This is a genomic window from Kribbella sp. NPDC104740, from assembly GCF_055583505.1.
In genome coordinates, this window is the sequence record NZ_JBVJNV010000002.1 from 393,143 (window position 1) to 450,200 (window position 57,058).

Annotated in this window: 50 protein-coding genes, 1 tRNA gene and 1 riboswitch (1 of these 52 only partly in view); of the genes, 15 read left to right on the top strand and 36 right to left on the bottom strand. The window is 70.4% G+C overall.

The features are described from left to right. The 6 genes from ACZ6Z4_RS11455 to uvrA form a co-directional block, all read right to left on the bottom strand. The coding region (locus ACZ6Z4_RS11455) for a toxin glutamine deamidase domain-containing protein (protein ID WP_465561616.1) at positions 1 to 4,018 on the bottom strand (4,018 nt) is incomplete at its 3' end. A gap of 18 nt (positions 4,019 to 4,036) precedes the next feature. Next, positions 4,037 to 4,450, bottom strand: a complete 414-nt coding sequence (locus ACZ6Z4_RS11460; RefSeq protein ID WP_465561618.1) for a DUF6507 family protein — start codon at positions 4,448 to 4,450, stop codon at positions 4,037 to 4,039. A gap of 201 nt (positions 4,451 to 4,651) precedes the next feature. After that, positions 4,652 to 4,960, bottom strand: a complete 309-nt coding sequence (locus ACZ6Z4_RS11465; protein WP_465561620.1) for a hypothetical protein — start codon at positions 4,958 to 4,960, stop codon at positions 4,652 to 4,654. 19 nt (positions 4,961 to 4,979) lie between these two features. Next, positions 4,980 to 5,300, bottom strand: coding sequence for a hypothetical protein (locus ACZ6Z4_RS11470; protein ID WP_184794712.1), 321 nt, complete (start codon positions 5,298 to 5,300; stop codon positions 4,980 to 4,982). Between the two features lie 158 nt (positions 5,301 to 5,458). Then, positions 5,459 to 5,803 (bottom strand): hypothetical protein, encoded by a 345-nt coding sequence (locus tag ACZ6Z4_RS11475; RefSeq protein WP_465561623.1) that lies wholly within the window; start codon positions 5,801 to 5,803, stop codon positions 5,459 to 5,461. Positions 5,804 to 5,941: 138 nt separating this feature from the next. Then, the gene (gene uvrA / locus ACZ6Z4_RS11480; protein WP_465561625.1) at positions 5,942 to 9,031 is read right to left on the bottom strand and encodes an excinuclease ABC subunit UvrA; all 3,090 of its coding nucleotides are present in this window, start codon (positions 9,029 to 9,031) and stop codon (positions 5,942 to 5,944) included. Positions 9,032 to 9,227: 196 nt separating this feature from the next. Between uvrA and ACZ6Z4_RS11485 the strand changes: the two genes are divergently transcribed. After that, the gene (locus tag ACZ6Z4_RS11485) at positions 9,228 to 9,887 is read left to right on the top strand and encodes an MBL fold metallo-hydrolase (protein WP_465561627.1); all 660 of its coding nucleotides are present in this window, start codon (positions 9,228 to 9,230) and stop codon (positions 9,885 to 9,887) included. Between the two features lie 68 nt (positions 9,888 to 9,955). Here the strand turns inward: ACZ6Z4_RS11485 and ACZ6Z4_RS11490 are convergent, their stop codons facing one another. Then, positions 9,956 to 12,571, bottom strand: coding sequence for a PKD domain-containing protein (locus tag ACZ6Z4_RS11490; RefSeq protein ID WP_465561629.1), 2,616 nt, complete (start codon positions 12,569 to 12,571; stop codon positions 9,956 to 9,958). Between the two features lie 147 nt (positions 12,572 to 12,718). Between ACZ6Z4_RS11490 and ACZ6Z4_RS11495 the strand changes: the two genes are divergently transcribed. Further along, positions 12,719 to 13,600: an alpha/beta fold hydrolase gene (locus ACZ6Z4_RS11495; RefSeq protein ID WP_465561632.1), complete on the top strand. Its 882-nt coding sequence runs from the start codon at positions 12,719 to 12,721 to the stop codon at positions 13,598 to 13,600. After that, a complete protein-coding gene (locus ACZ6Z4_RS11500) occupies positions 13,600 to 14,172 on the top strand; it encodes a TetR/AcrR family transcriptional regulator (RefSeq protein WP_465561634.1) in 573 nt (190 codons plus the stop codon). The genes ACZ6Z4_RS11495 and ACZ6Z4_RS11500 overlap by 1 nt, the downstream gene beginning before the upstream one ends. Positions 14,173 to 14,238: 66 nt before the next feature. Here the strand turns inward: ACZ6Z4_RS11500 and ACZ6Z4_RS11505 are convergent. The 15 genes from ACZ6Z4_RS11505 to dop form a co-directional block, all read right to left on the bottom strand. Then, positions 14,239 to 14,311: transfer RNA gene (locus ACZ6Z4_RS11505), tRNA-Pro, on the bottom strand. A gap of 72 nt (positions 14,312 to 14,383) precedes the next feature. Beyond that, a complete protein-coding gene (der, locus tag ACZ6Z4_RS11510; protein ID WP_465561637.1) occupies positions 14,384 to 15,763 on the bottom strand; it encodes a ribosome biogenesis GTPase Der in 1,380 nt (459 codons plus the stop codon). Then, on the bottom strand, positions 15,756 to 16,484 hold the full coding sequence (locus ACZ6Z4_RS11515) for a lysophospholipid acyltransferase family protein (protein WP_465561639.1): 729 nt from the start codon (positions 16,482 to 16,484) through the stop codon (positions 15,756 to 15,758). Before ACZ6Z4_RS11515 ends, der begins: the two co-directional genes overlap by 8 nt. Positions 16,485 to 16,599: 115 nt before the next feature. Further along, positions 16,600 to 17,292, bottom strand: coding sequence for a (d)CMP kinase (cmk, locus tag ACZ6Z4_RS11520; RefSeq protein WP_465561643.1), 693 nt, complete (start codon positions 17,290 to 17,292; stop codon positions 16,600 to 16,602). 10 nt (positions 17,293 to 17,302) lie between these two features. After that, positions 17,303 to 18,454, bottom strand: coding sequence for a prephenate dehydrogenase (locus tag ACZ6Z4_RS11525; RefSeq protein ID WP_465561645.1), 1,152 nt, complete (start codon positions 18,452 to 18,454; stop codon positions 17,303 to 17,305). Continuing rightward, positions 18,451 to 18,819, bottom strand: coding sequence for a chorismate mutase (gene aroH, locus ACZ6Z4_RS11530; protein ID WP_363674000.1), 369 nt, complete (start codon positions 18,817 to 18,819; stop codon positions 18,451 to 18,453). The genes ACZ6Z4_RS11525 and aroH overlap by 4 nt, the downstream gene beginning before the upstream one ends. A 129-nt stretch (positions 18,820 to 18,948) precedes the next feature. Further along, entirely contained in the window at positions 18,949 to 19,809 is an 861-nt protein-coding gene (locus ACZ6Z4_RS11535; RefSeq protein ID WP_465561648.1) for a bifunctional 5,10-methylenetetrahydrofolate dehydrogenase/5,10-methenyltetrahydrofolate cyclohydrolase, read from the bottom strand. A gap of 34 nt (positions 19,810 to 19,843) precedes the next feature. After that, positions 19,844 to 19,933: riboswitch (ZMP/ZTP riboswitch) on the bottom strand. Between the two features lie 34 nt (positions 19,934 to 19,967). Beyond that, positions 19,968 to 22,544, bottom strand: coding sequence for an ABC transporter permease (locus ACZ6Z4_RS11540; RefSeq protein WP_465561650.1), 2,577 nt, complete (start codon positions 22,542 to 22,544; stop codon positions 19,968 to 19,970). Next, positions 22,541 to 23,335, bottom strand: a complete 795-nt coding sequence (locus ACZ6Z4_RS11545; protein WP_465561652.1) for an ABC transporter ATP-binding protein — start codon at positions 23,333 to 23,335, stop codon at positions 22,541 to 22,543. The genes ACZ6Z4_RS11540 and ACZ6Z4_RS11545 overlap by 4 nt, the downstream gene beginning before the upstream one ends. Before the next feature lie 134 nt (positions 23,336 to 23,469). Continuing rightward, on the bottom strand, positions 23,470 to 24,114 hold the full coding sequence (locus ACZ6Z4_RS11550) for a GNAT family N-acetyltransferase (RefSeq protein WP_465561654.1): 645 nt from the start codon (positions 24,112 to 24,114) through the stop codon (positions 23,470 to 23,472). 43 nt (positions 24,115 to 24,157) lie between these two features. Further along, positions 24,158 to 24,772, bottom strand: coding sequence for an NUDIX hydrolase (locus ACZ6Z4_RS11555; protein ID WP_465561656.1), 615 nt, complete (start codon positions 24,770 to 24,772; stop codon positions 24,158 to 24,160). Beyond that, on the bottom strand, positions 24,769 to 25,605 hold the full coding sequence (gene prcA / locus ACZ6Z4_RS11560) for a proteasome subunit alpha (RefSeq protein ID WP_465561658.1): 837 nt from the start codon (positions 25,603 to 25,605) through the stop codon (positions 24,769 to 24,771). Before prcA ends, ACZ6Z4_RS11555 begins: the two co-directional genes overlap by 4 nt. A gap of 195 nt (positions 25,606 to 25,800) precedes the next feature. Continuing rightward, positions 25,801 to 26,640 carry a proteasome subunit beta gene (prcB, locus tag ACZ6Z4_RS11565; RefSeq protein ID WP_465561660.1) on the bottom strand — a complete coding sequence of 280 codons (840 nt, stop codon included), beginning with the start codon at positions 26,638 to 26,640 and terminating at the stop codon, positions 25,801 to 25,803. An 8-nt stretch (positions 26,641 to 26,648) separates the two neighbouring features. Beyond that, positions 26,649 to 26,858 carry a ubiquitin-like protein Pup gene (locus ACZ6Z4_RS11570; RefSeq protein WP_363673986.1) on the bottom strand — a complete coding sequence of 70 codons (210 nt, stop codon included), beginning with the start codon at positions 26,856 to 26,858 and terminating at the stop codon, positions 26,649 to 26,651. A gap of 57 nt (positions 26,859 to 26,915) precedes the next feature. After that, positions 26,916 to 28,436 (bottom strand): depupylase/deamidase Dop, encoded by a 1,521-nt coding sequence (gene dop, locus ACZ6Z4_RS11575; protein WP_465561663.1) that lies wholly within the window; start codon positions 28,434 to 28,436, stop codon positions 26,916 to 26,918. Between the two features lie 63 nt (positions 28,437 to 28,499). Between dop and ACZ6Z4_RS11580 the strand changes: the two genes are divergently transcribed. From ACZ6Z4_RS11580 to ACZ6Z4_RS11590, 3 genes are read left to right on the top strand one after another with little or no spacing between them, the layout of a single operon-like run. After that, positions 28,500 to 28,997: an NUDIX hydrolase gene (locus tag ACZ6Z4_RS11580; protein WP_465561665.1), complete on the top strand. Its 498-nt coding sequence runs from the start codon at positions 28,500 to 28,502 to the stop codon at positions 28,995 to 28,997. Positions 28,998 to 29,032: 35 nt separating this feature from the next. Next, a complete protein-coding gene (locus ACZ6Z4_RS11585; RefSeq protein WP_465561668.1) occupies positions 29,033 to 29,656 on the top strand; it encodes an RNA polymerase sigma factor in 624 nt (207 codons plus the stop codon). Continuing rightward, positions 29,653 to 30,489, top strand: a complete 837-nt coding sequence (locus ACZ6Z4_RS11590) for a hypothetical protein (RefSeq protein ID WP_465561670.1) — start codon at positions 29,653 to 29,655, stop codon at positions 30,487 to 30,489. Before ACZ6Z4_RS11585 ends, ACZ6Z4_RS11590 begins: the two co-directional genes overlap by 4 nt. Positions 30,490 to 30,495: 6 nt before the next feature. Here the strand turns inward: ACZ6Z4_RS11590 and ACZ6Z4_RS11595 are convergent, their stop codons facing one another. The 5 genes from ACZ6Z4_RS11595 to ACZ6Z4_RS11615 form a co-directional block, all read right to left on the bottom strand. Continuing rightward, positions 30,496 to 30,846 (bottom strand): hypothetical protein, encoded by a 351-nt coding sequence (locus ACZ6Z4_RS11595; RefSeq protein WP_363673976.1) that lies wholly within the window; start codon positions 30,844 to 30,846, stop codon positions 30,496 to 30,498. Positions 30,847 to 31,031: 185 nt separating this feature from the next. Next, a complete protein-coding gene (gene arc, locus ACZ6Z4_RS11600; RefSeq protein ID WP_465561674.1) occupies positions 31,032 to 32,777 on the bottom strand; it encodes a proteasome ATPase in 1,746 nt (581 codons plus the stop codon). 154 nt (positions 32,778 to 32,931) lie between these two features. Beyond that, positions 32,932 to 33,858, bottom strand: a complete 927-nt coding sequence (locus ACZ6Z4_RS11605) for a tRNA (adenine-N1)-methyltransferase (protein WP_363673972.1) — start codon at positions 33,856 to 33,858, stop codon at positions 32,932 to 32,934. Between the two features lie 71 nt (positions 33,859 to 33,929). Beyond that, a complete protein-coding gene (locus ACZ6Z4_RS11610; RefSeq protein ID WP_465561676.1) occupies positions 33,930 to 35,087 on the bottom strand; it encodes a site-2 protease family protein in 1,158 nt (385 codons plus the stop codon). 35 nt (positions 35,088 to 35,122) lie between these two features. Beyond that, positions 35,123 to 35,980, bottom strand: a complete 858-nt coding sequence (locus tag ACZ6Z4_RS11615) for an intradiol ring-cleavage dioxygenase (RefSeq protein WP_465561678.1) — start codon at positions 35,978 to 35,980, stop codon at positions 35,123 to 35,125. A gap of 116 nt (positions 35,981 to 36,096) precedes the next feature. On the opposite strand from ACZ6Z4_RS11615, the gene ACZ6Z4_RS11620 reads away from it, so the two are divergent. From ACZ6Z4_RS11620 to glpK (ACZ6Z4_RS11645), 6 genes are all read left to right on the top strand, one after another. Continuing rightward, on the top strand, positions 36,097 to 36,984 hold the full coding sequence (locus ACZ6Z4_RS11620) for a RecB family exonuclease (protein ID WP_465561680.1): 888 nt from the start codon (positions 36,097 to 36,099) through the stop codon (positions 36,982 to 36,984). 702 nt (positions 36,985 to 37,686) lie between these two features. Beyond that, positions 37,687 to 39,372, top strand: a complete 1,686-nt coding sequence (locus ACZ6Z4_RS11625; protein WP_363673964.1) for a ribonuclease J — start codon at positions 37,687 to 37,689, stop codon at positions 39,370 to 39,372. A 99-nt stretch (positions 39,373 to 39,471) separates the two neighbouring features. Continuing rightward, complete coding sequence (locus tag ACZ6Z4_RS11630; protein WP_465561683.1) at positions 39,472 to 40,218, top strand: ABC transporter ATP-binding protein; 747 nt, start codon at positions 39,472 to 39,474, stop codon at positions 40,216 to 40,218. Beyond that, entirely contained in the window at positions 40,218 to 42,731 is a 2,514-nt protein-coding gene (locus tag ACZ6Z4_RS11635) for an ABC transporter permease (protein ID WP_465561685.1), read from the top strand. The genes ACZ6Z4_RS11630 and ACZ6Z4_RS11635 overlap by 1 nt, the downstream gene beginning before the upstream one ends. Positions 42,732 to 42,777: 46 nt before the next feature. Next, entirely contained in the window at positions 42,778 to 43,536 is a 759-nt protein-coding gene (locus tag ACZ6Z4_RS11640; protein WP_465561687.1) for an IclR family transcriptional regulator, read from the top strand. Beyond that, the gene (glpK, locus tag ACZ6Z4_RS11645; RefSeq protein ID WP_465561689.1) at positions 43,536 to 45,044 is read left to right on the top strand and encodes a glycerol kinase GlpK; all 1,509 of its coding nucleotides are present in this window, start codon (positions 43,536 to 43,538) and stop codon (positions 45,042 to 45,044) included. Before ACZ6Z4_RS11640 ends, glpK (ACZ6Z4_RS11645) begins: the two co-directional genes overlap by 1 nt. 3 nt (positions 45,045 to 45,047) lie before the next feature. Here glpK (ACZ6Z4_RS11645) and ACZ6Z4_RS11650 read toward each other — a convergent pair whose 3' ends face one another. The 6 genes from ACZ6Z4_RS11650 to ACZ6Z4_RS11675 form a co-directional block, all read right to left on the bottom strand. Next, the gene (locus ACZ6Z4_RS11650; protein ID WP_465561691.1) at positions 45,048 to 45,875 is read right to left on the bottom strand and encodes a GNAT family N-acetyltransferase; all 828 of its coding nucleotides are present in this window, start codon (positions 45,873 to 45,875) and stop codon (positions 45,048 to 45,050) included. A 174-nt stretch (positions 45,876 to 46,049) separates the two neighbouring features. Then, complete coding sequence (locus ACZ6Z4_RS11655) at positions 46,050 to 46,862, bottom strand: GNAT family N-acetyltransferase (protein ID WP_465561693.1); 813 nt, start codon at positions 46,860 to 46,862, stop codon at positions 46,050 to 46,052. Positions 46,863 to 46,917: 55 nt separating this feature from the next. After that, positions 46,918 to 47,727: a GNAT family N-acetyltransferase gene (locus tag ACZ6Z4_RS11660; protein ID WP_465561695.1), complete on the bottom strand. Its 810-nt coding sequence runs from the start codon at positions 47,725 to 47,727 to the stop codon at positions 46,918 to 46,920. A 145-nt stretch (positions 47,728 to 47,872) separates the two neighbouring features. Next, positions 47,873 to 49,585, bottom strand: coding sequence for a glycerol-3-phosphate dehydrogenase/oxidase (locus ACZ6Z4_RS11665; protein WP_465561698.1), 1,713 nt, complete (start codon positions 49,583 to 49,585; stop codon positions 47,873 to 47,875). Between the two features lie 48 nt (positions 49,586 to 49,633). Beyond that, positions 49,634 to 51,151: a glycerol kinase GlpK gene (gene glpK, locus ACZ6Z4_RS11670; protein ID WP_363673944.1), complete on the bottom strand. Its 1,518-nt coding sequence runs from the start codon at positions 51,149 to 51,151 to the stop codon at positions 49,634 to 49,636. 27 nt (positions 51,152 to 51,178) lie between these two features. Further along, entirely contained in the window at positions 51,179 to 52,015 is an 837-nt protein-coding gene (locus tag ACZ6Z4_RS11675; RefSeq protein ID WP_465561700.1) for an MIP/aquaporin family protein, read from the bottom strand. A gap of 208 nt (positions 52,016 to 52,223) precedes the next feature. On the opposite strand from ACZ6Z4_RS11675, the gene ACZ6Z4_RS11680 reads away from it, so the two are divergent. The 3 genes from ACZ6Z4_RS11680 to ACZ6Z4_RS11690 all read left to right on the top strand — a co-directional run bounded on the left by ACZ6Z4_RS11680 (position 52,224) and on the right by ACZ6Z4_RS11690 (position 54,224). Continuing rightward, entirely contained in the window at positions 52,224 to 52,751 is a 528-nt protein-coding gene (locus ACZ6Z4_RS11680) for a SigE family RNA polymerase sigma factor (protein ID WP_465561702.1), read from the top strand. Next, positions 52,748 to 53,863, top strand: a complete 1,116-nt coding sequence (locus ACZ6Z4_RS11685) for a hypothetical protein (protein WP_465561705.1) — start codon at positions 52,748 to 52,750, stop codon at positions 53,861 to 53,863. Before ACZ6Z4_RS11680 ends, ACZ6Z4_RS11685 begins: the two co-directional genes overlap by 4 nt. A gap of 100 nt (positions 53,864 to 53,963) precedes the next feature. Then, positions 53,964 to 54,224, top strand: a complete 261-nt coding sequence (locus tag ACZ6Z4_RS11690) for an RNA polymerase sigma factor (protein WP_363673936.1) — start codon at positions 53,964 to 53,966, stop codon at positions 54,222 to 54,224. A gap of 82 nt (positions 54,225 to 54,306) precedes the next feature. On the opposite strand, the gene ACZ6Z4_RS11695 is transcribed toward ACZ6Z4_RS11690, so the two are convergent. From ACZ6Z4_RS11695 to ACZ6Z4_RS11705, 3 genes are all read right to left on the bottom strand, one after another. Continuing rightward, entirely contained in the window at positions 54,307 to 55,353 is a 1,047-nt protein-coding gene (locus ACZ6Z4_RS11695; RefSeq protein WP_465563746.1) for an ABC transporter ATP-binding protein, read from the bottom strand. A gap of 77 nt (positions 55,354 to 55,430) precedes the next feature. Continuing rightward, positions 55,431 to 56,489 carry an ABC transporter ATP-binding protein gene (locus ACZ6Z4_RS11700; protein WP_465561709.1) on the bottom strand — a complete coding sequence of 353 codons (1,059 nt, stop codon included), beginning with the start codon at positions 56,487 to 56,489 and terminating at the stop codon, positions 55,431 to 55,433. Then, positions 56,486 to 57,058, bottom strand: partial view of an ABC transporter permease gene (locus ACZ6Z4_RS11705; RefSeq protein ID WP_465561711.1) — the 3' portion only. 441 nt of this gene lie beyond the right edge of the window; 573 of the gene's 1,014 nt are visible here — the last part of the coding sequence; the start codon falls outside the window, past its right edge; the stop codon is at positions 56,486 to 56,488. Before ACZ6Z4_RS11705 ends, ACZ6Z4_RS11700 begins: the two co-directional genes overlap by 4 nt.

Consider the following 57,058-nt stretch of genomic DNA (forward strand, 5'->3'; position numbering starts at 1 on the left):
GCTGGTGCGGCTGCTGCTGGTGCGGCTGCTGCTGGTGCGGCTGCTGCTGGTGCGGCTGCTGCTGGTGCGGCTGCTGCTGGTGCGGCTGCTGCTGGTGCGGCTGCTGCTGGTGATGTGAAGGTGCCTGCGGCTGCGTGTGCTGGGGCTGATGCGGCGGCTGGTGCAACTGCGGCGCCTGCGGCTGCTGGTAGTTCAGCTGCTGCTGGTGCGGCGGGTGCTGCGGCATCGGCGGCACGTTCTGCTGCGGGGCGTGCTGCTGGTGCACCGGCTGGGTCTGCTGGTGCTGAGGCTGCTGGTGCACCGGCTGCGTCTGCTGCTGATGCTGCTGCGGTGCCTGCTGCTGGTGCATCGGCTGCGTTTGCTGCTGCTGATGCATCGGCTGTGTTTGCTGTTGGTGTTGCTGTGGCTGCTGCTGATGCATGGGCTGCGTCTGCTGCTGGTGCTGCTGGGGGGCGTGCTGCTGGACGTGCGGCGTGGGGTTGTTCGGGTAGTGGTTGCCGTTGTGGATCGTCCAGCCGTTGTTGATCGGCGACTCCCAGTCCCCGCCCGGGCGACGGGTGACCGCCTCCAGGTGGTGGAAGTTGTTCGGGTACGGCGGCTTGTCGGCGATCTTGCCCGACTGCATGTCCGCCCACTTCACGTTGCCCTTGTGGTCGACGAACGCGTTGAACCAGTGCGCCGCGTCCGGGTCGGTCGGCGCGTGCTTCGCCCACCCGCCGTACACGACCGCCGCCGTACCGGGCGGCTGCCCCTTCAGCGCGTCCTCGATCTGGCGGATCGCGTCCTGCGTGTACGCCGCCGGGTCGGTCTTGCCGTCGACGACGTTGCCGTTGGCGTCCCGGACCTCGATCTTCTCCGGGCGCACACCGGTGTACTGGTACATCTCCGGGTACTCACCCGGGTCCGGCACCGTCTGCCCGTGCTCGTTGACCTTCGTGCGGGTGTCGCCGTTGGCGATCCGCGGCTCTTTGCCCTGCAGGTTGTCGACGAACGCCCGCGCGTTGTCACCGCAGTTGTTGATCGCGGCCGGGTGGTTGGTCCCGAAGTGCGGGTTGCCCTCCTTGATCCAGCGCCCGACGTTCTTCAGCGGGTTTGAGCCGACCTTCGACTTCAGCCGCTTCAGCAGCGAGCCGTCCGGGTCACCGGTGCGGTACCGGTTCGGCTCGAGGTCGTGCCGCTGCTGCCCCTTGTGCCCGGTCGGCCGCGGCGGCGGAGGCGGCGCCTGCGGAGGCGTGTTCGGCTGCGGCGGGTGCTGCCCTTGGTGCTGCGGCTGCCCGTGCTGGGGCTGCCCGTGCTGGGGCTGGCCCTGGTGCTGCGGCTGCCCCTGCTGATGCTGAGGCTGGCCTTGCTGATGCGGTTGCCCTTGCTGGTGCGGTTGGCCCTGCTGGTGCGGCTGCCCCTGGTGGTGCGGCATGCCGCCGTGCGGTGCCACGACCGGCGGTACGACGTCGCCCGTGTGCGGCGCGTCCGGGGTGTTGGTCCGGGGCGCGTCCGGGGTGTTCGGAGCGTCCGGCGTACGACCCGTCGGGGCGTCCGGCGTGTGCGGGGCGTCCGGGTTCAGGCGCTCCGGGATCCGGCTGGGGTTGTGCTGCGGCGGCCCGTCCGGGTGCAGACGGGACTCGATGTGCCCCGGCGCCGGCGTGTGGGACTCGGGGTTGAGCCGCTCCTGGATCCGGCTCGGGTTGTGCTGCGGCGGCCCGTCCGGGTGCAACCGCGACTCGATGTGCCCAGGCTGGTGCGGGGCGTCGGGAGTGCGCGGCGTGTCCGGCGAGCTGTGGTGCCCAGCCGGGGAATCCGAGTGCGACCGCGGAGCAACCGGCGTACGCGGCGCGTCCGGCGAGCTGTGGTGCGCCGCCGGCGCGTCCGGATGCGAGCGGGGTGCGTCCGGCGTGCGCGGGGCATCCGGGGTGGTCCGTGGCGAGTCCGGGGAGCCGTGGTGCGCGGCCGGGGCGTCCGGGTGCGAGCGGGGAGCGTCCGGCGTGCGCGGGGCGTCCGGGGTGGTCCGGGGCGAGTCCGGGGAGCCGTGGTGGGCTGCCGGGGCGTCCGGGGTGGTGCGCGGGCTGTCGGGTGAGTGGGTCGGCGAGTCCGGGGTGCGGCTGCCGGGGGTCGTCTGACCGTCCGCGTGCGAGGACGGGGACGAGTCGCCGCGCGACGAGGGCGAAGAGTCGCCGTGGGGCGACGGGGACGAGTCTCCGTGCGTGCCGCTCGGGCTATCTCCGTGGGTGCTCGGGGAATCGCCGTGGGAGCTGTCGGCGCGCGACGGTGCGTCGCTGTGCGAGCTCGGGCTGTCGGGGTGCGACTGGCTCGGAGAATCGCTGTGCGAGCTCGGGCTGTCCGAGTGCGACTGGCTCGGGCTGTCGCTGTGCGAGGCCGGGGAGTCCGAGTGCGACGCCGGGCTGTCGGCCCGCGACGGGGTGTCCGTATGGGCCGGAGCGTCGGCCTGGCGGCCGGGAGCATCGGTGTGTGCGGCTGGCGCGTCCGAGTGGGACGCCGGAGCATCCGAGTGCGACGCCGGCGCGTCCGAGTGTGACGCCGGGGCATCCGAGTGGGAGGCAGGAGCATCCGAGTGCGAAGCAGGCGTGTCCGAGTGCGGCGCAGGCGCATCCCCACCGGTCGGCGAAGTCGGACCGTCCGACCGCCCACCCAAGTTCGTGCCGCCCGTCGGGCTGCTCGGCGTCTCCACATGCGAAGGCGCGGACGTCGTGGTCGAGTTGTGCGAACCGACCGACGCCGGCGCGTGCTCGACGTTCGGTACGTCGATACCACCCGCGTGCGAGACCCCGCCGGCCTTCGACGTCGGGATGTCCAGCCCGCCGAACTTCGCCAGCCCGCCGATCACCGGCGCGTTGCCGACCTTGATCACCAGGTCGGAGACCTTCGGCAGCTTCAGTGCGGTGTTCAGCGCGAGCTGACCGGGGCGCAGCTTCCCGGCGATGTTGACCGCGACATCGGCGCCCTTGGCAACCTTCGCCGCGGCCGCGCCGTACTTGCCGCCGATCGCGGCCGCACGCACACCACCCGCGGCACCACCAGTACCGACTGTCGTGATCACGTTGAAGCCGACCTGCCCGAGCGCGCGCCCGGGGTCCTCGCCCCACATGTCCCAGGCGACCATGCCCTTCAGGACGGTGAGCCCGACGTTGTCCAGGTACGCCGCGGTTTCCGGGAACGCCACGTGCATGAACGCCGCCGCACCCGGGATCGCGTACATCGCGGCCGAGGCCAGCGTCAGGCCGACGCCCTTCCAGGCCTCGCCGGCCTTGTCCCAGCCGGCCAGTTCGTGGCCGAAGATGCTCTTCACACCCATCGACTTGAGCAGCGGCTGGATCGGGATCAGCGTGGTGATCGCGTCCAGGGTGCCGAGCAGGCCGTCGACGAAGACGCCCTTGAGCACGCCGCCGACGAAGTCGACACAGTCCTCGTACCAGGGGGCGTCGTACTCCAGCGGCTTGCCCCACGGCGGGTCCTTCTCCTCCTCGCCGTTGTCCTCCGGCGGCTTCTCGCCCTGCCGCAGGCCGCTGTCCTCCCACTTCTTGCCGCCGTACAGGTCGGCGATCGCGTTCGCGCACTTGCGCTCGGCGGCGCTGATCGCGTCGAGGTGGCCCTGGAGGTCCTTGTGGAGCTGGTTCTCCTCCTTGACCCAGTCCTCGTTGTCGTCGATCTCGTCCTCGGGGGTGTTGCCGACCTTCGCCTTCCAGGCGTCGGCGCGGGTCCGGACCGAGGCCAGACCGGACTTGTCGTCGGAGACGTCGGACACGAAGACGTGCAGCGCCGCGCCGATCTTGCCGAGGTTCGGGCCGAACAGCTCGCCCTCCTGCTTCACCGGCAGCATCGCGGCGGCCAGCAGGTGGGTCTCGGGTCCCTTGGCGTAGTTGGTCTCGATGTTGCTCCGGAACTTCTTCTCCAGATTCACACCGATGGTCTTGATCTCCTCGCCGACGGAGGAGAGATCGTTGGCCGCCTTGGTGACCTCTTCGAGGTTCCCCAGGAACTTCGGAATGCCCTCGGGCTTGATCATCTGTTCGTCTCCCCCAGGTCAGACGGCGCGGTTGCTGGACGGTGGCTGTTGCTGCTGCTCGGCGCGGGCGGCGGCCGCGGCGTTCCTGATCACCTGGCGCGGATCGACACCCTCGGCCAGCTGTACGCCGCGCTGCGCGGCGAGCGCCATCTCCTGGTGACCGTTGGCCAGCGCGGTGATCGCGTTCACGGTGCCGTTCATCACGTCACCGGTGTGCTTGACCATGCCGGGCAGCGAGTCCTTCCACTTCTCCACGAACTCGCTGATCGCGATCCCGACCGGGCCGCCCTTGCCGCTCATCGAGGTCTGGGTGCCGGCGGTCTGCAGCCCGTTGCTGAGCTTCGTGCCGATCGCCTCGAAGCCCGCGGCATCGGTCTGCATGCCCTTGAGCCCGTTCATCGCCGCCGTCGCCTCGACCGTCCAGTTGACCATGCCCTCGCCTCTCGCCGCCCCGCGCAGGGCGCACCCGTGAACTTCGCCGTACTGCGGACCGTCGCCGACGGCCCGCTCCTGCCGCCCGCTCGGGACGGCGCCGCCGGGGACCCAGCGCGCACCCGCGCGCCGGCCGGCGGTACGCCGGGAGCCGGACCGGCTCCGCAGCGTCCGGGGAGCCCGACCGGGCTCCCCCGTGGATCAGGTGTTGCCGATGTCCGTGACGGCCTTCGAGGCCGCCTTGAACGCGGTGTCCGCGTGCGTGTCGAACTCGGCCAGTGTGCTGGCCAGCGACTTGATGATCCCCTGGACCTCGGTGGCGGCGGAGTTGAACTTCTCCTCGACCGCGCCGTAGTCGTCCATCACCTTGGTCATCGTCGCGTCGCCGCGCATCGCCTTCACGTTCGCCTGGTGCTGCGCGATCAGCGACTCGATCTGCGCCGACAGGCTCTTGATCGCGGCCTGGGTCTCGCCGCTGGCGCCGCTGTCGTAGCTGTTGCGTCCGGTCATCTGCCTGTGTCTCCCCGTCTCAGCGCTTGTTGAACTTGGCGCCGTCGAAGTTCGCCGCGCCTTCACTCTTCTTGGCGGCCTGGGCCATGTCACTCATACCGGTCTGGGTCGCGGCGTCCATGCCCTGCTGGCCCTTGTTGATCGCGGCCAGTCCCGCGTTCAGGTCGGCGGCGATACCGTCCACCCGGCCCTTGAAGCTCATGAAGGCGTCGTGGCCGGAACCCTGCAGCTTGCCCTCCAGCGGCTGTGCGGCCGCGGCCAGGCGCTTGACCAGACCACCGAGGTCCTGGGTCTTGCCACCCGTCTTCTTGGCCAGGGTGCCAAGGGTGTCCTTACCCATGCTCCAACGCTGATGACCCACGATTGCTGTCCCTCCGAAGTGATCTGCTGGCTGCCGACTTCCCCACCATAGACGCGGCCGGGGTCGCGTCCGGTTCCCTTGCGCAGGTGCCGATTCCGGGCCCGTACGGCGGGAGTTCCTTGCTGTGGCAGGGGGTTTCAGGACCGCGGCGGCGTGGGCGGCCGCGGGGTGCCGCTGGGCGGCGGGGTGCCGTTCGACTCCGGCGTACCGGACGGTGTGCCGCTCGGGCCGGGGGTCGCCGGAGAACTGGGGCTCGGGGCAACGGGTCCGTTGGGGCCCTTGTCCTTGGAGCCCTGGATGAACGAGTAGCCGACGCAGCCCGCGCAGACCACGGCGGCGACCGCGGCGCTGGCGAACAGTTTGTTGACGCCTTCGTCGAGGGTGTTCCGGGACCGGGCGGCGCCGAACAGCCACGCCTCGCGCAGTCGCCGGCGCCGGACGGCGACCGACTCGATCAGCTGGGTGTCGTACTGCCGCGGCACATCTGCCCCTTCGATCCGCTACTCGTTCCGGGGTCAATCTAAACGCTGGAGGGGTTACCGCCGCGGACGACCCGGACGGTTCGAGCAGAACGCAAAGGTGGGCGGACCGGTCCGGTCCGCCCACCTGTGGTCGTCAGCTCAGCCGGCTGCGCGCTTCGCAGCGGTCTTGCGCGCAGGAGCCTTCTTGGCGGCGGCTGCTGTGGTCTTCTTCACAGCCGCGGTCTTCTTCGCCGGAGCCTTCGCGGCCGCCGCCTTCGTCGACGCAGCCTTCGTGGCCGGAGCCTTCGTGGCCGCGCTCTTCTTCGCCGGCGCCTTCTTGGCGACCGCCTTCTTGCCCGCGGTCACCGCCACCGGCGCCGCCTGCTTCGCGCTCGGCTTCGCGGCCCGCCCGTGCAGGATCTCGGCCAGGAACTGCCCGGTGTACGACGCCGGGTTGGCCGCCACCTCCTCCGGCGTCCCCTCGGCGACCAGCGTGCCGCCGCGGCGACCGCCCTCGGGCCCGAGGTCGACGATCCAGTCGGCGGTCTTGATCACGTCGAGGTTGTGCTCGATCACCAGCACCGAGTTGCCCTTGTCAACCAGTCCGCCGAGGACGCCGAGCAGCTTGCGGATGTCCTCGAAGTGCAGACCCGTGGTCGGCTCGTCCAGCACGTACACGGTCCGCCCGGTGGAACGCTTCTGCAGCTCCGACGCCAGCTTCACCCGCTGCGCCTCACCGCCGGACAGCGTCGGCGCCGGCTGACCGAGCCGGACGTAGCCCAGGCCGACCTCGTTCAGCGTCTTCAGGTGCCGCGAGATCGCCGGGATCGCGGCGAAGAACTCGGCGGCCTCCTCGATCGGCATGTCGAGGATGTCGGAGACGGTCTTGTTCTTGTAGTGCACCTCGAGCGTCTCGCGGTTGTACCGCGCTCCGTGGCAGACCTCACAGGGCACGTACACGTCGGGCAGGAAGTTCATCTCGATCTTCAGCGTGCCGTCACCGGAGCAGGCCTCGCAGCGGCCGCCCTTGACGTTGAACGAGAACCGGCCCTGCTGGTACCCGCGGACCTTCGCCTCCGGCGTCTCGGCGAACAGCTTGCGGACGTGGTCCCAGACCCCGGTGTACGTCGCCGGGTTGGACCGCGGCGTGCGGCCGATCGGCGACTGGTCGACGTGGATCACCTTGTCGACCTGGTCGAGGCCGGAGATCTTGGTGTGCCGGCCCGGCACCGCGCGGGCGCCGTAGATCTGCCGGGCCAGCGACGTGTAGAGGATGTCGTTGACCAGCGTCGACTTGCCCGAGCCCGAGACACCGGTGACCGCGACGAAGACCCCGAGCGGGATCGTCACGTCGATGTCCTGCAGGTTGTGCTCGCGGGCGCCGTACACGGTCAGCTCACGGCCTTCGGTGAGCGGACGCCGGACGGCCGGGATCGGGATCTCGCGCCGGCCCGACACGTACTGGCCGGTGATCGAGTCCGGGTGGTTGCGCAGGTCCTCGACCGTGCCCGAGACGACCACCTGGCCGCCGTGCTCCCCCGCGCCCGGGCCGATGTCGACCACCCAGTCGGCGTGGTCGATGGTGTCCTCGTCGTGCTCGACGACGATCAGCGTGTTGCCCAGGTCCTTCAGGCGGACCAGGGTGTCGATCAGCCGCCGGTTGTCGCGCTGGTGCAGACCGATCGACGGCTCGTCCAGCACGTACAGCACCCCGACCAGGCCGGAGCCGATCTGCGTCGCCAGCCGGATCCGCTGCGCCTCGCCGCCGGACAGCGAGCCGGCCGGCCGGTTCAGCGCCAGGTAGTCCAGGCCGACGTCGAGCAGGAACCGCAGCCGCTCACCGATCTCCTTGGTGACCCGCTCCGCGATCTGCTTCTCCCGCGGCGTCAGGTCCAGGTCGACCAGGAAGCCGTGCACCTCGTCGATCGACATCGCGCTGATCTCGGCGATGTTCTTGCCGCCGAGCGTGACCGCGAGCGAGATCGGCTTCAGCCGGGCGCCGTTGCAGGTCAGGCACGGGACCTCGCGCATGTACTCCTCGAAGCGCTCCCGGCTGGTGTCGCTGGACGCCTCGGCGTGCCGGCGCTCGACGTACGGGATGACGCCCTCGAAGGTCGTGTAGTACGAACGCTCGCGGCCGTACCGGTTCTTGTAGGAGACGTGCACCTGGCGGTCGTGACCGCTGAGCAGCGCCTTCTGCGCCTTCGCCGGGAGCTCGCCGAACGGCGTGCTCGACTTGATCTTCAGGTCCTTGGCCAGGGCGCTCAGCAAGCGCTCGAAGTACTGCGAGACGTTCGCGCCGGACCACGGCTGGATCGCGCCCTCGTCGAGCGACTTCGACGGGTCCGGGACCAGCAGCTCCGGGTCGACCTCCATCCGGGTACCGAGCCCGGAGCAGGCCGGGCAGGCGCCGTACGGCGAGTTGAACGAGAACGAGCGCGGCTCGAGCTCGTCGAGCTGCAGGGGGTGGTCGTTCGGGCAGGCGAGCTTCTCGCTGAAGCGGCGCTCCCGGTACGGGTCGTTCTCCTCGAGGTCGACGAAGTCGAGCGTGACGATGCCACCGGACAGACCGAGCGCGGTCTCGACCGAGTCGGTCAGCCGCTGCTTCGCGGAGCCCTTCACCGCGAGCCGGTCGACGACCACGTCGATGGTGTGCTTCTTCTGCTTGTCGAGCTTCGGCGGCTCGGTCAGCTGGATCGTCTCGCCGTCCACGCGGGCCCGGCTGAAGCCCTGGCCGGTGAGCTGGCGGAACAGGTCGAGGTACTCACCCTTGCGGCCGCGGATGACCGGGGCGAGGACCTGGAACCGGGTGCCCTCGTCGAGCTCCATCACCCGGTCGACGATCTGCTGCGGGGTCTGCTTCGCGATCGGCTCACCGCACTCCGGGCAGTGCGGCCGCCCGGCCCGCGCGAACAGCAGCCGGAGGTAGTCGTAGACCTCGGTGATCGTGCCCACCGTCGAGCGCGGGTTGCGCGAGGTGGACTTCTGGTCGATCGAGACCGCCGGGGACAGGCCCTCGATGAAGTCGACGTCGGGTTTGTCCATCTGGCCGAGGAACTGCCGGGCGTACGCGGACAGGGACTCCACGTAGCGGCGCTGGCCCTCGGCGAAGATCGTGTCGAAGGCCAGGCTGGACTTGCCGGACCCGGACAGACCGGTGAAAACGATCATGGCGTCGCGCGGCAGGTCGAGCGAGACGTCCTTCAGGTTGTGCTCACGCGCTCCACGCACGATCAGACGGTCAGACACAAGCTCACTCTCAGCCGTTCGAAGGGTTCAGGGACAGGCCCGATACAGGCTAACGAGGCCCACCGACAAAAACTTCCGGGCCGGATCCCGGGGTCCGCTTTCGAAAGTATATTCGACCGCCTCACACCCGACGAACGAGCGGTACCCACCCCAGGTCACGCGGACACGTGGTGGTCCGGGGTGCGAGGATCGGCGCATGAACGATTACCACGGCAACGTCCGCGTCGGCGGCCCCGCGCAGACCCACGAGCTGGCCCAGCTGATGATCTCGAAGGTCGCCGTCGGGCCGATGAACAACAACGCGTACCTGCTGCGCTGCCGGCAGACCGACGAGCAGGTGCTGGTCGACGCCGCCAACGACGCGCACACGCTGCTGACGCTGATCGGCGCCGCCGGGATCAGCCGGGTGATCACCACGCACCGCCACGGCGACCACTGGCAGGCGCTGGCCGACGTCGTCGCCGGCACCGGCGCGACCACGATCGCCGGCCGGTACGACGCCGAGGGCATCGACGTCCCGACCACCACCCAGGTCGAGGACGGCGACGAGATCTCCTTCGGCGCCGTCGGCCTCCGCGTCATCCATCTGGTCGGCCACACCCCCGGCTCCATCGCCCTCCTGTACGACGACCCGAAGGGCGCCCCGCACCTGTTCACCGGCGACTCCCTCTTCCCCGGCGGCGTCGGCAACACCCAGGGCGACGCCGAACGCTTCACCTCCCTGATCAACGACGTCGAGACCAAACTCTTCGACCGCCTCCCCGACGAAACCTGGGTCTACCCCGGCCACGGCGCCGACACCACCCTGGGCACCGAGCGCCCTCACCTGAGCGAATGGCGCGCGCGAGGCTGGTAGGGCCGCCGGCTCGGTCAGCCACCCAGGCTGACCGAGCACCCAAGGCGTGAGTACGAAGGTCGGCGCTCCTACGGCGTGAGTACGACGCTCAGCGTTGTGGCGCGGGAGGCGACATCTGTAGTGGCGACCAGGGCGCCGGCTGGCCCGTTCGGGACGGGGGCACCGCCGTCGCCGAGCAGCGCGCTGGTGCGGCCGCTGCCGGAGCCGATGCGTTCGTCTCGGGTGACTGCCGAAGCTGGTGCCGTCCAGTTGGTGGTGGTCGAGGACTTGTCGGCCCAGTAGGAGACGAGCCAGGAGCCGGCCGTGTTGACGGTGGCTGTGGGGGTGGCGTGTGACGTGGTGACGGTGGTCTCGGCTCGGGTGGTGACGACCGGCTGTGCGGTGCTGCCGCTGTAGGCGGCCAGCTGGAGGGTGACCTTCGTGTAGACGTCGAAGGTCAGCCGGACCGGCGTACCGGCGTCGGCGGCGGTGGCCGGCTTCCACCAGGCGAGGGTGCGTTGGGAGCTGTTGACCACGTTGGCGAGCTGGGTCCAGCCGGGTGGGCCGGTGATCGCCGTGGTGTTGGCGTTGAGCGAGGCGAAGAGCAGCAGCGAGTCACCAGTCTGTACGCCGCCAGGGACGGTTACGGTCGGCATCGTCGCGTTGCCGACGTAGCCGGTAGCGGCGCGGTAGCCGATGCCGGCCGAGGCGGCCACGGTGACAGGATGGCTGACCTGGTGGGTGAGTCCCCCACCATCGGTCACGGTCAGCGTCACGGTGTACGTGCCCGCGGCGGCGTACGTGTGGCTCGGCGCGACGCCGGTCCCCGTGCCGCCGTCCCCGAAGGTCCAGGCGTACGACGCGATCGGCCCCTCGGCGTCCGAAGAGCCTGAGCCGTCGAAGGCGCAGGACAGCGCACCGCACGACGACGTGAACGCGGCGACCGGCGCGGTGTTGCCAGCCGGCACGGTGTAGGCGAGGTGCAGCACCGGAGCGACCGAACCATCGGTCGACGCAGCCCGCCGCTCGCCGGTTCCGGTGAGCACGAAGCCCACCGCGTTGCCCTGGTTCCAGCCCGGTCTGTTCAGCACCTCCTGCACGACGGCGCGCAGGTCGGACGTCCGCTGAGCGGCTCCCGACTGACCGGAACCACTCCACGCGGGCGGAGCCCAGGTGGCTCGCGCCTGCGTCTTGGGGCGCGACGACACCGTGGTGGGCTGCACCGTGAACAGGCCAGTGTCGTTCTCGGCGATCCCCGCGACCTGCATCGACGTCGCACCGGAGTTCGACCCGCTCGACGTGAACTGGATCCACGCCTCGGTGATCGTCGCGCCGTCGGGCACGTCGACGTCGTCGAACCGCAGACCGATCGTCTGCGCCGTCGCTCCGGCGTTCGGGAGGTTCAGCGTCGACGACGCCCAGTCCGCGAATCCGGTCGGCTTCTGCTCGACGTCGTCGAAGGCCCGGATGGCGGGCACGTCCAGCGGCAGCGCACCGCCGGGAGCGACCACAGTCACCCGCACGTCGTCCGAGCCGGTCAGCGCGGAGTCGCTGCCGGACGCGCGGACGACGTACGTGCCGGGTGCGCTGAAGGTCGCGGCCGTCTCGGCCGCCGCCGGCGTCCCGAAGGTGACGGTCCCCGGTCCGCTCACCGTCTGCCAGCCGGCCGTCGTCGACGGCGCCGGCAGATCGTCGTCCCACACCTCGGCGCGCAGCGCGATCGGCGCGCCGACGTGCGTGGACCGGTCGGGCCCCGCAGACACGACCGGCACCAGGTTCGGGATCGGCGGCAGCGCCACCGACATCTCGTACAGCTTCCCGTCGTTCTCCGCCGGGTTCGTGTCGTTGTCGACGCCGCGGTCGACCAGGTAAAGGTTCCACTGCGACGGGTCCGCGGTGGCCGGCGCGACGGTGACACCGCCCACGAAGACCTCGTTCGAGGCGGAGATGTTGATCTTGTTGACCAGCATCAGGTTGCGGTTGAACTCGTACACCGTGTTGGAGTAGCTGTCGACGACCATCATCGTGTTCCGGCCGGGATGGAAGCCGATGCCTTCGGGGTCCAGTACGCCGTACCGGCCGATGTCGAACTCGGTGTCGACGTCGTCACCGGCCGGCGCGACCCCGTTGAAGAGGCCGTCCGGACCGGGCGACACCCGGTGGATGTTGTTGTCCGCGCCGTCGAGCACGAACAGCTCGCCGGTCGGCGGGAAGTACTCGATCTCCTCCGGGTCCTGGCTGAGGAAGCCCGCGGTGCTGAACGTCGTCCGCACGTCGTCGCCGGTGCCGTACCGCCCGTCCGTCCCGGCCGCGAGCTCGTACACCCGGAACTGGTCGTCGTCGCAGACGAACAGGTGCCCGTTGACCGGGTTGAACCCGACCCCGGCCGGTTCCTTCGTGTACGCCGTCGTCAGCCCGGTGTCCTGCATCACGCCGGCCCGGGTGATCTCGAACAGGTTGGCGCCGTCGAAGACGCTGACCTCGTCCACCTCCGCGTCCGAGATCAGCAGGTGGTCCCGCCCGGGCAGGTAGGTGATCCCCGACGGGTCCGGCATCGGCGGGTCCAGAGCGGACAGCTGGACCGTCCGAACCAGGTTCGCGGTCAGGTTGGCCGCCGCGGCCGGTGGCGCGGACAGGAAGACCAGCAAGGGCGCGAGCAGCAGCACCGCCACGGCGCCGGACAGGACAGCACGAATCGAACGCATGGTGTCACCCCCATCGACGCGGGTCCGGTTCCGATGCCCCCACCTTCACGGGCCCGCACTTCGCAACGTACCTGCGTCCGCGCCGGGGCACCAGACCGAAACGTAGTGACCAAGCAAGGTAATCTGGTCACAACGACAGGAGCCGCCATGGTCGTACGCCGTACCACCGTCGCCGTGACCGGCGCGACGATCTCCCTGCTGGAGTGGGCGCCGGCCGATCCGGTCGGGCCCACCGTCCTGCTGCTGCACGGCGGCGGCGCCGACAACGCCGAACTGTCCTGGGGCCAGACCGGCCCCGCGCTGGCGGACGCTGGTTTCCGCGTGGTCGCCCCCGACCACCCCGGCTTCGGCCAGAGCCCACGGGCCGGCTGGCCGCTGACCCAGCAGCGACTGATCCAGTACGTCGGTGAGCTCGTCCACGCGCTCGGCCTAGAGGACTACGTGATCGGCGGCCTGTCACTCGGCGGAGGCCTCACCCTCGGGCACCTGCTGGAACGCCCGGCGGGAGCTCGTGGCGCGCTGCTGCTGGGATCGTTCGGCCTCATGCCGCGGCTCACCGACGGCCCGTTCAGCAGGCTGAACCAGCTCGCCACCTATGCCCTCCTGCGCAGCGGAGTACTGGCCGCCCTCACCCGCTCGTACGCGCGCAACGCCGCCGCGATGGAGCGCGGGCTGCGCTCGATCGTCCGCAACCCAGCGGCACGGACGACGGAACTCGTCAGCGCCGTGGTCGAGGAAGCCGCAACGGGCCAGAGCCTGCGGACGTTCGGCGCGTGGCAGCGCGATCAGGTGCTGTGGAACGGACTCCGCACCGACTACACGAGCCGGCTGGCACAGATCCAGGTCCCGGTGCTGCTCGTCCACGGCGACCACGACAGCGGCGTACCGATCGCTCGGGCGCGGGCCGCCGCTGGGCTCCTGCCGAACGCGACCCTGCTGACGGTCCCGGAGGCGGGGCACTGGGTCCAGCGCGATCGTCCGGACCTGGTGGTCCCGGCTCTGCAGGACTTCCTCCGAGGGCTCGGCTGATGCCCCGGCCGCTCGTCCCGAACCGGCGCGAACGTCTGCTCGACGCCGCCGAGGACCTGGTGCTGGATCGCGGCTTCGACGCGATGAGCGTCGCCGAGATCGCGGCGCGGGCCGGGGTCGGCAAGGGCGCCGTGTACCTGGAGTTCGCGGGCAAGCGCGAGATCCTCGACGCGCTGCTGCGTCGTGGGACCGAACGCCTGCGAACCAGGGCGGCCGTCGGTGACCGGCCACGACTCGGTACGGCGTACCGCGCCGCCGTACGGGTTCTGCTCGAGGACCGGTTGATGACCGCGGCCTTCCTGGACGACCGTGGCGTGCTCGGGAGCCACGTCGAGGCGGTGACCGACGGCCGGTACCGCGAACGCCACCAGGGCGTGGTCGCATGGCTGCGCGACCTGCAGGCACAGGGGATGCTCGTCGCGGACGTCGATCCCGAGCACGTCGCGCTGGCGTTGTCGAGCGCGACGATCGGACTGCTGTCGGCGGCGCGACTGGTCGGGCCGCTCAGCGCGGCCGAGCTCGAGGGGGCGCTCGACGCGCTCGCCCGGATGGCCACGACGTTCGAGACCTGACGGCGTACGGGTCCTGGGCAAAACGACGAAGGGCACCGGCGCGATGCCGGTGCCCTTCGTACGCTGTCGGGCTGGCCAGACTTGAACTGGCGACCCCCGGTCCCCCAGACCGGTGCGCTACCAACTGCGCCACAGCCCGAACCGCAAGCTCCAGCAGGAGCGAGCGGGTAAACCTTACCCCATCATCCGGAGTACTTTCGCACCGCCCCGATCAGCGTTTCGCCTTCTTCTGCCGGGCCCGGATCTGGACGTGCACCGGACTGCCGACGAAGCCGAAGTCCTCGCGCAGCCGTCGTTCGATGAACCGCTGGTACGACGGCTCGATCTGCCCGGAGGTGAAGATCGCGAAGGTCGGCGGCATCGTGGTGGCCTGGGTGCCGAACAGGATCTTCGGCTGCTTGCCCGAGCGCACCGGATGGGGGTGCGCGGCAACCAACCGGCCGAGGAACGCGTTCAGCTGGCCGGTCGGGACGCGGGTCTGCCAGCCGTCCAGCGCGGCCTCGATGGCCGGCACCAGCTTCTCCATGTGCCGGCCGGTCAGGGCGCTGATGTTCACCCGGGGCGCCCAGCGCAGCTGGACCAGGTCGCGGTCGATCTCCTTCTCCAGGTAGTACCGGCGGTCCTCGTCGACCATGTCCCACTTGTTGTAGGCGATCACCAGGGCCTTGCCGGCCTCCTCGACCATGTCCATGATCCGCAGGTCCTGCTCGGTCATCGGCTCGGAGGCGTCGACCACGACCACGACCACCTCGGCGCGCTCGATCGCGCTGTTGGTCCGCAGGCTGGCGTAGTACTCGTGGCCCTGGACGTTCTTCACCTTCCGCCGGATGCCGGCGGTGTCGATGAACCGGTACTGCTTCTCGCCGAGCGTGATCAGCTCGTCGACCGGGTCGACGGTGGTGCCGGACACGTCGCTGACGACGACCCGGTCCTCCTTGGCGACCTTGTTCAGCAGCGAGGACTTGCCGACGTTCGGCTTGCCGACGATGGCGACCCGGCGCGGTCCCCCGGTCTCGGCGTCGCGCTCCGGCGGCGCCTCCGGCAGAGCGGCCAGTACGGCGTCCAGCATGTCGCCGGTACCGCGGCCGTGCATGGCCGAGATCGGGAACGGCTCGCCGATCCCCAGGCTCCACAGGTTCATCGCCTCGGACTCGATGCGCTGGTCGTCGACCTTGTTCGCGGCCAGCACCACCGGCTTGCCGGACTTGCGCAGCACCCGGACGACGGCCTCGTCGGCGTCGGTGATCCCGACGGTCGCGTCCACGACGAACAGCACCGCGTCGGCGGCGTTGATCGCGACCTCGGCCTGGGCCGCGACCAGCGCGGCCATCCCGACCGCGTCCGGGTCCCAGCCGCCGGTGTCGACGACCGTGAAGGAGCGGCCGGCCCAGTCCGCGTCGTAGGAGACCCGGTCCCGGGTGACGCCCGGGGTGTCCTCGACGACCGCCTCGCGGCGGCCGATGATGCGGTTCACCAGCGTCGACTTGCCGACGTTCGGGCGGCCCACGATCGCCAGGACGGGCACGGGGCCGGTGTCGTCGTCGCGCGACGGCTCGGCGTCGTACTCGTAGCCGGTGGGCAGGTCACTCATCAGGATCCTTCTGGTCTGGCTTGCCCGGAAGCGGGTGGCCGGTGGCTGCGACGGCGGCCTGGACATGCGCCCGCAACACGTCGCCGATCTGGTCGGCCACCGCCCGTACGTCGGTGTGCCTCCTGGGAAAGGGTACGCGCTCGACCGTGAAAGGTTCGCCGTACACGACGTCGACCGGGCTCCCCTTGGGGGGATACCGCTCCACGCTGCCGCCCGGCAGCCGGGTCCCGAGCAGCGCCACGGGCAGGATCGGGGCGCCGGTGACCATCGCCAGGTAGGCGACACCGACCCGGATCTTGCGGAAGTCGCCGCGGCCGCGGGTGCCCTCGGGGTAGATGCTCATCACGTTGCCGTCCCGGAGCACCTTGATCGCCTTCCGGATCGCCAGCACGTCGTACGTCGTCCGGTCGACCGGGATCTGACCGACCAGGTGCAGGAACTTGCCCTGCGCGCCGTGGAACGCCTCGATCTTGCCGAGCTGGTGCAGCATCCGGGGCGCGGTCGCGCCGAGCAGCGGGCCGTCCAGCAGCCCCAGGTGGTTCGGCGCGAGCAGCACCGGACCGGTCAACGGGAACCGCTCCTGGTGGTGCACGGTCAGGTCGTAGCGGTGCCGCAGGTAGACGCCGACGATGTGACGCATCACACCGCCGAGCCGGTACGGCAGCCGCGGCAGGTCGTCGGTGCGCGGCAGTTCCTGGTGCCTGGTCAGTTCTGCAGTCATGGGGCCTCCCGGCCTGGACTGAGGAGCGCAGGGAGCGAAGCGACCGGAGCGACGAGGGAAGGCCGGGAGTTCCAGCCCCATGACTCGCCGTGCCGGAGGCGCGGCATCGGTACTGTCATGACTCCCGCGGGTCGCGTGGCGGCGCGGCCTCGGCCTCCTTCGCGAGCCGGCTGATCACGTCGATGACCTCCTCCAGGGACAGGTGGGTGGAGTCGATCGTCACCGCGCCGTCCGAGGCGACCTCGAACTGCGAGACCGTGGCGTCGTCGGCGTCGCGGCGGACGATCTGGTCGCGCAGCTGCTCGGCGGTCAGCGCGCCCTCGGCCAGCTCGGCCTTGCGGCGGGCCATCCGGGCGTCCTGGTCGGCGGTCAGCAGCACCTTGAGCTCGGCGTCGGTGGCCACCACGGTGGCGATGTCGCGGCCCTCGACGACGATCCCGCCGCCCGGCTGGGCGTCGTCGATGATCGCGCGCTGGCGGCGGATCAGCTCGGCCCGGACGTCCAGGTTGGTGGCGATCCTGGAGACGTTCTCGCTGATCCGCGGGTCCCGGATCGCCTCGGTGACGTCGGTGCCGTCGGCGGTGAAGTGCGCCAGGCCGGGGTCGGTGCTGATCCCCAGGTCGACCGCGCGGGCCCGGTCGGCGACCGCGGCGGTGTCGGTCAGGTCGAGCCCGGCCTCCAGCGCGGACCAGGTCACCGCGCGGTACATCGCACCGGTGTCGAGGTACTTCAGCCCCAGTCTGGTGGCCACTCCGCGGGCCGTGCTCGATTTTCCGGAACCGCTCGGGCCGTCGACTGCGATGATCATGGCCCGAAGGTTACCGGTGCACGGACCAACCGCGCTCGGTCAGTACGTCGACCAGCTGGTCGACCGAGGCCGGTTTGACCGCCAGCTCGACCTCACCGACCGGGCGGCCCGGGCTGTGGTCGATCCGCAGGTCCTCGACGTTGGCGCCGGACGCGGCGGCGTCGGCGAACAGCCGGGCCAGCTGGCCCGGGCGGTCGGGGATCGTCACCAGGACGGGGACCAGCTCGATGTGCGGCGTGCCGTGCTTGCCGGGCACTCGGACCGCACCGGAGACACCACGCCGGAGTACGGCGGTCACCTCGTCGTCGGTCTTTTCCTTGCTCAGGGCAATCAACAGCCGGTCGAGCTCGTCGCGGATCTGCTCCAGCAGGCCGCTCAGCGCGGGCGAGTTGGCGGCCACGATCTGCGTCCACATCCCCGGGTCGCTCGCGGCGATCCGGGTGACGTCGCGAACCCCCTGACCGGACAGCTCCAGGTGCTCGGTCGGCGCGTCCACCAGCGTGCCCGCGGCGAGCGACGACATCAGCTGCGGCAGGTGCGAGACGCGGGCGACGGCGAGGTCGTGGTCCGGGACGGACAGCTCGACGGTTCGCGCGCCGCAGGCCTCGGCGAGCCGCCGGACCAGCTCGACGGCCGTCGGGTCGCTGGTCTCGTGCGGGGTGATCGCCCAGGTCGCGCCCTCGAACAGGTCGGCGCGGCCGGCCAGCGGGCCGTTGCGCTCCGAGCCCGCCATCGGGTGGCCGCCGACGTACCGGGCGAGGTCCTCGGGCTTGCTCAGCGCGCGGGCGTCCGCGAGCGGCTTGCCCTTGACGCTCGCGGCATCGGTGACGACGGCGTCGGTCTGCGCGAGTTGCTCGGCGATCACCGCACCGACGTGGTCCGGCGGTACGGCGACGACGACCAGCTGCGGCTCGAGCTGCACCAGCCGCGAGCCGGCGCCGATCCGCTCAGCCATCAGCGCGTTGTCCGGGTCGCCGTCGATCAGCTCGACGACGACACCGAGCCGGGCCAGCGCCAGGCCGATCGACGTACCGATCAGGCCGGTCCCGACGATCCGGACGGGGCCGCGAAGCGCGGTCGCCCCGGGCTCCGCAGGCGTCGGGGAGACTGCGGGCGACGCCCCGGCCGCTGCGGGCGTTGCCGGGGTCAGCGGGTCGGTCACTGGGCGCCCGTCAGATCGGGGCGCAGCGCGGTGGCGCCGTGCAGGTAGACGTGCTGGATCTTCTCCCGCGACCGCGGCGACTCGGTGTGCAGCATCATCCGGACCACCCGCGGCAGCGCGTGCGGGACCGCGATCTCCTGCATGCACATCAGCGGTACGTCGGTCAGCCCGATCTGCCGGCCGGCCACCGCGGGAAACTCCGAGCTCAGGTCCGGCGTGACGGTGAACAGGATGCTGATCAGGTCCTCCGAGGCCAGGTCGTTCGCCTCCAGCACCGCCCGGACCAGCTCCGCCGTCCGCTCGAGCAGGTGCTCCCGCTCGTCCGCGTCCAGCTGGGTGGCACCCCGGATCGCCCGTACCGCCACTGTCCTGCCTCCTCGATCAGCCCGTCCGCACCCGTTCGGCGCTGGACATCAGTCTCAACATTAGGTCAGACCGTTTGTTCCGTGCTCCGGTGTCTCGCCGTTCGTGCCCCCGAACGGCGAGAACCGGTCTCAGGCCTGCGCGGTCTGCGCCTCCGCCGCGTCCACCGTCTGCTCCAGCAGCAGCGCGATCGTCATCGGCCCGACGCCGCCCGGAACGGGCGTCAGCAGGCTCGCCACCGCGGCGGCCTCCTCGGCGTGCACGTCGCCGACGTTGCCTTCGTTGTACCCGGCATCGACCACGACCGCGCCCGGCTTCAGCCAGTCACCGCGGACGAAGTTCGGCCTGCCGACCGCGGCCACCACGACGTCGGCCTGACGGACCAGCTCGGGCAGGTTCGTGGTCCGCGAGTGCGTGTAGGTGACGGTCGCGTTCGATGCCAGCAGCAACATTCCGGCCGGCTTGCCGAGGATCGGGCTGCGGCCGATCACCACGGCGTGCGCACCGGCCAGCGGTACGTCGTACGCCTGCAGCAGCCGCAGGATCCCGCCGGGTGTGCAGGACCGGAAGCCCGGCTCCCCGAACGCCATCGCGGCGAACGAGTGCATGGTGACGCCGTCGACGTCCTTGGCCGGCGCGATCGCCTCGAACGCGGCCCGCTCGTCGATCTGGGCCGGCACCGGGTGCTGCAGCAGGACCCCGTGCACGGTCGGGTCGTCGGACAGCCTGGTCAGCTCGGCGACCAGCTCGTCGGTGGTGGTCGACGCGGGCAGCACGACGCTGACCGAGCCGATCCCGGCCTTCTTGCTGCGGTTCTGCTTCATCCGCACGTACGTCGCGGAGGCGGGGTCGTCCCCGACCAGCACGGTCGCGAGACACGGCTGCACCCCGGTCTCGTCCTGCAGCTTCTGGGCGCGGACCGCGGCCTGGGCCACCATGTCGGCGGCGAGGTCGGTCCCGATCATCGGACGGGCGGTGGTTTCTGAGGTCATGCGGCGCGCTCCTTCGGGCGTCGGCGAGTTTCTCGTCGGGTGCCCAGGCGCGCGGCTGCAGCCGGAAGTCCGGCGGGCCGTTCCCCGGTGGTGGCCCACCTGAACGCCAGTAGCGGCCCGTCGGCCAGTTTACCCGGCGTACGACGCCGGTCCTCTCGTCACTCGCGGATGCCGATCGCGTCCACCGGCCGATGGCGCAGCACCCGGCGGGTGGGCAGCATGATCGCGAGCAGGCCGAGCAGGACCACTCCACCCGCGGTGAGCGCGGTGGTGACCGGTGAGATCGCCGGGATCACCGACGCCCCCTCGCTCAGCCCGACCGTGACCCCGACCATCGGCGGCAGGCACAGCAGCGCGCTCACCACCAGTGCGACCCCGATCACCACGGCCGACTCGACCAGCATCATCCGGCGGACCTGCCGCTGGCCGAGGCCGACCAGGCGGAGCAGCGCGAACTCACGCCGCCGGGCCGTCGTACTCATCACCAGGCTGTTGGCGACGTTGATCGCGACGTAGCCGAAGAGCGCGGCGAGCAGGATCAGGTTCGTCCACCGGTTGAGGTCGAGGCCGGCCTGCTGTGCCTCCGCCATCGTCTGGCGGTCGGCGAGCACCACCCCGGCGTCACCCGCGAACTGCCTGGTCAAGGTGCCGGCCAAGGCGTTCGGGTCGACCCCGGCCTCGGCCCGGACCAGCACCGAGTCGTCCAGCCGCGTGGACAGGTGGTCGAGCAGTACGTCGCGCGGCAACGTCACGTCTCCGAAGCCCATGCCGTTGTGGTAGATCGCCACCACGACAGGTGTCAGCCGCGTACCGTCACCGAGGTACACCTCCACCTCGCGACCCAGACCGCTCCTGGTCTGCTGCGCGGCGGACTCACTGAGTGCGACCGTTCCCTGATCCGTCAGCCGGCCGAGGTCGCCTTCGCGAACGTCCAGGTCGAGCGTGCTCCCCAGATCCGTCGCCTCCACGCCCTGCGCCGCGAAACCCAGCACGGACTGCGTCGAGCCGTCACCGAGGTCGGTGTACCTGATCGTCGCCGGTCCCCTGGTCACCGCCGTGGCCGTCCGTACGCCGGCCGTCGCGCTGATCTCGTCGACCAGGCCGGGTGACAGGCCCGCGCCGGCACTGGCCACCACCAGATCGGCGACCACGCCCTGCTCCGCCTGGCGGCCGGCCTCCTTGACCTGCGCGGCGCCGACCGAGACCTGCACGATCATGATCGTGATCGCCAGCACCAGCGGTACGACGGCGCCGGCCACCCGGCGCGAGTTCTGGGTGAGGTTGGCCGCGGCCAGGTAGCCCGCCGCACCGCCGCCTCGTCGCAGCACCGGACCGGCGACGGTCAGCGCGCCCTGCACGATCCGCGGGCCGAGCAGCGCCACGGCGATCACCAGGATCAGCGACGAGGTCGCCGCGACGATCGTGCCGACCTCACCGGCGACGAACACCGGGACCGCGCACATCACCAGGCCGCCCGCCAGCAGGACGAGCCCGATCAGCGTCCGCACCGGACCGAGCCGCGGCGTCTCCACACTCGACTCCCCCAGCGCCTCGACCGGGCGGATCCTGACCGCTCTCCGCGCCGACATCCAGCCCGCCAGCCGGGCCGTCAGGACCGACAGCAGCACCGCGGCCACGACGGGGATCGGCAGCAGTGAGAGCCCGTAGTCGGCCGGGATCACCCCGATCCTGACGAACGCCGTCCGCAGCAACCACACGAGCCCGTAGCCGAGCACCGCGCCGGGCACCGACGCGGCCAGCGCGACGATCAGGATCTCGGCGCCGATCATCCGGTGCACCTGCCCGGGTGTGGCGGCGACCGCGCGGAGCAGCGCGAACTCGCGCCGTCGCTGCTGGATCGACAGCCCGAGCGTGCCGGCCACCACGAACATCGCGACGATCGCCGCGATGCCCCCGAACGAGCCCGCCACCGCCATCAGCAGCCCGGAGGCTGCCGACGAGTCCTTAAACTCCAGCTTGCCCTTGTCGTCGCCGGTGGCCGTGGTCACCGAGTCGCCCAGCCGCTGCTCGATCGCGTGCGCGAGGTCCCCCTGGTCGACGCCCGGTGCGGCCAGCACGCCCACGGCGTACAGCAGGCCGGGCCTGCCGGACAACTGCCTGGCCACGTCGTCGGTGAACAGGACGACCGGTTCACGGAACGAACCGCGCGGCGGATCGACGATGCCAGTGAGCCGGTACGACGCCGGTCGCGACCCCACCGCGATCTTGACCTGGTCGCCGATCGCGTAACCGCCGGCCGCCACCGCGTCCCGGTCGAGCGCGACGTCGGACCGGCCGGTGGGCAGCGCGCCGGCCCGCACGGACAAGGGGCCGAGGGCAACGGAACCGCGGCCGTGGCCGAACGGCGTACCGCCTTGCTCGCCGTGGACCAGCGCGCCGGACTTGCCGAGCAGGGTGAGGCGGAACGAGTAGTCCGGTACGGCGTGGGCGACGCCGGGGACCGCCGCGATCTCGGCCAGCCGGCTCGCCTCCAGCGGGACGTGGTCGCCGAAGTCGGCGTCCGGCGACTCGGCGACGGCGAGCCGCTGGTCGGCCGCGACGACGACCGACGCACCGGCGTACCGCTCGGGGCTGATCCCGGCGAGCAGACCGGACTGCAGCAGGAGTCCGCACGCGGACAACAGCGCGGCACCGCAGAACAGGGCGACGAAGGCACCGGCGAACCCGGTCCATCGGGACTTGACCGTGCTCCAGGCGAAGTCGAACACGGTCACCACTCCCCGAGGTGCGTCAGGTGCGCGGCGACGGTGTCGGCCGTCGGGTCGGTCAGCTCGCCGGCCAGCCTGCCGTCGGCCAGGAACACCACCCGGTCGGCCCACGACGCGGCGATCGGGTCGTGCGTCACCATCAGGATCGTCTGCCCGAGTGAGTCGACCAGCGACCGCATCAGCTGCAGGACCTGCTTGCCGGTCCGCGAGTCGAGCGCTCCGGTCGGCTCGTCGGCGAACACCGCCTCCGGCCGGGTGACCAGCGCCCGGGCGATCGCGACCCGCTGCTGCTGACCTCCGGACAGCTCGCTGGGCCGATGGGTGAGCCGGTCGGTCAGGCCGACCTCGCGCACGACCAGGGCCAGCCACGCCTCGTCCACCGGTACGCCGGAGAAGCGCAGCGGCAACGTGATGTTGTCGCGGACCGACAGCGACGGGATCAGGTTGTAGGCCTGGAAGACGAACCCGATCCGGGTCCGGCGCTGCACGGTCAGCTGCTTCTCGTCGAGCCGGGTCAGCTCGGTGTCGCCGAGCCAGACGGTGCCGGAGGTCGGCCGGTCGAGCCCGGCCGCGCAGTGCAGGAACGTGCTCTTGCCCGACCCCGACGGTCCCATCACCGCCGTGAAGCTCCCCCGCCGCAGGCCGAGCGAGACGCCGTCGAGGGCCTGCACCCGGGTCGTCCCGGTCTGGTAGGTCCTGGTCACCGAGTCCAGCGTGACCGCGTACGCCGGAGCGTCCGCGACCAGGACCGCGGCGCCGCCGGTCTGCTTGTCGCGCCCTCTGCGTGCCTTGAACATGTGACCAACCTTCCGAACCGTGCGAGACGTAGCAGGACGCCTCTCACGCTAGAAAGATCGGGCCTTCAGCACAGTCCAGCCAGAACCCGGCTTCGGGGTACAGCCAGCTCCACCATCGGGTCGTTCGGCGGCGATCAGCTCGGGTCGGCGAACCAGTCGCGGCACTCGTCGAGCCCGCTGATCTCCACCTTCGGCCGCTCGACGCCCAGCCAGTCCTCGCGCGTGAGCCGCAGCCGGTCGGAGACCACCGGCTCGCCGTGCAGCACGTCCCGCGAGATCCCGTCGGGCCGGTACCCGAGCTTCCGCGACACGCCCTGCGACCCGGCATTGTCCTCAAACACCTCGGTCCGCGCCGCCACCGCGTCCAGCCCTTCGAACGCGAGGTCCAGCAGACCGACCCGCGCCTCCGTGCCGTACCCGTGCCGCTGGTGCTCCAGCCCGAGCCACGACCACGTCTTCACCTCACGCAGTACGCCGTACTCGCTGCCCATCAGCCCGACCATCCCGAGCGGCGTCCCGTCGCGGAAGACGCCGAGCTCCAGCTCCCACTCGTCCTTCGTCCACGCTCCGAGGTGCGCCCAGTACTGCTGCATGACCCGCCGCGCCCGCTCGACCGGCTCGTCGGGCCACGCCGTCAGGAACGGGTGCTCCCCCGGCCGGCTGATCCCGCCGGCCGCGACCTCGGCGATCGCCGCCAGTTCCTCGTCGGTCGGTGGCCGCAGCACCAGCCGCTCGGTGGTCAGCCGGAGGTTCCGCAGGGGCCAGTACGTCGTCAGCACGCTCGTCATCCTCGGGGCGAGGCGCCGCGCAGGCAAGCGGATTTCAGAGCAGGCCGGCGTGGTCCAGCGCCCGGTACGCCGCGTCGACCCCGGTCATCGCGCCGGGCGTCCGCAGCTCCTGCCGCAACTCGTCGACGGTCAGCTCGATCGGGACGATGTCCTCGAACTCGTCCAGGTCCTGCTGCTCGGTGCGGACGCAGTCGCGCGCGATCGCGACGTACTTGGGGTACGTCGAGGAGGCGGCGGACCAGATCCAGCCGGCCACCTCGATCGAGCCGCAGGTGTAGCCGGTCTCCTCGGCGAGCTCCCGCCGGCCGGCGTCGGCCGGGTCCTCCCCCGGGTCGATCAGGCCGCCGGGGAGGTTGGTCACGACCTGGTCGGGGCCGGCCCGGAACAGCCGGATCGCGACGACCCGGCCCTCCGGGGTGAGCGGGAGCACGGTGATCCCGCCGGCGACGCCCGCGGTCTGCCGGGGGCCGAAGACGTCCCAGTCGGCTTCGCGCCCGTTCGGCAGCCGGTATCGCCGGGAGTTCACGGTGAGGAAGCCGTCGTACACGGTCTTCTCGCTCAGCAGCTCCCAGGGCTTCGGGTCGGCTGAACGAGAGGTGCCGCCCGCTCCCTGACCGGGAGTGGGCGGCACCTGCGGTTCGTCGGTCACTTGGTGTCTTCCGGCTCCTCCGGCGGGGCGACCGGCGCGTCGTCGTCCTCGGACGCCGTCGCGTCGCTCTCGTAGGACCCGCCGTTCACCGTGTCGTCGGTGTGCGGAGCGGGCTCCGACGGCGCCGTGTCCGGCCGCGACTCGGACAGGATCCGGGCCAGCGTCTCCTCCGAGATCCGCTTGAACTTGCGGACCTGCGTACGGGTCCGGTCGAGAATGGCGACCTCGATCTGGTCCGGCTCCAGCTGGCGGACCTCGCTGGAGTCGTGCCCGAGCGCGTCCACGGCCAGCCGCAGCGCGCCGGCCAGCGAGATGCCCTCGGAGTAGTGCTCACCGACGTACTCCGCGACCTGCTCGGCCGGGCCACCCATCACCGCGTAGCCGCGGACGTCGGCGATCGAGCCGTCGTAGGTGAGCCGGTAGATCTGGTCCTCGGCGGTGCTGTTGCCGACCTCGGCGACCAGGATCTCCACCTCGAGCGGCTTCTCACCACCGGAGGAGAAGATCGCGCCGAGGGTCTGCGCGTACGCGTTGGCCAGCGCACGGCCGGTGACGTCGCGGCGGTCGTAGGAGTACCCGCGCATGTCGGCCAGGCGCACGCCGGCGATCCGCAGGTTCTCGAACTCGTTGTACCGCCCGACGGCCGCGAAGGCCATCCGGTCGTAGATCTCGGCCACCTTGTGCAGGGCGGGCGACCGGTTCTCGGCCACGAACAGGATGCCGTCGGCGTACTGCAGCGCGATCGCGCTGCGGCCCTTGGCGATGCCCTTGCGGGCGAAGTCCGCCCGGTCCCGCATCAGCTGCTCGGGTGAGACGTAGAACGGAGTGCTCATTCGTGTTCCTCTACTCGCTCGTCGTGGGGGTGTCTGGTGATTCCGCGCCGTAGCGAGCAGGTGCCCGGTGCGGTAGCTCGCCGTGCGGGAGACGAGCGTGGCGATGCGAAGCATCGTGAGCTTGGCTCCCGCACGGCGAGATGCCGTGCCGGGTGCCGCGCAGTAGGCGGGGAATCACCAGACACCCCCATAGGCTCAGGACAGCGGAGCGGCGGGGCCGTCGGGACGCTGCAGCCGGGCACCGACCACGGTGTCGACGATCTCGCCGACCTCGTTCTCGGGCAGCCGCTGGTAGCCGTCGGCCGTGACCACGCCGATCACCGGGAAGATCCGCCGGGCCATGTCCGGGCCACCGGTCGCCGAGTCGTCGTCGGCCGCGTCGTACAGCGCCTGGATGGTCGCCGTCACGCACTCGGTCGCGGTCATCCCGTCGCGGTAGAGCTTCTTCAGCGAGCCGCGGGCGAACAGCGAGCCGGAGCCGACGCTGTGGAAGGCCTGCTCCTCGTACCGGCCACCGGTCGGGTCGTAGGAGAAGATCCGGCCACCGGAGATGTCGTGGTCGTAGCCCGCGAACAGCGGGACCACGGCCAGGCCCTGCATCGCCATCGCCAGGTTGCCCCGGATCAGCGCGCTCAGCCGGTTCGCCTTGCCGTCGAGCGACAGCGTGGTGCCCTCGAGCTTCTCGTAGTGCTCCAGCTCGACCTGGAACAGCCGCACCATCTCGATCGCGAGACCGGCCGAGCCGGCGATCCCCACGCACGAGTACTCGTCGGCCGGGAACACCTTCTCGATGTCACGCTGGGCGATGATGTTGCCCATCGTGGCGCGCCGGTCGCCGGCCATCACGACACCACCGTCGAAGGTGGCCGCGACGATCGTCGTACCGTGCGGGACGTCTTTGGACAGGTCACCTGTCCCCAGGGACCGCCGGCCAGGGAGCAGGTCGGGCGCGTGCCCGGCCAGGAAGTCCATGAACGACGAGCCACCTGGGGTCAGGAAGGCTTCCGGCAACCGGCCGGAGGCATCGAATGTCATCTAGCGGTTCACTCCCCACCCTTTTGCACGAAGCCGCGGACGAACTCCTCCGCGTTCTCCTCGAGCACCTCGTCGATCTCGTCGAGGATCGAGTCGACGTCCTCGTCGAGCCGTTCCTTGCGCTCGGCGACGTCCTCCGACGCCTCGACCTGCTCGACCTCTTCCTCGCTGGTCGAACGCTTGGGCTGCTTGTGCTGCTGCCCACCGTCTTTCGCCATCGCACACCTCCTAGAACCGCGGCGGAGAGCCGCCCAACCGACTCTCCTACTGCGACCCTACCCGCCCGCACCCCCAGTAATGGTGCGAACCAGGTCACTGGCGGTGTCGCATTGGTCAAGAAGCGCTCCGACGTGCGCTTTCGTGCCCCGCAGCGGATCGAGAGTAGGGATTCTCTGCAACGATTCCTTGCCCGGGAGATCGAAGATCACCGAGTCCCAGGAGGCGGCCGCGACCTGCCCGGCGTACTGCTGCATGCAGCGGCCGCGGAAGTAGGCGCGGGTGTCGGTCGGCGGGTGCGAGACCGCCATCCGGATCTCCTCGTCGGTGACGAGCCGCTGCATCCGGCCGGCCTTGACGAGCTTGAAGTACAGCCCCTTGTCCGGGCGCAGGTCGGCGTACTGGAGATCGACCAGGGCCAGCTTGGAGTCGTCCCAGGCCAGGTCGTCGCGGTCACGGTAGGACTGCAGCAGCTTCAGCTTGGCGACCCAGTCGAGCTGGTCGGCCAGCCGCATCGGGTCGATCGCGAGCTGGTCCAGGACCTGCTCCCAGCGGTGCAGCACGTCCTTGGTCTGCCGGTCCGCGTCGTCGCCGTACTTGTCCTCGACGTACTTGCGGGCCTGCTCGAGGTACTCCGTCTGGAGCTGGACGGCGGTCAGCTTGCGGCCGTCCTTGAGCGTCATCAGGTGCGTGCAGGAGGGGTCGTGGCTGATCTCGTGCAGCGCGGTGACCGGCCGGTCGACGCTCAGGTCGTCGGTCAGCCAGCCGTCCTCGATCATCGACAGCACCAGCGACGTCGTCCCGACCTTCAGGTACGTCGAGATCTCGGACAGGTTCGCGTCGCCGATGATCACGTGCAGCCGCCGGTACCGGTCCGGGTTGGCGTGCGGCTCGTCGCGGGTGTTGATGATCGGGCGCTTCAGCGTCGTCTCCAGGCCGACCTCGACCTCGAAGTAGTCGGCGCGCTGGCTGATCTGGAAGCCGTGCCCGGCGCCGTCCTGGCCGATCCCGACCCGGCCGGCGCCGGTGACCACCTGACGGCTCACGAAGAACGGCGTCAGGTGCCGCACGATCGACGCGAACGGCGTCGAGCGGCGCATCAGGTAGTTCTCGTGCGACCCGTACGACGCGCCCTTGTTGTCGGTGTTGTTCTTGTACAGGTTCAACTGCGGCGCGCCCGGGATCTGGCGGGCCTGCCGGGCGCCCTCCATGATCACCAGCTCGCCGGCCTTGTCCCAGACCACGACGTCGCGCGGGTTCGTGCACTCCGGCGCGGAGTACTCCGGGTGCGCGTGGTCGACGTACAGCCGGGCGCCGTTGGTGAGGATGACGTTGGCCAGGCCGGTCTCCTCGTCGGTGAGCTGGCTGGAGTCGGCCACCTCCCGGCTCAGGTCGAAGCCGCGCGCGTCCCGCAGCGGGTGCTCCTCGTCGAAGTCCCACCGGGTCTTGCGCGCCAGCGGCTGCGTCTGGGCGTAGCCGTTCACCACCTGGCTCGAGGTCAGCATCGGGTTCGCCCCGGGCTGGCCGGGCACCGAGATCCCGAACTCGGTCTCGGTCCCCATGATCCGCCGCACACTCATGTCCACGAGCCTACGCGGTCCGGCCGACCAAAGCGGCGCTCCGAGCCGTGTGAGACTGCGGGGATGGACGAACTCGTTGCCCTGGTGGACGCCCACGGCGTGGTCTGCGGTTCCGCTCCGCGGTCGGTGATGCGCCGCGACAACCTGCGGCACTCCGCGACCGGCGTACTGGTCCGGAACGCCGCCGGAGACGTCTACGTGCACCGCCGGACGCCGACCAAGGACGTCTACCCGGCCCGCTACGACTTCATGGCCGGCGGCGTCGTCGCGGCCGGTGAGGACCCGTACGACGCCGTACGGCGCGAGCTGGCCGAGGAGCTCGGCATCAGCGGCGTGAAGCTCGAGAAGCTGCCCGAGGGCGACTACACCGACGAGTTCACCAACTACCACGCGTACCTGTACGCGTGCCGCTGGGACGGCCCGGTCGAGCACCAGCCGGAGGAGGTCGACTGGGGTGCCTGGATGCCGCTGCCGGAGCTGATCGCCCGGCTGGACGACCCGGAGTGGCCGTTCGTCCCGGACACCACCGCACTGCTCGGCGGCTACCTGCGCACGCTGTAGGCAACCTTTTCCCGGCCGGGCGGTCACTACCCGGTGTGAACATCATCCTGACCGACGAGACGGAGTACTCGATGGCGGCCGGGCCACCTGGCGACAGCGCGCTCTGGGACCGCCTGCGCGACGGCGACCGCGAGGCGCTCGGCCTGCTCTTCGACCGGTACGCCGACGACGTGCACGCGTTCGCCTTCCGGCGGACAGCATCGTGGGCGGCGGCCGAGGACGTGGTGCAGACGACGTTCCTCAGCACCTGGCGGCGCTTCGAGCGGAACCCACCGAGCCCGCTGACCGCGCCGTCGGCGCGCGGCTGGCTGCTGGTCGTCGCGGCGAACGAGTGCCGAACGCTGCATCGCGCGACCCGGCGGCTGCGCGGCCTGGTCGAGCGACTGCCGGCGCCGTACGACCAACCCGACCACGCGGCCGCTGTGGCCCAGCGGCTCGACGACGAGCGCCGGATGTCCGCCGTACGGCGTGCGCTCGCCAAGCTCCCCCGGCACGAGCAGGAAACGCTCGAGCTCGTCGTCTGGGCCGGCCTGACCATCGCGGAGACCGCTGCCGCCCTCGGAGTCCCCGAAGGCACCGTCAAGGCCCGCCTGCACCGCACCCGCCGCCGCTTCCCCGACCTGCTGTCGCGGGTCGCGCTGACCGAGGAGCTCTCGTGAACACCCAGCTCGAACCACCCCGCGTCCCCCCGCTCGCTCCCGAGCGCAGAGCCCAGCTGCGCGCCCGTGTGCTCGACCAGACCGAGCGCAGCGCCACACCGTCCCGGCGCCGCTGGGTGGCCCCGGCAATCGCCGTCGCAGCCGTCAGCGCTGTTGTGGTCGGCAGCGTTGCCGTTTCCAACCGGCCTGACGAAGTGAACCCCGCTCCACAGGTCGCGGCCTCTCCTCCACCGAAGGTCGACAAGACCAAGATCGTGCCGGAGGTCGACCTGGGCCCAGTGAGCGCTGCTGAGGCCGCACAGGCCGCCAACGCGTGCAAGCTCCCCGGCACCCAGCAGGTCGACCCGCTGTGGGCCCGCCGGGTAGCGATCCCCGGGTCCACCAAGACCGGCGTCGTGGTGCTGACCAAGAGCACCCCCGGCCAGCCCGGCAACACCTACAGCCAAGGCATCACCAGCTGCTTCGCCGCCGGTGCCGGCGCCAGCGTCCGCGACACGACGTGGAAGCGGCAGCTGTCAGCGAGCAAGCCCGCGGTCGTGCTGAGCGGCATGGGCGGCGTGGGCGCCGCCGGCGACAAGAAGTCGGCGTACGCGAGCTACGAGAGCCTGCTCCGGGTGCACCCGCGGATCGTCCGGATCGAGTCCCGCTACGTCTGGGCCAAGGGCCAGGGCAAATGGACCCAGGGCGCGGTCGCAGGCGGCTTCGCGTACACGCACAGCACGGCCGTCATCCCGCCCGGCCAGTACGACCCCACACCGGACGGCAGCAGCGACCTCGACCAGCAGTTCAGGGCGTACGACGCGAACGGCCGGCTCGTGCCGCTCAACCTCTAGTACAGCTCAACGGTTGGTGAAGCGGGCGGCGGCCCGGGCGAGGTTGATGCCGACCAGGCCGCCCCAGCAGATCACCATCGCGAAGGTGCCCTCGAGGTTGGCGGCGATCGCGGTGATCGGGATGCCGGCGACGACGGAGACGATGGCCAGCGCGAGGCCGCCGCCGTCGGTGTCCTTCTTCCCGTCCGGCGGCAGCGGCGCCGGCAGCGGATGGCCCTGCTGCCCGTACCGCGCGGCGGCGCGCTGGTCGAGCCGCTCCAGGAACCCGTCGATGATCTCGGGTTCGTACTCCGCCCCCAGGTCCTGCCGCGCCGCCACCGCCGCGCGCAGGTCCTTCCGCACCTCGTCCGTCGCCATGCGACGACCGTACGGCGGCCGCGCGGGCGCCGGAATCGGGGGAAACCCCGGCCGGACCCTGCGGGAGTTCAGGGACACCGGTGGTGCCAGGCCCCTTGCGTACGCCGTACGGGACTGCTGCTCACGCCGGACACGGAACCGCCCCGGAACCCTTCCAGGTCCCGGGGCGGTTCTTCGCCTTCGTCCTACAGGTACTGACCGGTGTTGGTCGCCGTGTCGATCGACCGGCCCGGCTCGGTGCCCTGCTTGCCGGAGATGAGCGTACGGATGTAGACGATCCGCTCGCCCTTCTTGCCGGAGATCCGGGCCCAGTCGTCCGGGTTGGTGGTGTTCGGCAGGTCCTCGTTCTCCTTGAACTCGTCGACGCAGGCCTGCAGCAGGTGCTGCACCCGCAGGCCCTTCTGCTTGTCGTCGAGGAACGCCTTGATGGCCATCTTCTTGGCCCGGTCGACGATGTTCTGGATCATCGCGCCGGAGTTGAAGTCCTTGAAGTACAGGACCTCCTTGTCACCGTTGGCGTAGGTGACCTCGAGGAACCGGTTCTCGTCGGCCTCGGTGTACATCCGCTCGACGGTGCGCTGGATCATCCCGTTCACGCACTCGACCTTGTCGCCGCCGAACTCGCTCAGGTCGTCGGCGTGCAGCGGCAGCGTCGTGGTCAGGTACTTGGAGAAGATGTCGCGGGCCGACTCGGCGTCCGGCCGCTCGATCTTGATCTTCACGTCCAGCCGGCCGGGCCGCAGGATCGCCGGGTCGATCATGTCCTCACGGTTCGAGGCACCGATCACCAGCACGTTCTCCAGGCCCTCGACACCGTCGATCTCGCTCAGCAGCTGCGGGACGATGGTGTTCTCGACGTCGGAGGACACCCCGGACCCACGGGTCCGGAACAGCGAGTCCATCTCGTCGAAGAACACGATCACCGGCATGCCCTCGGAGGCCTTCTCCCGGGCCCGCTGGAAGACCAGGCGGATGTGCCGCTCGGTCTCGCCGACGTACTTGTTGAGCAGCTCGGGGCCCTTGATGTTCAGGAAGAACGACTTCTGCTCGGCGACGCCGGTGCGCTCGGCGACCTTCTTGGCCAGCGAGTTCGCGACCGCCTTCGCGATCAGCGTCTTGCCGCAGCCGGGCGGGCCGTAGAGCAGCACACCCTTCGGCGGCTTGAGCTCGTGCTCCAGGAACAGGTCCTTGTGCAGGTACGGCAGCTCGACCGCGTCCCGGATCTGCTCGATCTGGCCGGACAGGCCACCGATCTGGGTGTAGTCGATGTCCGGGACCTCTTCGAGCACCAGCTCCTCGACCTCGGACTTCGGGATCTTCTCGTAGACGTAGCCGGAGCGGGGCTCCAGCAGCAGCGAGTCGCCGGTCCGCAACGCGGTGTCCAGCAGCGGCGAGGCGAGCCGGACGACCCGTTCCTCGTCGGCCTGCGCGATCACCAGCGCCCGCTCGCCGTCGGCCAGCAGCTCCTTCAGCATCACCACGTCGCCGACGACCTCGAAGTCGCAGGCCTCGACCACGTTCAGCGCCTCGTTCAGCATCAGTTCCTGGCCGAGCTTCAGCGCGTCCAGGTCAACCGACGGGCTCGCCGCGACCCGGAGCTTGCGGCCTCCGGTGAACACGTCCAGCGTGTCGTCGTCGTTGCGGCCGAGGAAGGTCCCGAAACCGGACGGCGGTTGCGCCAGCCGGTCGACCTCCTCCTTCAGGGCGATGATCTTCTCTCGGGCCTCGCGCAGCGTGTCGGCCAACCGCTCGTTCTGCGCGGTCACGCTCGCCAAGGACGCCTGGGTTTCGGACAGCCTGCTCTCGAGCGACCGGCTGTCAGCCGGGTGCTCCAGCAACCGACGCCGCAACGCTGCGACCTCGGCCTCCAGGTACCGGACCTGGTTACGCAGCTCTGCCGCGGTAGGACTCTCGTCTCCAGCCACGATCATCACCTCACCATGTGGGGCTCGACCCTATGGACCTTACCCAGAAAACCTCGCCGGGCAAGCCGAATCCCATCACGTGTCGGTTGCGGATGAAACCGTTGCCTGGTCGAGCCTGTTGCGCCTTAATACAGCACGGCGCGGACAGAATGGCGCGACGTCAGGGCGTGTCCTGCACGGAATCGGAACGACGGGGTCCGGAATAGTCGTCGCCGTACGCGCCCGGCGCCGGGCGGCGCTTCTTGAGTGGCGCTTTCACGCCAGGGGCCATCCGGCGCGCGGTGACCAGGAACGCGGTGTGCCCCTGCATCCGGTGACCGGGCCGAACGGCCAGTCCTTCGACGTGCCAGTCACGCACCAGCGACTCCCAGGCCCGCGGCTCGGTGAACTCGCCGTGGGCGCGCAGCGTCTCCACGAATCGGCTCAGCTGGGTCGTGGTGGCCACGTAAGCGCAGAACACCCCGCCCGGGGCCAAGGCAGCCGCGACGACGTCGACGCACTCCCAGGGGGCCAGCATGTCCAGTACGACGCGGTCCACGTCGGTCTCGTCGAGCTTCTCGACCAGGTCGCCGACCTCGAGCCGCCAGGCCGGGTGCTCGGCGCCGAAGAAGCCGGTCACGTTCTTGCGGGCCACCTCGGCGAAGTCCTCGCGGCGCTCGAACGAGATCAGCTCGCCGTGCACCCCGACCGCGCGCAGCAGCGCGGTGGTCAGCGCGCCCGACCCGGCGCCGGCCTCGACCACCTTCGCGCCCGGGAAGATGTCGGCCATCGTCACGATCTGCGCGGTGTCCTTGGGGTAGATCACCTGCGCGCCGCGCGGCATCGACACCGAGTAGTCGGCCATCAGCGGCCGCAGCGCCAGGTACTCCACGCCGCCCTTGGAGCGGATCGTGACCGCGTCCGGGCCGTCGATCAGCGCGTCGTGCTCGATCCCGCCCTTGGTGGTGTGGAACGTCTTGCCGCGCTCCAGGAAGACCGAGTGCCGGCGGCCCTTGGAGTCGGACAACGTGATCCACTCCCCCGGCTGCAACGGCCCATGATGAACCCCGGAAAACGCCGCATCAGGAAAATCGCGCAGATCAGACATAAGGCGCACACCTTACTTCGGCGGTGCAGCCGGTCTCGAATCCCGGGGGTTGCTGCCCGTACGCCGTACGGTCAGCGGCCGCGGAACGCGCGCTCGACGTCGGCCGTGGCCAGGACGCCGTACACCTGGCCCTGGGTGTCGAGCACGAGGTACTCCGAGGCCGGGTTCTTGCGCAGCGTCGCGAGGATCTCCTCGCCGGTGTCGTTGACGCCGATGATGTGGCCCGCGCCGATCCGGGTCGCGACCTCGCCGATCGTGGTCCACGGGCGCTGGTTCGGCGCGACCGCGGTGACCGCGGCCTCCTGGACCAGCGCGTGCGGCTTGCCGTCGCCGTCGATCACGACGACCGCCCCGGCCTGGCCCTGCGCGGCCAGCCGGACCGCCTCCGAGATCGGCGTACTGGCATGGACCGCGATCGCGCGCCGGGCCAGCGAGCGGACCTGCAGCGCCGGCAGCTTCTGCTTCAGCCGGGCCTGCATCAGCGACGCCGTCGAGCCCATCCACAGGAAGAAGCCGACCGCCAGCGCGATCACGAAGTCGATCAGGGTCGGATTCCGGTCGAAGACCTCTTCGAGGATCACCGGAGCGGCCAGCACCAGGATCGCGATCACCCGGCCCGCCCACGCGGCCACGATGGTGCCGGTGTGCATGTTCCCGGTCGCCTTCCAGACCGCGGCCCGGACCACCCAGCCGCCGTCCAGCGGCAGACCGGGCAGCAGGTTCGTGACGCCGACGATCAGGTTCGCGACCGCGAGCTGCATGACCACGGCGTACGCGACGCCCTCGTCGAGCGCCCGCGAGCCGGCGTACGCGGCACCGCCGACCAGCAGCGACGCGATCGGGCCGACGACGGAGATCGCGAACTCCTCCAGCGGCGACTTGCGCTCCCCCTCGATGTGGGTGCCGGCCGCGAAGAAGCCCAGGTTGATCTCGGTGACCGAGATCTTGAACCGCAGCGCCATCAGCGCGTGCGCCAGCTCGTGCAGCAGCACCGATAGCGTGAACGCGACCACGAACGCGAACGACGCGAAGTAGCGCCAGCCGCCGGACAGGTACGGGAACTGCTGCGCGATGATCGCCGAGAAACCCAGCGCCAGCAGGATCGCCACCGGCAGCCAGGTGAACCGCATCGTCAGCTGGATCCCGCGGACACGACCGAGCACCCAGGTACCGGGCGGCGGCGCACCGGCCGGCTGGGCGGGGTTCTGAGGTTCACGCGGCTCTGACATCGAGGTAAACCTACTGGGCCACCGGTAACTCCGCGCTACACACCCACGGTGAGCCGTGCCCGGTAGCCGCTCTGCACGCTCCCGGTGACCGTCGCGAGCTGCTTCGTCGCGCCGTCGTCGCGGAACACGTTGTCGCTGTCGAGCGAGGTCTGGGACATGTTGCGCGCGCTGCCGTCGTACCCGCTGGAGGCGTAGACGGCGTCGCAGACGTCCTCCGGGAGGGCGAGCTGGGAGGTCGCGGAGATCTTGCCGGCGGCGGTGGCTTCGCCGAGCGACGCGTAGACCTCGAAGTGGATGTGCGGCCAGCGGCCCTGGTACGCCGCCGGGAAGATCGTGGTGAAGGTGACCTTGCCGGACGCGTCGGCGGCCTGGACGCCGCGCAGGTAGTTCTCGTTCTCGGCACCCTCGGAGTAGAGCGAGTAGCGGCCCTGGGCGTCGCAGTGCCAGAGGTAGACGGCGGCGCCCTGCAGTGCGGCGCACTTGTCGGCGTCCTGGATGGTGAGCTCGACGGTGAGCGGTACGCCGGTCGCGGTGCCTGATGCTGCGCCGAAGGACTTGGTGAGATCGCTGCGGACGATGCCGGACTCGGTGAGGACGTTCGGGCCGTTGGAGCCGTCACCGGGGTAGGGGCCGGCGGTTTCTGCGGGGATCTCTTCGACGCAGTCGGCGGTGGTGGTGCTCGGGGTGGTGCTCGGGCTGGTGCTCGGGCTTGTGCCGGTGGTCGTGCTCGGGGTCGTCGCGGTGCTTCCGCCGGCGTTCGGCGCACCGGCCGGGCTGTCGTCCGTCGCGCACCCGGCGACGACGGCCAGCCCGCCCGCGGCCAGGAGCCGCAGCACGTTGCGCCGGCGCAGAACCCCCAGGTCGTGGACCAGTCCCAGGTCGTGCTCGTGCATCTCGGTCTCCTTCGTCTCGTGGGACCAGAGTGCCGAGCGAACCCGATGGTTCACCGAAAGTCCGCTGGGAGCTTCCTGTGAACCGCCCTGTCGGTGCCAACACCTACTGTTTTCCCATGAGCGTCGCAGCCCCCGCGCACAGCGGCAGCCACCCGAACGGTGCGCTGTCCCCCTCCCGCGCGGCCGACTTCATGAGCTGCCCGCTCAAGTACCGCTTCCGCGTCGTCGACCGCCTCCCCGAGAAGCCGTCCTCGGCGGCAGTCCGCGGCACCGTCGTGCACGCCGTACTGGAGCGTCTCTACGACCTCCCCAGAGGCCAACGCACCCTCGAACAAGCCGCCCAGCTCCTCGAACCCCAGTGGCGACGCATCCTCGAAGCCGAACCCGAGGTCGCCGAACTCTTCGCCGACGACACCGACGGCGAGCAGCTCGCGCAGTGGCTGGCCGAAGCCCACAAACTCCTCGGCAAGTACTTCACCCTCGAAGACCCCAACGCCCTCGAACCCGCCGAACGCGAGCTCTACGTCGAAACCGAACTGGCCTCCGGCCTCACCCTCCGCGGCTACGTGGACCGCCTCGACGTAGCCCCCACCGGCGAAATCCGCGTGGTCGACTACAAAACCGGCCGCTCCCCCTCGGAGTTCTTCGAAGCCAAAGCCCTCTTCCAGATGAAGTTCTACGCGTTGGTCCTGTGGCGCCTCCGAGGCGTCGTCCCGACCATGCTCCAACTCGTCTACCTCGGCAACGGCGAAATCATCCGCTACCAACCCGACGAAGCCGACCTGCTGGCCTGCGAACGCAAAGTCACCGCCCTCTGGACAGCCATCACCACAGCCCTCGACTCCGGCGACTGGCGCCCCAGCCCCGGCCCCCTCTGCGCCTGGTGCGACCACAAACCCCTCTGCCCGGCCTGGGGCGGCACCCCACCACCCCTCCCCACCCGCTCAGTCGAAGAGGTCGCCGAAACCTCCGCCGCCGTAGACCTCGTCGGCATAGACGGCTAACCCGGCCGTCGGCTTTCACCCCCACCCGGTCGAGGGCTGATCTCGGCCAGCCCACCCGCCCCGGCTACGTCGGCAGCCCGATCTGGGTGCTCGGCCTTGGTTCTCGCCCGCATTCGAGGGGCGACCTCCACCACTGACCAACCCCCGCCACCGCCGGCATCCGCGCCGTCTCCACGCCTGGGCACGACCCGCGCGATGTGCTTGATCAGTAGTGCATGTCGGCCCGCGCCCCAACCGGCACCTGAAGCGCGGCAGGTGGGTGGGCCTGCTCGCGCGGCGCAGGTCCGCCTCGTCGAGGCTTCGTGTCCCCCGCAACCAGGCCGCGCTGACCTGATTGAGTCAGGTGCGGACCTCCACCACTCACTAACCCCGCTCGCGGCTGGCTTCCGCGCCATCCCCACGCCTGGGCACAACCTCAGCGAAGTCGTTGGACAGTGGTGCACGTCCGCTCCCCACCGCTCGACGTGATCTGAGCTGCCCGACTCGTGCGGTGAGGCCGCCACCGGCACGCTGATGACGCCGGTCGACATGCTCCGCGGCCGCGGCGCCTCAGCCGCAGCATCTTCAGCCGGTTGACGCCGGCGGGCGCCCGAGCACCACCACCCCACGCACCCCCGAAAACTTTGTTCTGAGGTGCCCGTCACACCCCCGAAACGAGGTCGGTGACACATCGCAACCACAGCCTCGGATAACGTCCACGCTATGAGTCATCCGCATCCCGATCTCGGTCAGCCGCCCCGCCTTCCTGATGACGCCCTGCGCGTGGTCGCTCTGGGTGGTCTGGGTGAGATCGGCCGGAACATGACCGTGTTCGAGCACCGGGGCAAGTTGCTGGTGGTCGACTGCGGGGTGTTGTTCCCCGAGGAGCACCAGCCGGGCGTCGACGTGATCCTTCCGGACTTCGGGTGGATCCGGGACCGGCTGGACAAGATCGAGGCGATCGTGCTGACCCACGGGCACGAGGACCACATCGGTGGGGTGCCGTACCTGCTGAAGGAGCGGGCGGACATCCCGGTGGTGGGGTCGAAGCTGACGCTGGCGTTCATCACCTCCAAGTTGAAGGAGCACCGGATCAAGCCGGTGACGGTGGAGGTGAAGGAGGACGAGAAGCGGCAGTTCGGGCCGTTCGAGTGTGAGTTCCTCGCGGTGAACCACTCGATCCCGGACGGTCTCGCGGTCGCGATCCGGACCCGGGCGGGGCTGGTGCTGCACACGGGTGACTTCAAGATGGACCAGTTCCCGCTGGACCGGCGGCTCACCGACCTGCGCGGGTTCGCCCGGCTCGGGGCGGAGGGTGTCGACCTGTTCATGACGGACTCCACGAACGCCGACGTCCCGGGCTTCACGACCGCCGAGAAGGACCTGAACCCGGCGATCGACCAGGTCTTCCGTACGGCGCCCGGCCGGATCATCGTGTCGAGCTTCGCGAGCCACGTGCACCGGATCCAGCAGGTGCTGGACGCCGCGAAGGCGGGCGGCCGGAAGGTCGCGTTCGTGGGGCGCTCGATGGTGCGGAACATGGGCATCGCCCGCGATCTCGGTTACCTGAACGTCCCGAAGGGCCTGATCGTGGACCTGAAGGAGCTGGAGCAGCTGCCGGACCGCAAGGTCACGCTGGTCTGCACCGGTTCGCAGGGTGAGCCGATGGCGGCGCTGTCGCGGATGGCGAACCGGGACCACATGATCCGGATCGGCGAGGGTGACACGGTGCTGATGGCCAGCTCGCTGATCCCGGGCAACGAGAACGCGATCTACGCGGTGATCAACGGCCTGATCCGCTGGGGCGCGAACGTCGTGCACAAGGGCAACGCGAAGGTGCACGTGTCCGGTCACGCGAGTGCCGGCGAGCTCGTCTACTGCTACAACCTGGTCGAGCCGCGCAACGTGCTGCCGGTGCACGGCGAGTTCCGGCACCTGAAGGCGAACGCGGCGCTCGCGGTCAGTACCGGCGTACCGGCCGACCGGGTGATCATCGCCGAGGACGGCGTGGTGGTGGACCTGCACAAGGGCCGCGCGAAGATCACCGGCAAGGTCGAGGCCGGGTACGTGTACGTCGACGCGATGACGGTCGGCGGGGTCACCGAGGCGAACCTGAAGGACCGCCGCACGCTCGGCGAGGAGGGTGTCGTCACGGTCGTCCTGCTGGTCGACGCCCACACCGGCAAGCTGGCCGAGCCGCCGGACTTCCTGGCGCGGGGTTTCGTCCACGACGACACCACGTTCAAGCCGGTCATCCCGGTGATCGAGGAGACGCTGGCCCGGGCGGCCGCGGAGTCGATCGGGGACGCGAGCCAGCTGGAGCAGCTGGTCGGGCGCGCGGTCGGCAACTGGACGTACCGGCACTGGCGCCGGCGCCCGGTCGTGATCCCGGTCGTCATCGACGCCTGAACCCGCACTTTGGGCACCGCTCAGCCACGATTCGCGTCCGCGGACGGCTGAGCGGTGCTCAAAGACGCGTGGGCCCTCGGACACGTTAGGTTTCCCCCCATGAGTGCGGAGCCGGGTGCGGCGATCACCACCACGGGTCTCGGCCGGAGCTACGGTGCCGGTGAGACCCGGATCGACGCGCTGGCCGATGTCAGCGTCCAGTTCGGGCAGGGCCGGTTCACCGCGATCATGGGGCCTTCGGGGTCGGGCAAGTCGACGTTGCTGCACTGTCTGGCCGGGCTCGACCGCCCGACCGGCGGTCAGGTGTTCCTCGGCGACATCGACCTGACCAGGCTCACCGAGAAGGCCCTCACGCACCTGCGAAGGGACCGGATCGGGTTCGTCTTCCAGGCGTTCAACCTGATCCCGACGCTGACCGCGCTGGAGAACATCACGCTCCCGCTCGACCTGGCCAACCGCGAACCGGACCAGGCCTGGCTCGACCTCATCGTCGAGACCGTCGGGCTGAAGGACCGGCTGCAGCACAAGCCGGCCGAGCTGTCCGGCGGCCAGCAGCAGCGCGTGGCGTGTGCCCGCGCGCTGGTCTCCCGCCCGTACGTCGTCTTCGCCGACGAGCCGACCGGCAACCTCGACTCGCGCGCCTCGGCCGACGTACTGGGCTTTCTGCACCGCTCGGTGCGTGAGTTCGGCCAGACCGTCGTGATGGTGACGCACGACCCGACCGCCGCCGCGTACGCCGACCGCGTGCTGTTCCTGGCCGACGGCCGGCTGCGCGAGGAGCTCGTCGACCCGACGGCCGAGTCGGTGCTCGACTCGATGAAGCGCCTCGAAACCACGACCGGCTGATGCTGAAGCTCGCCCTCCGGTCGGTGCGGGCGCACCGGCTCCGGTTCGTGCTCTGCACGGTCGCCGTGCTGCTCGGCATCGGGTTCGTCAGCGGCGCGATGGTGTTCAGCGACACCCTCGCGGCCGCGCTGAAGAAGAACTTCGCCGCGGCGACCGCCGACCTGACGATCACCCCGGTCTCCCCCGTTTCCGGTACGCCGAACCGCCCGCCAACCCTCTCGATCGACATCGCGAACCGGATCGCGGCAATTCCCGGCGTAGCCGCGGCCGACGCCCAGCTCCTGGTCCCCGACGTCGAGATCCTGGCCAAGGACGGCCAACCGATCGACACCTACAGCCTCGACACCTTCGGAGCGAGCTGGCCGCATGACGACCGGACCGCGCCCTTCAAGCTCGTCGACGGCGCCGCGCCGTGGGGCACCGAGCAACTCACCCTCGACCGCACCACCGCCGACCGCGAGGGCTTCGAGATCGGCCAGCAGGTCAAGGTCGTCACCCCGGCCCGAGCGGTCACCGCCACGCTGACCGGTCTCACCACTCCAGGCCTCTCCGGTACGTCGGCCGGCGCACCCCTCGTCGCCTTCGACAGCGCGTCCGCCCAGCTCCTGCTGCTCGGCGAGCCTGGCTGGACCTCGGTCGCCGTCGCCCTCCAGCCCGGCCAGAACCCCGACGCGCTCGCCCGCACGATCAAGGCGCAGGTCGGCGACACCGTCCAGGTCCGCACCGCCGCGCAAGTCGCCGAGGACGGCGAAAGCGCGCTCGACGACACCTTCGGCGGTCTCACCGCGGCGCTGCTGCTGTTCGCCGGCCTGGCGCTCTTCGTCGGCACCTTCCTGATCGTCAACACGTTCGCGATGGTCGTGGCCCAACGCAGCCGCGAGCTCGCGCTGCTCCGCGCGGTCGGCGCGTCCGGCGGCCAGGTCACCGGCACGGTCCTCGGCGAGGCGCTGGTGATCGGCGCGATCGGCTCGACGCTCGGACTCCTGCTCGGCGTCGGCGTCGCGGGCCTCATCCAGTACCTCTACCAGCGCCTCGACCTGGCGATTCCGGCCGCGGCGCTCCAGGTCAGCCCGGCGACCGTCATCGCGTCGTACGTGCTCGGCATCGGGATCACCGCCGCGGCGGCGTACCCGGCCGCCCGTCGCGCCGGCAAGCTGCCGCCGGTCGTCGCGCTCAAGGCCGACACCACCCTCCCCGAGCGCAGCCTCGTCGTCCGGGTCGTGATCGGCGGCTTCCTGCTCCTGATGGCGGTCCTGCTCGGCTTGATCTCGCTCAGAGCCAACGGCTTGCCCGGCGCGATCCTCGTCGGTCTCACGACCGCGTTCGTCCTGCTCGGCCTGGTGATGACGCTCCCGCTGGTCAGCCGGTACGCCGTCCGCGCGCTGATGCTCCCGTTCGGCCGCCGGGCCGCGGTCCTGCTCGGCCGCCGCAACGCCGAGCGCAACCCTCGCCGTACGTCGGCCACGGCATCCGCGCTGATGATCGCGCTCGCGCTGGTCAGCGGCCTGTTCGTGATCGCCGCCTCGGCCAAGGCCTCGGTCGACCAGGGCATCGCCGACGCGATCGGCAGCTCCGAGCTCGTGGTCACCGGCAATCGCCCGTTCAGTACGGCGGTCGGCGACGCGATGGCGAAGGTCGACGGCGTGTCGGCCGTGCACCGCGTCCGGCAGTCGAGCGGCGAGGTCGGCGACCAGCCGGTCGCGCTGGCCGGCGTCTCGGACGGCACGCTCGGCGGCCCGATCACCGCGAAGGTCCTCACCGGCTCGCTCGACGGCCTCGCGCAAGGACAGGTCGCCCTCCCCCGCAACCTCGCGAACCGCCTGGAGCTGACCGTCGGCGAGCCGTTCACGCTGGCCACCACGACCGGCAAGCACCAGCTCACCGTCGGCGCGGTGATCGCGCCCAACCAGCAGCTCGACGCGGTGATCACCACGCTGCCGCGGTTCCGCGAGCTCGGCGGCGGCGAGATCGACGCCACCCTGTACGTCGATGTTGCCGACGGCACCGATCTCGGCGCGGTCCGGCAGGCGGTGCTCGGCGCGGTCAAGGACTACCCGTCGGTCGCGGTCCGCGACCAGCAGGCGTACGCCGCCGCGCAACGCGGGCCGATCAACGCGATCCTCGGCGTGGTCGGGGCGCTGCTCGGGTTCGCCGTCCTGATCGCGCTGCTCGGGATCGTGAACACGCTCGCGCTCGGGGTCGTCGAGCGGACCCGCGAGCTCGGGCTGCTGCGCGCGATCGGGATGGACCGGCCGCAGGTACGGCGGATGCTGCGGGTCGAGGCGGTCGCGATCGCGGTGTTCGGCGCGATTCTCGGGATGGTGGTCGGCGTCCTGGCCGGGGCGGCGGTGCAGCACGTGATGGTCGACGACGGGCTGGCGGTGCTCGACGTACCGGTGCTGCAGCTGGCCGGGGCGGTGGTCGTGTCGGCGATCGTCGGCGTACTCGCTGCGATCTGGCCGTCACGGCGTGCAGCGCGGCTGGACGTGCTGCGGGCGATCGCAACCGAGTAGTAGCCGAACTGCTCCGCTGAAGGTTATTCACCGGTAGCCTGCCGGTGTGCCGGGCAGCGTCCAGTCGATCGAGCGAGCTGCCGCAGTGCTGCGCCTGCTCGCGGCCGCGCCGAACGGGCTGGGCGTCGCCGATCTCGGCAACGCGCTCGGGCTGGCCAAGGCGACCGTGCACGGGATCGTCCGGACGTTGCACCAGGTCGGGTTCGTCGAGCAGGACCGGTCGGGTGCGCACTACCGGCTGAGCGACGCCTTCGGGCGGCTCGGCGAGACCTACCTCGACCCGAACGAGCTGCGCAGCCGGGCGATCAACTGGGCCGACTCGCTGGCGTCGCGCAGCGGCGAGGTGGTGCGCGTTGGCCGGCTGGTCGAGGGCAAGGTGGTCGTCGTGCACCACGTCTTCCGGCCCGACGACAGCGACCAAGACCTCGACGTCGGTACGACGCTCCCGCCGCACGCGACCGCGCTCGGCAAGGCGGTCCTCGCCTTCGACACCAGCGGCGCGTCGAAACCGAAGACGCTGGAAGCGTTCACCACTCGCACGATCATCCAGCTCGCCCGCCTCGCCGACGAGCTCGCCGCCGTCCGCGCGAAGGGCTGGGCCGGCGAGTTCGAGGAGCACACCGTCGAACTGGCCGGGATCGCCGCCCCGATCCGCGGTCTGGGCGGCCTGGTCGTCGGCGCCGTCGGCCTCACCGGCCGGATCGAACGCATCTGCGACACCCGCCTGCGGCACCGCACCGACCTGGTCACCATGGTCCGGGCCACCGCCGAAGCCATCGGCCGCGACCTGCGGGAAGACGGCTGATGGCGGAGCAGTACGTCGCCGCCGTCGACCAGGGGACCAACTCCACGCGCTGCATCCTGTTCGACCGGCGCGGCCGCCTCGTCTCCGTTGCCCAGCGGGAGCACAAGCAGTACTTTCCGAAGCCCGGCTGGGTCGAGCACGACGCCGCCGAGATCTGGCGCAACGTCACCCGCGTCGTCCCCGCCGCCGTCCGGCAGATCGGCGCCCAGCCCGAGCAGATCGTTGCCATCGGCATCACCAACCAGCGCGAGACCAGCCTGCTCTGGGACCGCCGGACCGGGCAGCCGATCGGGCACGCCGTGGTCTGGCAGGACACCCGCACCGACCGGCTGATCACCGAGCTGGCCGGCGACGAAGGTCCCGACCGCTTCGTCGACCTCTGCGGCCTCCCGCTCACCACCTACTTCTCCGCGCCCCGCCTGCGCTGGATGCTCGACCACACCCCCGGCCTGCGCGCCCGCGTCGAGGCCGGCGACGTGCTGTTCGGCACCATGGAGACCTGGCTGATCTGGAACTTCACCGGCGGACCCGACGGCGGGCTGCACGTCACCGACGTGACCAACGCCAGCCGCACGATGCTGATGAACATCGAGACCCTCGAGTGGGACGACCAGCTCCTCGCGGCCTTCAACGTCCCGCGCTGCGTGCTGCCCGAGATCCGCCCGTCCTCCGGCGTCTTCGGTACGGCGACCACCGTCCTGCCCGGCGTCCGGATCGGCGCCGCCCTCGGCGACCAGCAGGCCGCGCTGTTCGGCCAGACCTGCTTCAGCCCCGGCGAGGCGAAGTGCACGTACGGCACCGGCTCGTTCCTGCTGCTCAACACCGGTAAGGAGATCGTCCGCTCGACGCACGGCATGCTGACCACGGTCGCGTACCAGATCGGCGACCAGCCGGCGGCGTACGCGCTGGAGGGCTCGATGGCCGTCACCGGCTCGCTGGTGCAGTGGTTCCGCGACGGGCTCGGGCTGATCCACACCGCCGCCGAGATCGAGACGCTGGCCCGCACGGTCGAGGACAACGGCGGCGCGTACATCGTGCCCGCGTTCTCCGGCCTGTTCGCGCCGCACTGGCGCAGCGAAGCCCGCGGGGTGATCGCCGGCCTCACGTCGTACATCACCAAGGGGCACCTGGCCCGCGCGGTGCTGGAGGCGACCGGCTTCCAGACCCTCGAGGTCGTCGACGCGATGAACGCCGACTCCGGGATCGCGCTGAAGGCGCTCAAGGTCGACGGCGGGATGACCGCGAACAACCTGCTGATGCAGTTCGTCGCCGACCTGCTCGACGTCCGGGTGGTCCGCCCGATGGTCGCCGAGACGGTCTCCCTCGGCGCCGCGTACGCCGCCGGCCTGGCGGTCGGCTACTGGCCGGACCTGGAGGGCCTGCGCAGCAACTGGCACCGCGCGGGCCAGTGGCTCCCCGACATGGACCCCGACAGGCGCGCGACGGAGTACGCGAACTGGCAAGCGGCGGTCCAGCGCACCTTCGGCTGGATCCGCCCCGAGCAGTAGCCCTCAGTCCTCCGCGCGCCAGATCCAGTTCTGCCGCACGTACTGGATCTCGAAGCCCGCACCGAGCATGTTGTTCAGCGACGAGTTCTTCTCCCCCTCGGCCAGCTTGAACGTCTCCGCGCTGAACCACTCCGCGCCGTCCTCGACCGCCTGGCGGGCTCGGGCCGCGATCATCGCCGACTGCCCACCACGTTGCTGGTACGGCGGCAGCACCGACGCCCCCACGAACGAGGCGACCCCGTTGCTGATCACCAGCGTCGAAGCGCCCGCGATCTGGTCGCCGTCCCAGACCGCGTACGCCGACGCGCCCGGCCGGTCGACCAGGCCCTCGGCCATCGGCGCCAGGTCCTCGGCCGGCATCCCCATCCCGCGGAAGAACGCCGTCGCCCACTCGGCCGCGTGAGCGCTGTCCACCCGGTCGACCCGAAGGTCGGTGCGTGCCGACTCGACCAAGCCCGCCGGCCGGGCCAGCTTGTACCAGGAGCTACCGCCGGTCAGGCCGGACTTCGCGGCGATCTCGTCCCAGTCGGGCGGGAGGACCGACGGCGCGAACTGCAGCACCGCGATCGGCGTGCCGGCGCCCCGGTAGAAGTCGACGACCTCCTCGAGCAGAGCGGCCGTCAGCGGCTCGTCGAACCCGACCCCGAGCACCTTGCTCCAGTACCGCGACTTGTCGTTCACCATCGACAGCGCCACCCCGCCGCCGATCCGGCGGGCGGACAGTCCGAGCGCCTGCACGACGGGCTCCGGAGCGGAGTGCTCGTAGGCCCAGTAGGCCTCACCCTCCGCCTTCTCGATCAACTCGGCCAGGTTGTTGCCCTCAGTACTCACAGTCAGCCTCTCGTCACGCCCAGGGGCACCACCTCGATGCCCCGGCGAGAGGCTAGCCACCGGGCAGGCGGTGACCGTTAGCCGAGAACGAGGATCCGGCAACTTGTTGCCGCGTCAGTTGCTTTCGGCATCCACCTTGTTGCTGTACGCAACTGTGCGGCCGGGACCGACCGGTCAGTCCTCCGCGCGCCAGATCCAGTTCTGCCGTTCGTAGCGGATCTCGAAGCCCGTCCGCAGCATGTTGCTCAGCGACGAGTTGTGCTCCCCGTCCGCCGGCTTCCCCGTCTCCGCGCTCAACCACTTCGCGCCGTCGGCCGCCGCCTGCCGAGCCCGCGCGGCGAGCATCGCCGACTGCGCACCCCGACCCCGGTACTCCGGCAGCACCGCCGCTCCCGCGAACGAGGCGACCTGGTTGTGGATCGACAGCGAGGACGCGCCGACCATCTCGTCGCCGTCCCACGCGCCGTACGCCGTGAAGCCCGGGCGCCCGGCGACCGGCGCCACCATCGGCACCAGCGAGGTCGGCATCCCGAAGCCGCGGACCAGTGTCGTCGCCCACTCCTCGGCCTGCTCCGGCGCGATCGCGGCGACCCGCAGGTCGGTGTCGGCCGACTCCACCAGGCCGGCCAGCCGCGCCAGCTTCAGCCACGTCCCGCCGGCAGCGAAGCCGGTCTTCTCCCGGATCGCCTCCCAGTCGCGCGGCAGCACCGACGGCGCGAGCTGCAGCGTCGCGAGCCGGACACCCTGGCTGCGATAGAAGTCGACGATCTCCTCGACCAGGTCCAGCGTCACCGGCGACTCGAAGCCGAAGCCGAGCGCCTTGCTCCAGTAGTTCGTGACGTCGTCCGGCATCGCCAGCACAACGCCACCGGCGATCCGGCGGCTCGCCAGCTTGAGCCGCTCCGCCACCGCGGGCGGGGCCGAGTTCTCGTAGCCCCACACCGCTTCCGCCTCCGCTGCCTCGATCAGCTCGGCGATCCGATCCATTCGACCCTCCTGGCCACAAACCCCGTACGACAACAACTCCGGTACTGCGCGCCCGTCAGGCCTTCCAGGCCCAGATCGGACGCTCGTAGATGACGTCGAACCCCGCCCGCCGCAGGTTCTCCAGCGACGGGTTCTGCTCGCCGTCGGCCGGCTTCCCGGTCTCGGAGAACACGTGCCGGCAGCCCGCCGCGAGCGCGTCCTGCGTCCGCCGCGCCAGCAGCGCCGACTGCGCACCACGCCCCCGGTACGCCGGTCGCGTGGCGCCGCTGACCAGCTCGGCGGCCTCGCCGTCGACGTACAGCGCGCCGGTCCCGACCAGCACGTCGCCGTCCCAGGCGCCGTACGCCGTCATGCCCTCGATCTTGCCGATCGAGCGCAGCATCCCGGCGATCCGGTCGTCCGGGTCGTCGAACTCGAACGCCTCGATCTGCACCGCGGCCCAGGCGTCCCAGTCGGTGTCCGCGATCGGGCCGACCCGCAGCGTCGTCGGCGCCGGCGCGACCCGGCGGTCGTCGCGGGCCACCTTCACCAGCGAGTGCCCACGGGTCAGCCCGTACTTCGCGGCGATCTCGGCCCAGTCGTCCGGCAGCACTTGGTCGATCAGGTGGAAGTTCGCGCTCGTGACACCTTCGGCCCGATAGAAGTCGACCACCTCGGCGACCACGTCCGCGGTCAGCGGCTGCGTGATCCCGAACCCCTGCGCCTTCGACCAGAACTGCGACGGGTCCTTGCTCGCGGCCAGCACGATCCCGCCGCCGATCCGCGCCCCGGCCAGCCCCATCCGCTCCCGCACCTGCTCGTCGGCCCCCGGCAGCCCGAGCATCAAGTCGCCTTCGGTGGCCTCGGCCAGCGCAACGATGTCCATGCCGGAAAGCCTAGCCCGGCCAGGAAAACACCAGGTGACCGCCCACCCGCATTCAGTTGCCCAAAGCCCCTATTTGGCGACAACTCGCCAACGTGACGACAGATGGCCCGGAGCACCCCCCACGAAGGCGCTCCGGGCCAGTCGCTCAGGCCGGGGAGACGATGTCCGGCGCGCCGAGGCGAACCTTGTCGGCGGACTCGTCGTCGGGCTGGTCCTGGGAGTCGCGCTCGGACTGGACGCGCTGCAGGTAGAACGACACCTCGCGCTCGATCGTCGCCTCGTCCCAGCCCAGCTCGGGCGCCATCAGGCGCGCGGCCGCGTCAGCTGCCCCAGCACCCCGGTCCCAGGCCTCGATCGAGATGCGCGTACGCCGAGCCAGTACGTCGTCCAGGTGCCGCGCACCCTCCGAGCGGGCGGCGTACACGACCTCGGCCTTCAGGTAGTCCTGCGTGCCGGGGAGCTGCTCGCCGAGCGACGGGTCCTCCTTCACCAGCGCGAGCACCTCGGAGATCAGGGCGCCGTACCGGTTCAGCAGGTGCTCGATCCGGGCCACGTGCAGCCCGGAGTCCTGGGCGATCAGGTGCCGCTGGTTCCACAGCGCCGGGTACCCGTCCGCGCCGACCAGCGGGATGGTCTTCGTGGTGCACTTCGGCACCCGCCCGTCGAGCGCGTTGGCGACCGCGTCGATGGCGTCCTTGGCCATCACCCGGTACGTCGTGTACTTGCCTCCGGCAACCACCACGAGCCCGGGCGCCGCGTGCGCGACGACGTGCTCGCGGGACAGCTTCGAGGTGCTCTCCGACTCCCCGGCCAGCAGCGGCCGCAGCCCGGCGTACACGCCCTCGACGTCCTCCCGGGTCAGCGGTGTGTTCAGCACCGCGTTCACGTGGTCGAGCAGGTACTCGATGTCCTTGCTGGTCGCGGCCGGGTGCGCCTTGTCCAGGTTCCAGTCGGTGTCGGTGGTGCCGATCAGCCAGTGCCGGCCCCACGGGATGATGAACAGCACCGACTTCTCGGTCCGCAGGATCATCCCGGTGCTGGACTGGATCCGGTCCTTGGGCACCACCAGGTGGATGCCCTTCGACGCGCGCACGTGGTACTGCCCGCGCTCGCCGACCATCGCCTGGGTGTCGTCGGTCCACACCCCGGTCGCGTTCACCACCTGCTTGGCGCGGACCTCGAACTCGCGGCCGCTCTCCAGGTCCTTGGCCTGGACTCCGGTGACCCGCTCGCCCTGCCGCAGGAAGCCGGTCACCTTCACCCGGTTCGCCACGTGCGCGCCGTACGACGCCGCCGTCCGGGCCAGCTCCATCGTGTGCCGGGCGTCGTCGACCTGGGCGTCGTAGTACTGCAGGGCGCCGACCAGCGCCGACTTCTTCAGTGACGGCACCAGGCGCATCGCGCCGCGGCGCGTCAGGTGCCGGTGCATCGGCAGCCCGGCGCCGTGGCCGGAGCTCACCGCCATCGCGTCGTACAGGGCCACGCCGGCGCCGGCGTAGAACCGCTCCCACCAGCGGTGCTGGAGCGGGTAGAGGAACGGCACCGGCTTGACCAGGTGCGGTGCCAGGCGCTGCAGGAGCAGCCCGCGCTCCTGCAACGCCTCGTGCACCAGCCGGAAGTCGAGCATCTCCAGGTACCGCAAGCCGCCGTGCATGAGCTTGCTGGACCGGCTGGAGGTCCCGCTCGCGAAGTCGCGGGCCTCCAGCAGGCCGGTGGTCAGGCCCCGGGTCGCGGCGTCCAGGGCCGAGCCGGTGCCGACCACCCCGCCGCCGATCACCAGGACGTCCAGTTCGCGGCCGTCGGCCATCGCGTCGATGGCCTCCGACCTCGTCTGCGGGGACAGAGCCACTACCGCCACTGTGCTGTTCCTTCCGGTTGTCGCATCACTGCTGTCTTGCTGCTGGTGCTAGTCGACGTCGACCCAGTCGAGCGTCCGCTGGACCGCCTTCTCCCAGCCCTTGTACCCGGCCGCACGCTGCTCGTCGTTCCACTCCGGGCTCCAGCGCTTGTCCTCGTTCCAGTTCTGCACCAGTTCGTCGGTGTTGTTCCAGAACCCGACCGCCAGCCCGGCCGCGTACGCCGCACCGAGCGCCGTGGTCTCCGCGACGACCGGCTTGCTGACCGGTACGCCGAGGATGTCGGCCTGCATCTGCATGCAGAGCTCGTTGGCGGTGACCCCGCCGTCGACCTTGAGCACCTCGAGCTTCACACCCGAGTCCTTCTCCATCGCGTCGGCCACGTCCTTGCTCTGGTAGCAGATCGCTTCCAGTGTCGCTCGGGCCAGGTGAGCGTTGGTGTTGAACCGGGACAGCCCGACGATCGCGCCGCGGGCGTCGGAGCGCCAGTACGGCGCGAACAGGCCGGAGAACGCCGGCACGAAGTACACGCCGCCGTTGTCCTCGACCTGCCGGGCCAGCGTCTCGGTCTCGCTCGCGCCGGAGATGATGCCGAGCTGGTCGCGCAGCCACTGGACCGCCGACCCGGTGACCGCGATCGAGCCCTCGAGCGCGTAGACCGGCGCGTCGTCGCCGAACTTGTACGCCATCGTGCTCAGCAGACCGGCCTTGGACCGGACCAGTTCGGTGCCGGTGTTGAGCAGCATGAAGTTGCCGGTGCCGTAGGTGTTCTTCGCCTCGCCCGGGTTGAAGCAGACCTGACCGACCGTCGCGGCCTGCTGGTCCCCGAGGTCACCGGTCAGCGGTACGACGCCGCCGAGCGGTCCGGTGGCGAGCGTCTCGCCGTACTTGTTCGGGTCCGACGACGGCCGGATCTCCGGCAGCATCTGCCGGGGGATGTTGAAGAAGCTGATCAGCTCGTCGTCCCAATCGAGCGTCTCCAGGTTCATCAGCATCGTCCGGCTGGCGTTGGTGACGTCGGTGACGTGCACACCGCCGTCGACACCGCCGGTGAGGTGCCACAGCAACCAGGTGTCGGTGTTGCCGAAGACGGCGTCACCGGCCTCGGCGGCCTCCCGGACGCCGTCGACGTTCTCCAGGATCCACTGCACCTTGCCGGCCGAGAAGTACGTCGCCGGCGGCAGCCCGGCCTTCTGCCGGATCACGTCGCCCTTGCCCTCACGCTCCAGCGCGGAGGCGATCCGGTCGGTGCGGGTGTCCTGCCAGACGATCGCGTTGTAGTACGGGCGGCCGGTCTTGCGGTTCCAGACCACGGCGGTCTCGCGCTGGTTGGTGATGCCGAGCGCCGCGAGGTCGCTCGCCTGCAGGTTGTTCTGATTCAGCGCGGTCCGGATGACCGAGCTGGTCCGCTCCCAGATCTCCACCGGGTTGTGCTCCACCCAGCCGGCCTGCGGCAGGATCTGGGAGTGCTCCAGCTGGTGCTTGCCCACCTCGTTGCCGGAGTGGTCGAAGATCATGAAGCGGGTGCTCGTGGTGCCCTGGTCGACGGCACCGACGAAGTCAGCCATGGAAGGTCCTCTCCTCACAGATCGATGTCATGCGGTGGTCTTCTCCTCCGGGATCCGCCCCGGCTCCTCGTCCTCGTCGGCGATCGGCAGGAAGCGCCCGACCAGCAGGTCGTACAGGAACGCACCGACCAGAGCGCCGATGATCGGCGCCACGATGGGCACCCAGAAATAGATGTCCCCGAACTGATCCTTGAACGCTCCGCTGTACCCGGTGAAGAACGACGCCAGCCGCGGCCCGAAGTCACGGGCCGGGTTGATCGCGTAGCCGGCGTTGGTGCCCCACGCCATCCCGATCCCGACCACCAGCAGACCGACGATGAACGGCGCCAAGTTGACACCCGGTGAGGTGTTGCGCAGGTCGGTGATGGCGAGGATGACCAGCATCAGGATCGCCGTACCGATGATCTGGTCGCGGAACCCGCCCCACATCCCGACCCCGAGGTCGAGCGACCCGTTGCCCGGCAGCGTGGAGAACACGCCCTGGGACTTGATCGTCAGCCCGGGGTCGAACTTGTTCAGCGCCTCGGTGTAGTTCCAGCGGACCACCAGAGCCGCCAGGAAAGCGCCGAGGAACTGGGCCACCGAGTACGGCAGCACCTTCTTCCAGGAGAACCCGCGGAACGCCGCCAGCGCGATCGTCACCGCCGGGTTCAGGTGCGCACCGGTCATCCGGCCCGCCACGTAGATCCCCAGCGTCACCCCGAGCCCCCACGCCCACGCGATGGAGTCGTGGTCCCCGATCCCCGCGGCGACCACCTGCGCCACCACACCACAGCCGAACAGGATCAGGATGAACGTACCGGCCAGCTCGGCGGACATCTCCCCCAGAAGGGTCTTCGCCTTGACCGCTTCGGTCGTAGCCATGCTCTGTCTCCCTTCCACCCCGTGACGACCACGGAGGACTGGAATGTAGGAGCGTTGACGGAGCGGCACAACGCCGTACGTTCGACATTGTCGAACGCGGGGTGGACCTGGACCACTGCGACACTCGTACAACCTTTTCCCGGGTTGATCACGTCAGGGCGGGCAGAGGAGGCCGGCCGCACGGGGCGGTGGCCGTGGAAGGGACCTGATGGGGACCGGACGGAGTGCTGGGGACTTCGAGGAGTTCGCGGTCAGCAGGCACCGGGCGTTGTTCCGGTACGCGTACCTGCTGGTCGGGGAACGCGGGCTGGCCGAGGATCTGGTGCAGGAGGCACTGACCAAGACGTACGTCGGCTGGCACCGACTGCGGGACTCGGCGAACGCCGAGGCCTACACGCGGAAGGCGATCACCAACACGGCGATCGGCTGGTACCGGCGGAAGGCGTGGCACGCGGAGCGGCCGCGCGACGACGTCCCCGAGCTGCCCGGGCGGGCGGCGGCGGACGACGCGACGGCGCGGATCTGGCTCTGGGAGGAGCTCGGGCAGCTGCCGCCGCGGCAGCGGGCCGCGCTGGTGCTGCGGTACTACGAGGACCTGACCGAGGCGGAGACCGCCCGGATCCTCGGGTGCAGCGTCGGCACGGTAAAGAGCCAGACGTCGCACGCCCTGAAGAAGCTGCGGGCCCGGCTGGGCCCCGACGCGGAACTGACGATCGAATTGGTGGTGGCCCAGTGACCGGCCTGATCAAGGAAACCCTGACCGAGCACGCCGACGGCGTCACCGAGCCCGGCCTGGACCTGGCCGCCGTGATGCGGAACGGCGACCGGCGGATCAAGCGCCGCAAGGTCGCCACCGTGCTGACCGTCGCCGCCGCGTCAGCGGCCGTGCTGGCCGGCGGGCTGACCGCCGTCAGGCTGACCGCGGACGCGCCGGCTCCGGCCGAGCAGCCGGGGAACTTCACCGAGCGGCGGCCGACGTACGCGAAGGACGGCAAGATCCACTTCGGCTCCGAGACCTACGACCTGAAGGACCAGATCGCCACCTTCGCCCAGACCGACGCCGGTTTCGTCTACGTCACCCCGGGCGGCACCGTGAAGACGGCCGACGGCCGCCGGACCACGACGATCGGCGGCGGCAACGCGATCAAGCGCCTCACCGTCGACGACGCCGGCACGCTGGTCGGCTGGGTCGACAGCAGCCCGCAGCGCCCCGAGTTCGTCGTGTACGACGTGGCCGCGCGCCGCGAGGTCGTCCGGACGGCGCAGGGCACGGTCGCGAACCCCGCCGAGGACAAGGAGCCGCGGGTCTCGGCGATCGACGAGGGCTTCGCCTACTTCTCCACCGGGACGAGCATCTACCGCTGGAACCTGGCCGCCAAGGCCGGGACCGTGATCGATCCCGCGGCCGGTCCGGAGAAGCTGAAGGGCGTCGACGCGGGCCTGCTCACCTGGGAGATCCTCCAGCCGCCCAGCCAGACCCAGCAGGTTGCCGTCGGCACCGATCTCCGGAAGCCGCCGGCCCGGATCTACGACGGGTGGGACAACACCGTCTCCCCCAGCGCCCGGTTCATGACGACCGACGCCGCCGACGAGGTGCGGTTGTTCGACCTGCAGTCCGGGAAGCAGCTGCCGCTGAAGTTCCCCGGGTACGTGCTGATCGTGCCCACCCAGTGGCAGGGCGACGGCAGCTTCTACGCGGTCGGGATCGCCGAGGACCAGTCCAGGCCCGTCGACCTGCTGAAGTGCTCGACCGCCGAGCTGACCTGCGAGGTCGCCGTCCCGGAGTTCGCCCCGAGCCCGTCGGAACAGGTCGGTTTCCAGCTTCCGGTCGGCTACGTCCTGGACTAGCAGGCGAACGCGGAAAGAAATCTACGAACAGGATGCAACCGATCGTAGGGCCCAGAGCGTCATGTCATCGGGACCGTAAAGCTCGAAGGGGGAATCTCAGGTGAATCAGCACGCCACGGTGGGGCACCGCGACAACGTGACGGCTCGGCACTGGCTCGAAACCGGCCTGCAGAACCTGCCGGCCCGCCAGCGCGACGCGCTGGTCCTGCGCTTCTACGAGTCGCGCACCGAAACCGAGGCCGCCGGCATCCTCGGCTGCTCGGTCCCCGCGGTGAAGCGCCGGACCAACCACGGCCTGCGCCGCCTCAGCTCCCACCTGGGCCCCGACGCCGTCCTGCTGCTGCAACGCGTCGCCCGCTAGCGCCGGTACGCCGAACGGCCGGGGACCCCCGCAACAGGGGTTCCCGGCCGTTTCACATCCAGCGACTGGTTGCAGCGCGCAACTAAACCTTCGCGGTGGCCGCGCCCTCGACGGCCTTCAGGGCCGCGGCGGCCTGGTCCTCGGTGGCGTTCTCCGGGAAGTGGCAGGCGCTCTGGTGCCCCGGGGCGATCTGCAGCAGCGGCGGCTCGACCGTCTTGCAGATGTCCTGCGCCTTCCAGCAGCGGGTGTGGAAGCGGCAGGCCGGCGGCGGGTTGATCGGGCTCGGGACGTCGCCCTCGAGCCGGATCCGCTCGCGCTTGGTCTTGCGGTTGGTGTCCGGGATCGGGACGGCCGACAGCAGGGCCAGCGTGTACGGGTGCATCGGCTTCTCGTACAGGCTGACCCGGTCGGCCAGCTCGACGATCTTGCCGAGGTACATCACCGCGACCCGGTCCGACACGTGCCGGACCACCGACAGGTCGTGCGCGATCATCACGTAGGTCAGGTCGAACTCGTTCTGCAGGTCCTCCAGCAGGTTCACCACCTGGGCCTGGATGGACACGTCCAGCGCCGAGACCGGCTCGTCGGCGACGATCAGCTTCGGCCGCAGCGCGAGCGTACGGGCGATCCCGATCCGCTGCCGCTGACCGCCGGAGAACTCGTGCGGGTACCGGTTGTAGTGCTCCGGGCTCAGCCCGACCAGCTCCAGCAACTCCTGGACGGTCTTCTTCACACCGCCCTCGGGCTTCACGCCCTGCAGCCGGTACGGCGCACCGACGATCTTGCCGACCGTGTGCCGCGGGTTCAGCGAGCCGTACGGGTCCTGGAAGATCATCTGCACGTCACGCCGCAGCGGGCGCATCTTGCCGTCGCCGAGGTGGCTGATGTCGTGCCCCTCGAAGACGATCTTGCCGTCGGTCGGCTCCAGCAGGCGGGTCAGCAGCCGGCCGGTGGTGGTCTTGCCGCAGCCCGACTCCCCCACCAGCGACAGCGTCTCGCCCTTCATCACGCTGAAGGTCAGGCCGTCGACGGCCTGGACGGCGCCGGTCTGGCGCTGCAGCAGACCCTTGCGGATCGGGAAGTGCTTGGTCAGGTTCGTCACCGACAGCAGTTCCTCGCCGTCGGCGATCGCCGGGGAGGTGTCGTCGAGGACGGGTCCGACGCTGACGGACTCGGTTTCGGGGTTGGTCACTTCGGCTCCGTCGTTCACAGCTTCGGCTTGATCTCGTCGTTCCAGATCCGCTCGCGGTCCGCGCCGGACAGGTGGCAGGCCACCTTGTGCCCGGCCCCGACCTCGAGCAGCTCCGGCCGGTCGGTCTCGCTGGCGCCACCGTTGAGCTGCGAGTAGTTGCAGCGCGGGTTGAACGCACAGCCGGTCGGGACGTTGATCAGGCTGGGCGGCGAGCCCTTGATCGGGATCAGCCGCTCGGTGCGCTCCCGGTCGATCCGCGGCATCGAGCCGAGCAGGCCCCAGGTGTAGGGGTGCTGCGGGCGCTCGAAGATGTCGTCCGCGGTGCCGTACTCGATCGCGCGGCCGGCGTACATCACCTGGATGTCGTCGGCGAGCTCGGCGACCACGCCGAGGTCGTGGGTGATGATGATGACCGCGGAGTTGAACTCACGCTGCAGGTCCCGGATCAGGTCCAGGATCTGCGCCTGCACGGTGACGTCGAGCGCGGTGGTCGGCTCGTCGGCGATCAGCAGGTCGGGGTCGCAGGACAGCGCCATCGCGATCATCGCGCGCTGCCGCATCCCGCCGGAGAACTGGTGCGGGTAGGCGTCGACGCGCTTGTCCGGCTGCGGGATGCCGACCCGGTCGAGCATCTCGATCGCGTGCTTGCGGGCGACCTGCTTGGTCACCTTGTTGTGCACCCGGTAGGCCTCGATGATCTGCTTGCCGACCGTGTAGAACGGGTGCATCGCCGACAGCGGGTCCTGGAAGATCATCGCCATCCGCTTGCCGCGCAGCAGCCGCACCTCCTCGGCGCTGGACGAGACCAGGTCCTGGCCGTCGAGGAAGACCTCGCCGCTGATCTTCGCGGTACCGGCCTTGTGCAGGCCCATGATCGACAGGCTGGTCACGCTCTTGCCGGAGCCGGACTCGCCCACGATGCCGAGGGTCTTGCCGCGCTCCAGCTGGAACGACAGCCCGTCGACGGACTTCACGATGCCGTCGTCGGTCGGGAAGTGCACCTTCAGGTCGCGGACGTCGAGGAACGCGTCGCCGCGCTCGATCCGCTGCGGGGTGTCTTGAGGTTCGGTCACGAGATTCGCACCCTCGGGTCGACGACGGCGTACAGGAGATCGACGATCAGGTTCGCCAGCACGATGAAGAACGCGGCGACCAGCGTCACGCCGAGCACCTTGGGCAGGTCGTTGGCGCGCAGCGCGATCACGGCGTACTGGCCGATGCCGGGCAGCGAGAAGGTCGTCTCGGTGAGGATCGCGCCGCCCATCAGCAGGCCGAGGTCGAGACCGAAGATGGTCAGGATCGGGGTCAGCGCCGAGCGCAGGCCGTGCTTGACCACGACCGTCCGCTCGGTCAGGCCCTTGGCGCGGGCGGTCCGGACGAAGTCCTCGTTCATCGTCTCGAGCATGCCGGCCCGGGTGAGCCGGGCGTACGCCGCGGCGTACAGGAAGGCCAGCGTGACCCAGGGCAGGATCAGGTCGTAGGCCCACCAGACCGGATTCGTCTCGTCCAGTGGGTTGGTGCCGCCCTGGGCCGTCCAGCCCAGGTTGTAGCTGAAGATCGACAGCGACAGCAGGCCGGTGAAGAAGATCGGCAGCGAGACGCCGGCCAGGGCCACCGACATCAGGCCCCGGTCCAGCGCCGA

What these genes read in the sequence shown, in the direction of transcription:
- ACZ6Z4_RS11515 (WP_465561639.1), bottom strand. Translation starts at nt 16,484, where the DNA reads ATGACTGCAGAACTGACCAGGCACCAGGAACTGCCGCGCACCGACGAC.
- der (WP_465561637.1), bottom strand. Translation starts at nt 15,763, where the DNA reads ATGAGTGACCTGCCCACCGGCTACGAGTACGACGCCGAGCCGTCGCGC.
- ACZ6Z4_RS11595 (WP_363673976.1), bottom strand. Translation starts at nt 30,846, where the DNA reads ATGGCGACGGACGAGGTGCGGAAGGACCTGCGCGCGGCGGTGGCGGCG.
- ACZ6Z4_RS11630 (WP_465561683.1), top strand. Translation starts at nt 39,472, where the DNA reads ATGAGTGCGGAGCCGGGTGCGGCGATCACCACCACGGGTCTCGGCCGG.
- ACZ6Z4_RS11655 (WP_465561693.1), bottom strand. Translation starts at nt 46,862, where the DNA reads ATGGATCGGATCGCCGAGCTGATCGAGGCAGCGGAGGCGGAAGCGGTG.
- ACZ6Z4_RS11495 (WP_465561632.1), top strand. Translation starts at nt 12,719, where the DNA reads ATGGTCGTACGCCGTACCACCGTCGCCGTGACCGGCGCGACGATCTCC.
- ACZ6Z4_RS11625 (WP_363673964.1), top strand. Translation starts at nt 37,687, where the DNA reads ATGAGTCATCCGCATCCCGATCTCGGTCAGCCGCCCCGCCTTCCTGAT.
- ACZ6Z4_RS11675 (WP_465561700.1), bottom strand. Translation starts at nt 52,015, where the DNA reads ATGGCTACGACCGAAGCGGTCAAGGCGAAGACCCTTCTGGGGGAGATG.
- glpK (WP_363673944.1), bottom strand. Translation starts at nt 51,151, where the DNA reads ATGGCTGACTTCGTCGGTGCCGTCGACCAGGGCACCACGAGCACCCGC.
- prcB (WP_465561660.1), bottom strand. Translation starts at nt 26,640, where the DNA reads ATGACATTCGATGCCTCCGGCCGGTTGCCGGAAGCCTTCCTGACCCCA.
- ACZ6Z4_RS11610 (WP_465561676.1), bottom strand. Translation starts at nt 35,087, where the DNA reads ATGTCAGAGCCGCGTGAACCTCAGAACCCCGCCCAGCCGGCCGGTGCG.
- ACZ6Z4_RS11660 (WP_465561695.1), bottom strand. Translation starts at nt 47,727, where the DNA reads ATGGACATCGTTGCGCTGGCCGAGGCCACCGAAGGCGACTTGATGCTC.
- ACZ6Z4_RS11570 (WP_363673986.1), bottom strand. Translation starts at nt 26,858, where the DNA reads ATGGCGAAAGACGGTGGGCAGCAGCACAAGCAGCCCAAGCGTTCGACC.
- glpK (WP_465561689.1), top strand. Translation starts at nt 43,536, where the DNA reads ATGGCGGAGCAGTACGTCGCCGCCGTCGACCAGGGGACCAACTCCACG.
- ACZ6Z4_RS11635 (WP_465561685.1), top strand. Translation starts at nt 40,218, where the DNA reads ATGCTGAAGCTCGCCCTCCGGTCGGTGCGGGCGCACCGGCTCCGGTTC.
- ACZ6Z4_RS11500 (WP_465561634.1), top strand. Translation starts at nt 13,600, where the DNA reads ATGCCCCGGCCGCTCGTCCCGAACCGGCGCGAACGTCTGCTCGACGCC.
- ACZ6Z4_RS11465 (WP_465561620.1), bottom strand. Translation starts at nt 4,960, where the DNA reads ATGACCGGACGCAACAGCTACGACAGCGGCGCCAGCGGCGAGACCCAG.
- ACZ6Z4_RS11620 (WP_465561680.1), top strand. Translation starts at nt 36,097, where the DNA reads ATGAGCGTCGCAGCCCCCGCGCACAGCGGCAGCCACCCGAACGGTGCG.
- ACZ6Z4_RS11680 (WP_465561702.1), top strand. Translation starts at nt 52,224, where the DNA reads ATGGGGACCGGACGGAGTGCTGGGGACTTCGAGGAGTTCGCGGTCAGC.
- ACZ6Z4_RS11490 (WP_465561629.1), bottom strand. Translation starts at nt 12,571, where the DNA reads ATGCGTTCGATTCGTGCTGTCCTGTCCGGCGCCGTGGCGGTGCTGCTG.
- dop (WP_465561663.1), bottom strand. Translation starts at nt 28,436, where the DNA reads ATGAGTGTGCGGCGGATCATGGGGACCGAGACCGAGTTCGGGATCTCG.
- cmk (WP_465561643.1), bottom strand. Translation starts at nt 17,292, where the DNA reads ATGATCATCGCAGTCGACGGCCCGAGCGGTTCCGGAAAATCGAGCACG.
- ACZ6Z4_RS11535 (WP_465561648.1), bottom strand. Translation starts at nt 19,809, where the DNA reads ATGACCTCAGAAACCACCGCCCGTCCGATGATCGGGACCGACCTCGCC.
- ACZ6Z4_RS11460 (WP_465561618.1), bottom strand. Translation starts at nt 4,450, where the DNA reads ATGGTCAACTGGACGGTCGAGGCGACGGCGGCGATGAACGGGCTCAAG.
- ACZ6Z4_RS11615 (WP_465561678.1), bottom strand. Translation starts at nt 35,980, where the DNA reads ATGCACGAGCACGACCTGGGACTGGTCCACGACCTGGGGGTTCTGCGC.
- prcA (WP_465561658.1), bottom strand. Translation starts at nt 25,605, where the DNA reads ATGAGCACTCCGTTCTACGTCTCACCCGAGCAGCTGATGCGGGACCGG.
- arc (WP_465561674.1), bottom strand. Translation starts at nt 32,777, where the DNA reads ATGATCGTGGCTGGAGACGAGAGTCCTACCGCGGCAGAGCTGCGTAAC.
- ACZ6Z4_RS11580 (WP_465561665.1), top strand. Translation starts at nt 28,500, where the DNA reads ATGGACGAACTCGTTGCCCTGGTGGACGCCCACGGCGTGGTCTGCGGT.
- ACZ6Z4_RS11605 (WP_363673972.1), bottom strand. Translation starts at nt 33,858, where the DNA reads ATGTCTGATCTGCGCGATTTTCCTGATGCGGCGTTTTCCGGGGTTCAT.
- ACZ6Z4_RS11485 (WP_465561627.1), top strand. Translation starts at nt 9,228, where the DNA reads ATGAACGATTACCACGGCAACGTCCGCGTCGGCGGCCCCGCGCAGACC.
- ACZ6Z4_RS11545 (WP_465561652.1), bottom strand. Translation starts at nt 23,335, where the DNA reads ATGTTCAAGGCACGCAGAGGGCGCGACAAGCAGACCGGCGGCGCCGCG.
- ACZ6Z4_RS11470 (WP_184794712.1), bottom strand. Translation starts at nt 5,300, where the DNA reads ATGGGTAAGGACACCCTTGGCACCCTGGCCAAGAAGACGGGTGGCAAG.